At 64.9% G+C, this 55,377-nt stretch carries 58 protein-coding genes and 1 pseudogene (1 of these 59 only partly in view); 47 read left to right on the forward strand and 12 right to left on the reverse strand.

Features of this window, described 5'->3' with window-relative positions:
• The first annotated feature begins 740 nt into the window (after nucleotides 1–740).
• The 7 genes from WS62_RS06430 (at nucleotide 741) to WS62_RS06455 (ending at nucleotide 6,708) form a co-directional block, all read left to right on the forward strand.
• On the forward strand, nucleotides 741–1,157 hold the full coding sequence (locus WS62_RS06430; RefSeq protein WP_066569167.1) for a cupredoxin domain-containing protein: 417 nt from the start codon (nucleotides 741–743) through the stop codon (nucleotides 1,155–1,157).
• 119 nt (nucleotides 1,158–1,276) lie between these two features.
• Nucleotides 1,277–2,254, forward strand: coding sequence for a chromate resistance protein ChrB domain-containing protein (locus WS62_RS06435; protein WP_066569355.1), 978 nt, complete (start codon nucleotides 1,277–1,279; stop codon nucleotides 2,252–2,254).
• Nucleotides 2,251–3,426 carry a chromate transporter gene (locus WS62_RS06440; protein WP_082720752.1) on the forward strand — a complete coding sequence of 392 codons (1,176 nt, stop codon included), beginning with the start codon at nucleotides 2,251–2,253 and terminating at the stop codon, nucleotides 3,424–3,426. The genes WS62_RS06435 and WS62_RS06440 overlap by 4 nt, the downstream gene beginning before the upstream one ends.
• A 25-nt stretch (nucleotides 3,427–3,451) precedes the next feature.
• On the forward strand, nucleotides 3,452–3,610 hold the full coding sequence (locus WS62_RS36050; RefSeq protein ID WP_156440887.1) for a hypothetical protein: 159 nt from the start codon (nucleotides 3,452–3,454) through the stop codon (nucleotides 3,608–3,610).
• Between the two features lie 45 nt (nucleotides 3,611–3,655).
• Nucleotides 3,656–4,924 (forward strand): MFS transporter, encoded by a 1,269-nt coding sequence (locus WS62_RS06445; RefSeq protein WP_066569168.1) that lies wholly within the window; start codon nucleotides 3,656–3,658, stop codon nucleotides 4,922–4,924.
• 24 nt (nucleotides 4,925–4,948) lie between these two features.
• Nucleotides 4,949–5,989 (forward strand): YncE family protein, encoded by a 1,041-nt coding sequence (locus tag WS62_RS06450; RefSeq protein WP_066569169.1) that lies wholly within the window; start codon nucleotides 4,949–4,951, stop codon nucleotides 5,987–5,989.
• Nucleotides 5,990–6,207: 218 nt separating this feature from the next.
• Nucleotides 6,208–6,708 carry a hypothetical protein gene (locus tag WS62_RS06455; protein ID WP_066569357.1) on the forward strand — a complete coding sequence of 167 codons (501 nt, stop codon included), beginning with the start codon at nucleotides 6,208–6,210 and terminating at the stop codon, nucleotides 6,706–6,708.
• Nucleotides 6,709–6,932: 224 nt separating this feature from the next.
• Here the strand turns inward: WS62_RS06455 and WS62_RS32805 are convergent.
• Nucleotides 6,933–7,069 (reverse strand): annotated as a pseudogene (locus WS62_RS32805) (IS6 family transposase); the annotation flags it as partial.
• Nucleotides 7,070–7,697: 628 nt separating this feature from the next.
• Here WS62_RS32805 and WS62_RS06465 point away from each other — a divergent pair.
• A complete protein-coding gene (locus WS62_RS06465; RefSeq protein ID WP_231748215.1) occupies nucleotides 7,698–8,405 on the forward strand; it encodes a LuxR C-terminal-related transcriptional regulator in 708 nt (235 codons plus the stop codon).
• 93 nt (nucleotides 8,406–8,498) lie between these two features.
• On the opposite strand, the gene WS62_RS06470 is transcribed toward WS62_RS06465, so the two are convergent.
• On the reverse strand, nucleotides 8,499–11,027 hold the full coding sequence (locus WS62_RS06470; RefSeq protein ID WP_082720754.1) for an ATP-binding protein: 2,529 nt from the start codon (nucleotides 11,025–11,027) through the stop codon (nucleotides 8,499–8,501).
• 757 nt (nucleotides 11,028–11,784) lie between these two features.
• Between WS62_RS06470 and WS62_RS06475 the strand changes: the two genes are divergently transcribed.
• The 9 genes from WS62_RS06475 to WS62_RS06515 all read left to right on the forward strand — a co-directional run bounded on the left by WS62_RS06475 (nucleotide 11,785) and on the right by WS62_RS06515 (nucleotide 20,618).
• Nucleotides 11,785–13,260 carry a glycosyltransferase family 2 protein gene (locus WS62_RS06475; RefSeq protein WP_231748216.1) on the forward strand — a complete coding sequence of 492 codons (1,476 nt, stop codon included), beginning with the start codon at nucleotides 11,785–11,787 and terminating at the stop codon, nucleotides 13,258–13,260.
• Nucleotides 13,261–13,469: 209 nt separating this feature from the next.
• A complete protein-coding gene (locus WS62_RS06480) occupies nucleotides 13,470–14,186 on the forward strand; it encodes a tRNA-ribosyltransferase (RefSeq protein WP_231748217.1) in 717 nt (238 codons plus the stop codon).
• Nucleotides 14,187–14,199: 13 nt separating this feature from the next.
• Nucleotides 14,200–14,973 (forward strand): class I SAM-dependent methyltransferase, encoded by a 774-nt coding sequence (locus tag WS62_RS06485; RefSeq protein WP_066569186.1) that lies wholly within the window; start codon nucleotides 14,200–14,202, stop codon nucleotides 14,971–14,973.
• Nucleotides 14,970–15,578 (forward strand): HAD-IB family phosphatase, encoded by a 609-nt coding sequence (locus tag WS62_RS06490; RefSeq protein WP_066569187.1) that lies wholly within the window; start codon nucleotides 14,970–14,972, stop codon nucleotides 15,576–15,578. The genes WS62_RS06485 and WS62_RS06490 overlap by 4 nt, the downstream gene beginning before the upstream one ends.
• The gene (locus tag WS62_RS06495; protein ID WP_082720755.1) at nucleotides 15,554–16,207 is read left to right on the forward strand and encodes a phosphocholine cytidylyltransferase family protein; all 654 of its coding nucleotides are present in this window, start codon (nucleotides 15,554–15,556) and stop codon (nucleotides 16,205–16,207) included. Before WS62_RS06490 ends, WS62_RS06495 begins: the two co-directional genes overlap by 25 nt.
• The gene (locus WS62_RS06500) at nucleotides 16,204–17,337 is read left to right on the forward strand and encodes a CDP-glycerol glycerophosphotransferase family protein (RefSeq protein WP_066569188.1); all 1,134 of its coding nucleotides are present in this window, start codon (nucleotides 16,204–16,206) and stop codon (nucleotides 17,335–17,337) included. The genes WS62_RS06495 and WS62_RS06500 overlap by 4 nt, the downstream gene beginning before the upstream one ends.
• 164 nt (nucleotides 17,338–17,501) lie before the next feature.
• Entirely contained in the window at nucleotides 17,502–18,404 is a 903-nt protein-coding gene (locus tag WS62_RS06505; RefSeq protein ID WP_066569189.1) for a flagellin N-terminal helical domain-containing protein, read from the forward strand.
• A gap of 428 nt (nucleotides 18,405–18,832) precedes the next feature.
• Nucleotides 18,833–19,684, forward strand: a complete 852-nt coding sequence (gene motA / locus WS62_RS06510) for a flagellar motor stator protein MotA (protein ID WP_066569190.1) — start codon at nucleotides 18,833–18,835, stop codon at nucleotides 19,682–19,684.
• 22 nt (nucleotides 19,685–19,706) lie between these two features.
• Nucleotides 19,707–20,618 (forward strand): flagellar motor protein MotB, encoded by a 912-nt coding sequence (locus WS62_RS06515; RefSeq protein WP_066569193.1) that lies wholly within the window; start codon nucleotides 19,707–19,709, stop codon nucleotides 20,616–20,618.
• 532 nt (nucleotides 20,619–21,150) lie between these two features.
• On the opposite strand, the gene WS62_RS06520 is transcribed toward WS62_RS06515, so the two are convergent.
• From WS62_RS06520 to WS62_RS06550, 7 genes are read right to left on the reverse strand one after another with little or no spacing between them, the layout of a single operon-like run.
• Complete coding sequence (locus WS62_RS06520) at nucleotides 21,151–23,241, reverse strand: flagellar biosynthesis protein FlhA (protein WP_066569195.1); 2,091 nt, start codon at nucleotides 23,239–23,241, stop codon at nucleotides 21,151–21,153.
• A complete protein-coding gene (flhB, locus tag WS62_RS06525; protein WP_066569198.1) occupies nucleotides 23,238–24,365 on the reverse strand; it encodes a flagellar type III secretion system protein FlhB in 1,128 nt (375 codons plus the stop codon). The genes WS62_RS06520 and flhB overlap by 4 nt, the downstream gene beginning before the upstream one ends.
• A complete protein-coding gene (gene fliR / locus WS62_RS06530) occupies nucleotides 24,358–25,134 on the reverse strand; it encodes a flagellar biosynthetic protein FliR (protein WP_066569201.1) in 777 nt (258 codons plus the stop codon). The genes flhB and fliR overlap by 8 nt, the downstream gene beginning before the upstream one ends.
• A 4-nt stretch (nucleotides 25,135–25,138) precedes the next feature.
• Nucleotides 25,139–25,411, reverse strand: coding sequence for a flagellar biosynthesis protein FliQ (gene fliQ / locus WS62_RS06535; protein WP_010111031.1), 273 nt, complete (start codon nucleotides 25,409–25,411; stop codon nucleotides 25,139–25,141).
• A gap of 3 nt (nucleotides 25,412–25,414) precedes the next feature.
• A complete protein-coding gene (gene fliP / locus WS62_RS06540) occupies nucleotides 25,415–26,176 on the reverse strand; it encodes a flagellar type III secretion system pore protein FliP (protein WP_066569204.1) in 762 nt (253 codons plus the stop codon).
• The gene (gene fliN / locus WS62_RS06545; RefSeq protein WP_066486459.1) at nucleotides 26,173–26,520 is read right to left on the reverse strand and encodes a flagellar motor switch protein FliN; all 348 of its coding nucleotides are present in this window, start codon (nucleotides 26,518–26,520) and stop codon (nucleotides 26,173–26,175) included. Before fliN ends, fliP begins: the two co-directional genes overlap by 4 nt.
• A gap of 3 nt (nucleotides 26,521–26,523) precedes the next feature.
• The gene (locus WS62_RS06550) at nucleotides 26,524–27,573 is read right to left on the reverse strand and encodes a FliM/FliN family flagellar motor switch protein (protein WP_066569205.1); all 1,050 of its coding nucleotides are present in this window, start codon (nucleotides 27,571–27,573) and stop codon (nucleotides 26,524–26,526) included.
• Between the two features lie 655 nt (nucleotides 27,574–28,228).
• Here WS62_RS06550 and WS62_RS06555 point away from each other — a divergent pair.
• The 15 genes from WS62_RS06555 (at nucleotide 28,229) to WS62_RS06625 (ending at nucleotide 39,820) form a co-directional block, all read left to right on the forward strand.
• Entirely contained in the window at nucleotides 28,229–28,561 is a 333-nt protein-coding gene (locus tag WS62_RS06555; RefSeq protein ID WP_066569207.1) for a flagellar hook-basal body complex protein FliE, read from the forward strand.
• 125 nt (nucleotides 28,562–28,686) lie between these two features.
• Complete coding sequence (gene fliF, locus WS62_RS06560) at nucleotides 28,687–30,282, forward strand: flagellar basal-body MS-ring/collar protein FliF (RefSeq protein WP_231748223.1); 1,596 nt, start codon at nucleotides 28,687–28,689, stop codon at nucleotides 30,280–30,282.
• Nucleotides 30,263–31,276 (forward strand): FliG C-terminal domain-containing protein, encoded by a 1,014-nt coding sequence (locus WS62_RS06565; protein ID WP_066569210.1) that lies wholly within the window; start codon nucleotides 30,263–30,265, stop codon nucleotides 31,274–31,276. Before fliF ends, WS62_RS06565 begins: the two co-directional genes overlap by 20 nt.
• Nucleotides 31,273–32,004, forward strand: a complete 732-nt coding sequence (gene fliH / locus WS62_RS06570) for a flagellar assembly protein FliH (protein ID WP_066569216.1) — start codon at nucleotides 31,273–31,275, stop codon at nucleotides 32,002–32,004. The genes WS62_RS06565 and fliH overlap by 4 nt, the downstream gene beginning before the upstream one ends.
• On the forward strand, nucleotides 32,001–33,308 hold the full coding sequence (fliI, locus tag WS62_RS06575; RefSeq protein ID WP_066569218.1) for a flagellar protein export ATPase FliI: 1,308 nt from the start codon (nucleotides 32,001–32,003) through the stop codon (nucleotides 33,306–33,308). Before fliH ends, fliI begins: the two co-directional genes overlap by 4 nt.
• Nucleotides 33,305–33,745, forward strand: coding sequence for a hypothetical protein (locus WS62_RS06580; RefSeq protein ID WP_066486437.1), 441 nt, complete (start codon nucleotides 33,305–33,307; stop codon nucleotides 33,743–33,745). The genes fliI and WS62_RS06580 overlap by 4 nt, the downstream gene beginning before the upstream one ends.
• Nucleotides 33,746–33,827: 82 nt before the next feature.
• The gene (gene fliD / locus WS62_RS06585; protein ID WP_156440890.1) at nucleotides 33,828–35,162 is read left to right on the forward strand and encodes a flagellar filament capping protein FliD; all 1,335 of its coding nucleotides are present in this window, start codon (nucleotides 33,828–33,830) and stop codon (nucleotides 35,160–35,162) included.
• Nucleotides 35,163–35,207: 45 nt separating this feature from the next.
• Nucleotides 35,208–35,594 carry a flagellar export chaperone FliS gene (gene fliS, locus WS62_RS06590; RefSeq protein ID WP_082720766.1) on the forward strand — a complete coding sequence of 129 codons (387 nt, stop codon included), beginning with the start codon at nucleotides 35,208–35,210 and terminating at the stop codon, nucleotides 35,592–35,594.
• Entirely contained in the window at nucleotides 35,581–35,904 is a 324-nt protein-coding gene (locus WS62_RS06595) for a hypothetical protein (protein ID WP_066569221.1), read from the forward strand. Before fliS ends, WS62_RS06595 begins: the two co-directional genes overlap by 14 nt.
• Nucleotides 35,901–37,094: a flagellar hook-length control protein FliK gene (locus WS62_RS06600; RefSeq protein WP_066569224.1), complete on the forward strand. Its 1,194-nt coding sequence runs from the start codon at nucleotides 35,901–35,903 to the stop codon at nucleotides 37,092–37,094. Before WS62_RS06595 ends, WS62_RS06600 begins: the two co-directional genes overlap by 4 nt.
• Before the next feature lie 24 nt (nucleotides 37,095–37,118).
• Entirely contained in the window at nucleotides 37,119–37,589 is a 471-nt protein-coding gene (locus tag WS62_RS06605) for a flagellar basal body-associated FliL family protein (protein WP_066569227.1), read from the forward strand.
• Nucleotides 37,590–37,593: 4 nt separating this feature from the next.
• Nucleotides 37,594–38,304 carry an RNA polymerase sigma factor FliA gene (fliA, locus tag WS62_RS06610; RefSeq protein ID WP_066569229.1) on the forward strand — a complete coding sequence of 237 codons (711 nt, stop codon included), beginning with the start codon at nucleotides 37,594–37,596 and terminating at the stop codon, nucleotides 38,302–38,304.
• A 55-nt stretch (nucleotides 38,305–38,359) separates the two neighbouring features.
• Complete coding sequence (gene flgM / locus WS62_RS06615; RefSeq protein ID WP_066486416.1) at nucleotides 38,360–38,644, forward strand: flagellar biosynthesis anti-sigma factor FlgM; 285 nt, start codon at nucleotides 38,360–38,362, stop codon at nucleotides 38,642–38,644.
• Nucleotides 38,641–39,066, forward strand: a complete 426-nt coding sequence (locus WS62_RS06620) for a flagellar protein FlgN (RefSeq protein WP_066569231.1) — start codon at nucleotides 38,641–38,643, stop codon at nucleotides 39,064–39,066. The genes flgM and WS62_RS06620 overlap by 4 nt, the downstream gene beginning before the upstream one ends.
• The gene (locus WS62_RS06625) at nucleotides 39,053–39,820 is read left to right on the forward strand and encodes a glycoside hydrolase family 73 protein (protein ID WP_066569233.1); all 768 of its coding nucleotides are present in this window, start codon (nucleotides 39,053–39,055) and stop codon (nucleotides 39,818–39,820) included. The genes WS62_RS06620 and WS62_RS06625 overlap by 14 nt, the downstream gene beginning before the upstream one ends.
• Here WS62_RS06625 and flgA read toward each other — a convergent pair.
• Entirely contained in the window at nucleotides 39,762–40,664 is a 903-nt protein-coding gene (flgA, locus tag WS62_RS06630; protein WP_231748218.1) for a flagellar basal body P-ring formation chaperone FlgA, read from the reverse strand. The genes WS62_RS06625 and flgA overlap by 59 nt on opposite strands.
• A 29-nt stretch (nucleotides 40,665–40,693) precedes the next feature.
• Between flgA and flgB the strand changes: the two genes are divergently transcribed.
• The 13 genes from flgB to WS62_RS06695 all read left to right on the forward strand — a co-directional run bounded on the left by flgB (nucleotide 40,694) and on the right by WS62_RS06695 (nucleotide 51,822).
• Nucleotides 40,694–41,083, forward strand: coding sequence for a flagellar basal body rod protein FlgB (flgB, locus tag WS62_RS06635; RefSeq protein ID WP_066569239.1), 390 nt, complete (start codon nucleotides 40,694–40,696; stop codon nucleotides 41,081–41,083).
• Nucleotides 41,084–41,117: 34 nt separating this feature from the next.
• Nucleotides 41,118–41,534 carry a flagellar basal body rod protein FlgC gene (gene flgC / locus WS62_RS06640; RefSeq protein WP_066569240.1) on the forward strand — a complete coding sequence of 139 codons (417 nt, stop codon included), beginning with the start codon at nucleotides 41,118–41,120 and terminating at the stop codon, nucleotides 41,532–41,534.
• 43 nt (nucleotides 41,535–41,577) lie between these two features.
• The gene (locus tag WS62_RS06645; RefSeq protein ID WP_066569242.1) at nucleotides 41,578–42,243 is read left to right on the forward strand and encodes a FlgD immunoglobulin-like domain containing protein; all 666 of its coding nucleotides are present in this window, start codon (nucleotides 41,578–41,580) and stop codon (nucleotides 42,241–42,243) included.
• 42 nt (nucleotides 42,244–42,285) lie between these two features.
• Nucleotides 42,286–43,473 carry a flagellar hook protein FlgE gene (locus WS62_RS06650; RefSeq protein ID WP_066569245.1) on the forward strand — a complete coding sequence of 396 codons (1,188 nt, stop codon included), beginning with the start codon at nucleotides 42,286–42,288 and terminating at the stop codon, nucleotides 43,471–43,473.
• A gap of 4 nt (nucleotides 43,474–43,477) precedes the next feature.
• Nucleotides 43,478–44,206 carry a flagellar basal body rod protein FlgF gene (locus tag WS62_RS06655; protein WP_066569248.1) on the forward strand — a complete coding sequence of 243 codons (729 nt, stop codon included), beginning with the start codon at nucleotides 43,478–43,480 and terminating at the stop codon, nucleotides 44,204–44,206.
• 64 nt (nucleotides 44,207–44,270) lie between these two features.
• The gene (flgG, locus tag WS62_RS06660; RefSeq protein ID WP_197422777.1) at nucleotides 44,271–45,059 is read left to right on the forward strand and encodes a flagellar basal-body rod protein FlgG; all 789 of its coding nucleotides are present in this window, start codon (nucleotides 44,271–44,273) and stop codon (nucleotides 45,057–45,059) included.
• Complete coding sequence (gene flgH, locus WS62_RS06665; RefSeq protein WP_066569254.1) at nucleotides 45,059–45,718, forward strand: flagellar basal body L-ring protein FlgH; 660 nt, start codon at nucleotides 45,059–45,061, stop codon at nucleotides 45,716–45,718. Before flgG ends, flgH begins: the two co-directional genes overlap by 1 nt.
• 59 nt (nucleotides 45,719–45,777) lie before the next feature.
• Nucleotides 45,778–46,833, forward strand: a complete 1,056-nt coding sequence (locus WS62_RS06670; protein ID WP_442855066.1) for a flagellar basal body P-ring protein FlgI — start codon at nucleotides 45,778–45,780, stop codon at nucleotides 46,831–46,833.
• Between the two features lie 9 nt (nucleotides 46,834–46,842).
• The gene (locus WS62_RS06675) at nucleotides 46,843–47,271 is read left to right on the forward strand and encodes a peptidoglycan hydrolase (protein WP_066569256.1); all 429 of its coding nucleotides are present in this window, start codon (nucleotides 46,843–46,845) and stop codon (nucleotides 47,269–47,271) included.
• A gap of 110 nt (nucleotides 47,272–47,381) precedes the next feature.
• Entirely contained in the window at nucleotides 47,382–48,740 is a 1,359-nt protein-coding gene (flgK, locus tag WS62_RS06680; protein ID WP_066569257.1) for a flagellar hook-associated protein FlgK, read from the forward strand.
• A gap of 16 nt (nucleotides 48,741–48,756) precedes the next feature.
• Nucleotides 48,757–49,668 (forward strand): flagellin N-terminal helical domain-containing protein, encoded by a 912-nt coding sequence (locus tag WS62_RS06685; protein WP_066569260.1) that lies wholly within the window; start codon nucleotides 48,757–48,759, stop codon nucleotides 49,666–49,668.
• A gap of 27 nt (nucleotides 49,669–49,695) precedes the next feature.
• Entirely contained in the window at nucleotides 49,696–50,751 is a 1,056-nt protein-coding gene (locus WS62_RS06690) for a hypothetical protein (protein ID WP_066569262.1), read from the forward strand.
• 393 nt (nucleotides 50,752–51,144) lie between these two features.
• Nucleotides 51,145–51,822 (forward strand): winged helix-turn-helix domain-containing protein, encoded by a 678-nt coding sequence (locus WS62_RS06695; protein ID WP_231748219.1) that lies wholly within the window; start codon nucleotides 51,145–51,147, stop codon nucleotides 51,820–51,822.
• Nucleotides 51,823–52,121: 299 nt separating this feature from the next.
• On the opposite strand, the gene WS62_RS06700 is transcribed toward WS62_RS06695, so the two are convergent.
• A complete protein-coding gene (locus tag WS62_RS06700; protein WP_066569367.1) occupies nucleotides 52,122–53,819 on the reverse strand; it encodes a M4 family metallopeptidase in 1,698 nt (565 codons plus the stop codon).
• Between the two features lie 187 nt (nucleotides 53,820–54,006).
• Between WS62_RS06700 and WS62_RS36055 the strand changes: the two genes are divergently transcribed.
• A complete protein-coding gene (locus WS62_RS36055; protein WP_156440891.1) occupies nucleotides 54,007–54,309 on the forward strand; it encodes a hypothetical protein in 303 nt (100 codons plus the stop codon).
• A gap of 200 nt (nucleotides 54,310–54,509) precedes the next feature.
• On the opposite strand, the gene WS62_RS36060 is transcribed toward WS62_RS36055, so the two are convergent.
• On the reverse strand, nucleotides 54,510–54,662 hold the full coding sequence (locus WS62_RS36060; RefSeq protein WP_156440892.1) for a hypothetical protein: 153 nt from the start codon (nucleotides 54,660–54,662) through the stop codon (nucleotides 54,510–54,512).
• A 440-nt stretch (nucleotides 54,663–55,102) separates the two neighbouring features.
• Between WS62_RS36060 and trhA the strand changes: the two genes are divergently transcribed.
• A protein-coding gene (gene trhA, locus WS62_RS06705; RefSeq protein WP_066486549.1) for a PAQR family membrane homeostasis protein TrhA crosses the window boundary here: on the forward strand, nucleotides 55,103–55,377 show its beginning. 346 nt of this gene lie beyond the right edge of the window; only the first 275 of its 621 coding nucleotides appear in the window; it begins with the start codon at nucleotides 55,103–55,105; its stop codon lies off the right edge, out of view.

Below are 55,377 nucleotides of genomic sequence, written 5' to 3' on the forward strand. Positions count from 1 at the left end.
CGACGCGGGGCGCGCCTCCAGTCGCCCTACGGGCTCCTTACGTCGCGCCCCGCGTCAATATCCCGCTTCCGACAGGTTCGTCGCTCCTGCAACGTCGATTTTGAAACTTGTGTCATGCCGCCGTTACATGACGCCGCCGGAAAAGCGCGGATTTTGACCGCCATCGACACCAGGGATGCCTGAAGCGATTTGGCGTGTTGTTTGTACTCTTGATAACTGTTCATGCCTGAATTTTTTCGATCTAATACGATATTAGATTGGTGCAGTATGTCGTTGGATAACCTCGATATTGTTGAATGGTAATTTAAAGATTGCCAATTTGTAATGGGACAAGAATGGATTAAATGCGCTTTAAATCGTGATTGTCGAAATTCAATCGCCGGCCTCCATCCGTCCTCGGCTGTCGGCAACGGCGATGATGTTCGATGTGCGGCCGGCACGGGAACGCCGAGATGATTCCGGCGGGCACGCGGCCACTTGCCGAAGATGCCGGAACGAGGCGCAAGCCGTTTGAGGCGCCGCGATATCCCAGCCGTGAGACGCACCGCGATCCGCCCTTCCTGTTCTCCGAATCGATCCAGGAATAAGTTCTCCGCGCAGGCGTTTACTGCACGTACCGCTCGCTGCAGGAAGTGTTCATGCCTTTGCTCAGGCAGGCGTGTTTGCGCGCTCGATGAATCGGCGCATGGCAATCGCTCGGCTCTTGGCAACTGCGGCGTCTCGATGCAAAGGAGGCAGCCATGCGTGTCGCTTACCGAATCGTCATTTTCGTCAATGTCGCCGCGCTCGGCGCGATTTCGAATGCCGCCTGTGCTCAACACACCATCAAGGCAACGTTGCAGTCGGACTCGATCCAACTCGACACACACAACGTAAAGGCGGGACGCGTCACACTTGACGTCAAAAATTCCGCGACCAACAACATGGAGCACGAACTCGTCGTGCTGAAGACGGATCTTGCCGATGACGCGCTGCCCGTCAGCAAGGGGCAGGTGCTGGAGCGGAAGCTGAGAAAGATCGGGGAAGTCGAGGATATCGCACCGGGTCAGAGCAAGCGGATGTCATTCAAGCTCGCGCCCGGCCGCTACGCCCTGATCTGCAACAGGCCGGGACACTATGCGGCGGGCATGCACACAGCACTTGTCGTTGCGCCGTGAAGCGTTTGGCGGGTCTGGTCGAATACGGGGACACGCCGCACGCGACGATCGCGACGCCATGAGGCAGGTTCGCGATGACGAACTTGTAGATGTCGTTACGTGTGAGTAGCATTCACTACATGATCGACATCTCGACTTGGTCGCTTCTTGTTCTGACCCTGCCTACGGAGAACGCGACGGCCCGCATGCGGTTCTGGCGCGCACTCAAGGCAAAGGGCTGCGCGGTGTTGCGCGACGGCATTTACCTGCTGCCGTATACAGAAGAGCGTGAGTGCATGCTGCGCGAACTCGCGGGTGCGATCGCCGAAAGCGGCGGCACCGCCTACCTGTTGCGCGCGCCGAGCCTCGACGCGTCGCAAGAGCGGGAATTCCGAGCGCTCTTCGATCGCGATGAGGACTACGCCACCTTCGCACGAGGCCTTTCGGATGCCCGCAAAACGCTTTCAGGGCAATCGGCCGCCGAACTGGCTCGACTGCTGCGCCGCCTGCGAAAAGACTACGAGGCCATCCGGGCGATCGACTACTTCCCGGGCGATTCGGCAACCCGAGCGGAAGTCGCCTGGCAGGACTTCATCGCGCGGGTCGACACTGTGCTGTCACCGGGCGAGCCGCACGCAGCGGATCGGGCAATCCGTCTGCTTTCTATCGACGAGTATCAAGGGCGTATCTGGGCGACGCGTCAGCGCATGTGGGTCGATCGCGTCGCCAGCGCATGGCTGATTCACCGTTTCATCGACGCGCGAGCCCGCTTCGTCTGGCTCGCGTCGCCGACGGATTGCTCGCCTCACGCGCTGGGCTTCGATTTCGACGGCGCCACGTTTACCCATGTCGGCGAGCGTGTGACGTTCGAGGTACTGCTAGCGAGCTTCGGGCTCGACAAGGATCCTGCGTTGCTGCGACTCGGCGAGATTGTGCATGCGCTCGACGTCGGCGGTCCTGCGTTGCCCGAGACGGTCGGATTCGAGGCAGTCATGGCCGGCACTCGCCGACGTGTCGAGAATGACGATCAGTTGCTGGAGCAGATGGGCTCGGTGCTCGACTCGCTTTACGCGCATTTCGCCTCGAATGGAAAGAACGAGGCCTCGGAGCGCTCATGACCACCGTGACGGCGGCTGCGCCGACCTACTCATTGGGCCAACTGATCGGATACATGCTGCGTCTTGGCACGTTCGGCTTTGGCGGACCGGTTGCACTTGCAGGTTATATGCGCCGGGATCTCGTCGAACGACGCGGCTGGATTACCGAGGCGGACTACAAGGAAGGGCTCACGCTGGCCCAGCTCGCCCCCGGACCGATGGCTGCCCAGCTCGCGATCTATCTCGGTTACGTCCATTACCGTGTCATCGGTGCAACTCTCGTTGGGTTTGCGTTCGTGTTGCCGTCGTTCCTGATGGTGCTCGCGCTCGGCTTCGCATATGTGCACTTCGGGGGGCTGTCGTGGATGCAGGCGGTCTTCTACGGCGTCGGGGCCGCGGTAGTCGGCATCATCGCGACGAGCGCGTACAAGCTCACGACGAAAACCGTCGGCCATGACAAGCTGCTCTGGGCCATTTTCCTGACACTCGCCGCCGTGACCTTCATCACGGAATCGGAAATCGCGTGGCTCTTCATCGTCGCGGGGCTGATCGGCTGGCTTCGGCGCGCTCCGCCCAAATGGCTGCACAAGAGCGGGTTGCATGCGCTTGTCGGCGCGAACCTGCCCGCCGCAAGCGGCCTGCTGAGCGGTGTCGATCTTCCGCTGCTCGGACAGATCGGCGTGTTCTTCGCGAAGGCCGGCGCGTTCGTGTTTGGGTCGGGGCTCGCAATCGTGCCGTTCCTGTATGGCGGTGTCGTCACCGAGCATCACTGGCTCAACGACAAGCAATTCGTCGACGCGGTTGCGGTCGCGATGATCACGCCGGGGCCGGTCGTGATTACCGTCGGCTTCATCGGATACCTGGTGGCGGGTTTGCCCGGTGCGTGCATCGCCGCGCTCGGCACGTTCCTGCCGTGCTATCTGTTCACCGTCATCCCGGCGCCTTACGTCAAGAAGTACGGACACCGTCCCGGTGTCAAGGCGTTCGTCGACGGCATCACCGCGGCGGCCGTCGGCGCGATCTCGGGCTCGGTTCTCGTGATCGCGAAGCGTTCGATCGTCGACGTCCCGACTGCCATCCTCGCCGTTGTGACCGTCGTTCTGCTTTGGCGCTTCAAGAAACTGCAGGAGCCGGTGATCGTGATCGCAGCGGCACTCGTTGGACTGGTGGCGTACCCGTTCCTCCATCGTTGACTCGTCGCATTGCCGGGAGGCGAAAATGACACGCCAGACAAACATGTCGGCCACCGGTCCGGGTATCTTCGAAAGATTGGGCGCGGATACCGGACGGCTCAATCCCGCGCCGGTTGCAATCGGCCTGTATTCGATTTCAGTCGGGTTGTCCGGCATGCGCGTCGGCGATCACGAGCAGTCGTGACGCGACATGGCGATGCAGGACGCACTCGATATAGGGTGAAGCGCGATGCACGATCCTGGCGGCTGCGCTGCCGTCTCATTCGCGATCCGTCTTTCACGCCGCTTCGTTCCGGGCGGCGCGGAACATGCGGCGTGGATCATTCTCGCGAGCCGCGGTCTGCGCGGCTTTTGCGACGGCTTTATCGCTGTTTTGCTCCCCGCGTACCTGCTTTCGCTTGGATTCGCGCAGGTCCATGTCGGATTGATCAGCACTGCAACACTGATGGGTTCGGCCTTCGCGACCATTGCCGTCGGCATGGTGGCCAGCCGCTACCCGCACCGCCGGATGCTCACGCTCGCGGCGGTCCTGATGACCGCCACCGGTATCGGCTTCGCCAGCCTGTCGACATTGTGGCCGCTGCTTGTCGTCGCATTCATCGGCACGCTTAACCCAAGTTCCGGTGATGTCAGTCTCTTCTTGCCGCTCGAGCAGGCGCGGCTCGCCGAAGCGGCGACCGGTGGCGCGCGCACCGCGCTGTTTGCGCGCTACAGCCTGGTCGGCGCCATATCGGCCGCATTGGGCTCGCTCGCGGCGGGAATGCCGCTTTGGCTTGCCTCGCATGCCGGGATCTCGCGCCTCGCCGCCATGCGTGCGATGTTTCTCGTTTATGCGGTGATAGGAACCACGATCTGCGTGTTGTACGGCCGGTTGCCGCGCACCGGAACACGCACGGTGACGGCCACCCGTTCGCTCGGACCGTCCAGGCACATCGTTATGCGTCTTGCGCTGCTGTTCAGCGTCGACGCGTTCGCTGGCGGCCTCGTCGTCAATTCACTGTTGTCGCTATGGTTGATGCAACGCTTCAGCCTTTCGATCGGCGCGACGGGGCAATTCTTCTTCTGGGCCGGACTGCTCAACGCGGGCTCCCAACTCGTCGCCGCACCGCTGTCACGCAAGATCGGCCTGTTGAACACGATGGTATTCACGCATATCCCGTCGAGCCTCTGCCTGATCGGAGCGGCCTTTGCCCCGTCGCTGCCGATGACGTTGACGCTCCTGCTCGTACGCAGTGCGTTGTCCCAGATGGACGTGCCGACGCGAACCTCATACGTCATGGCCGTCGTCACGCCAGCGGAGCGTCCCGCCGCCGCGAGCTTCACGTCCGTGCCGCGCAGCCTCGCGGCCGCGATCGCGCCGACGCTCGCGGGCGGTCTGTTCGGCCTTGGCTGGCTCGGTGCGCCACTTGTCGCGTGCGGGACACTGAAGATCGCCTACGACCTTTCGTTGCTTGCCGCCTTTCGCCACATCAAACCCGACGAAGGGAGCGGGCCATAGCGGTGTGGCTCGGACGAATCCGTCATGGAACACTTCCAACACCGGCGCTTCGACTTTCTCCTGCTTGTTGCGTTGACTATCGTGTTTGCGGCGACGAGCATTGTTGTCCGTTGGGGTTACGCCGCAGGAGACAACCTCGCGCTCGGTAGCCTGCCGTTGAAGCACGTCGCGGACATTCCGCTACCCGGCAACCCGACGCGGCTCGACTACGCGAGCCTGGACACGAGCCGCAACCTGCTCTTCATTGCGCACCTGGGCGATGGAGAAGTGATCGTTTTCGACACGCGTGCGACACGTGTGACGGCGCGAATTGCAGGTGTGGCGTCGGTGCACGGCGTTCTTGCCGTTCCGGCGCTGTCGCGCGTATTCGCATCGGCAACCGGCACCGACGAGATCGTCGCAATCGACGCGGCGACGCTGAAAATCGTCGCGCGCATGCCGGGCGGGCATTATCCGGACGGGATGGCTTATGCGCCGGACATGGGCAAGCTTTACGTATCCGATGAATACGGGGAAACGGAAACCGTTATCGACGTTCGGACCAACCGGCGCGTCACAATGATTCCGCTTGAGGGCGAGGCCGGCAACTCGCAATACGATCCGGTCTCCCGTCATATCTTCGTGAACGTCCAGACGCGACGTCAGGTTGTCGAAATCGACCCGACGACGGATCGTGTCGTAGGCCGCTTCGATCTGCCGGGTGTCAAAGGCAATCACGGCCTGTTGATCGATCCGCGCAATCGTCTGGCCTTTATCGCGTGCGAGGGCAACGACAAGCTGATTGTCTTCGATATGCGCTCGAAGCAGGTTGGCCAATCGTTCAATACCGGGGCCGAGCCGGACGTACTGGCGCTGGACTCGACACTGGGCATACTTTATATCGGGGGTGAAACAGGTACGGTTTCGATGTTCCGCGTGAGCGGCGCCAGGGTCGAAAAAATAGGCGAAGGGCATCTCGGACCCAACGCGCATGTTGTCGCGGTCGACTCGGCAACACATCAGTCGTTCTTCCCACTGAGGAATGTTCGCGGGCGGCCGATGCTGCGCGTGATGGCCCTCCGATAACAGAGGTGGTCGGCCCGACACGGTAACGGAGCTGCGTCGCCATTTGTAGCCACACCCCTGGAATAGCCCGGCGTGCCGCGTCGTTTACTCATCAGGCGACTCTGTACCAAGCGGCAAACCGCTACCGCGGCGTTGTGAATTGGCGCAAGCAAACCAATGTGCTGAGTCTGCCAGTGACACCGTGTGTCAAGTGGTCGGGGTCAATGCAGGAGCCGATCATGCGCAACTTGCTTCGTTTCGGAATGGGACTCGTCGGTCTTGGCTTGTCCGCGTCTGCCTTTGCTCAAATGTATGACGATCTGCCGGCCTACGGCACCAATTGCCGTGCGGTCCTCGGGCAGGCGGATATCGACGGTACGGTACAGCAGGTCGTGGGGCGTGCGTGCCTGCAAAGTGACGGAACATGGCAGATCGTGCAAAGTCCCGATGGTAGCGTTCTGTGGTATCCGCTCGCGGCCTACCCGTACCCCGACCCCTGGTATTGGGGGCCGCCGCTTTTCATCGGTGCGGGCGTGAGCTTCATCTTTGTCGACCGTTTCCATCACTTCCGTCATTTCCATCGCTTTGATCACTTCAATCAGATGGATCACCGCCGCTTTGGTATGCCAATGGGAACAGGCTTTCACCGTGGTCCATTTCCTGTCGGTGGGGGGCGCGGGTTCGGCGGAGTCCATCGGTTCGGCGGAATGAGCGGGGCTGGCGGAATGCGGCGGCACTAGCCCGACGTTTCCAGTTTGCACGTGTCATTTCGGATAGCCACGGATGCAATCAGGCCGATCGCACCGCTCCACGTCGATGGCCGATTCGGCGGAAAGTCCGTCGCGGACATCGCGACGCATAAACGCCGTAGAACGTTCGGCGCTCTGTCTCCACTGCGCTGACCGCATCTTGAGTCGCGACGCCATTGCTCGGTGGCTTGGCAGGCGGAAACCGAAAGACCCGCTCGCTTTTGCACCAGCACGTCGAGTCCGGCGGCATGCTCGTCGGCTGCACGCCGCAACAGATACGGCTCGCCGCGCAGCGTCACGAACGTCTCGTCAAGATGCCGGGCGTGCCCGGCTTGCGGCGCGCGGTCCGTGCCGAGCGGCGGCCTATGCGTGAAATTGTCGCGTTTGCCCACCGGCGATTGGACGCCGCACGCCAAAAATAGAAAATAAAAAATCGATGGCGGAAGAGAAGGTCGAAATCGAAAATCGAAAGTAAAAGTCAAAAAAATATGGCAGAACATCGCGGCGCGTACGCGACGTTCGTTCGTCGAAGCGCCGCGACGCTCGCATTTCGAATCCCATGGCTGTGCGACTAACTGGACGGCTTCGCCCTCAAGGCGAATCGGCGACGAACGGCGCGATTCGATAAGCGGGCGCGCGGGGATGCGCCATCGTGCGCCACCTGCATCGGACATCGAACGATATGCGATTGCGATGCGCGGAGTAGAAGGGGCTTTCCGGAAAGCAAAGCAGCATTTTATGTGCGGCTTTATTGAGATCGAGCATTGCAATTGAAAACAATGCGTACGCGGCAAATCGCGCCCGCGCTGATCGCACGATAGCCCTGCGGGCAACGAATAGCGGATTGTTGCCAATTAAATAATTGATGAAATTATTGTGTCATAATGTGTAATAGTTGTCGCACATTACATCGAGATCGGGGTAGCGTGGTTACACGAAAGATACATGTGCCGAAATATGGGGCACAGCTCGGAATCGTCTTGCTCGACGACCATGAAGTCGTGTTGCGAGGCCTGGCTCATCATTTGAATCGGGAGAGCGACATCACGGTACTCGCGATGTTCGACAATTCGCGTGAGCTTTTAGACTATCTAGTACGCAAATCCGCAGAACTCGAGCACGTCGATTACGTCCTCCTGATCGACTACGCGCTCGGTCCAAAGGACGTCGACGGCGTCAGCCTGATCCGGCGACTGCGCATCAAGTTTCCCGCTTCCCGGCTTCTGGTGGTGTCCGCGCATCATCAGCCTTCTCTCGTCAAGCTGGCGATCATGGCCGGCGCGAACGGCTACATCGGCAAGGAGCGTCCGCTGGTCGAACTCGTATCCGCCATTCGGCGGGTCGCGGCCGGTGAGTCGTATGTTCATCCGTCGCTGTCGGATCGAGACGACATGATCGTGTCCGCGTCGAGGGAGCGAGGCAAGGACGGCGGGATGCCGACGAGCCTCGCGTCCGTGTTGACGCCGCGCGAACTGGAGGTGCTACGCCTCGTCATGGAGGGAAGCGAGGTCGGCAAAATCGCCGCGAAGCTCAATCGCAGCAACAAGACGATCAGTACTCAGAAGATGAGCGCCTACCGGAAGCTGGGCATATTGAGCGACGCGGAATTGTTCAAATTGAAACGGGATCTCGTCAGTCTCGAGCGCGCGGACGGCGCGTTGGCCGACGTCGGCCGTTGCGGCGAGTAAGCCTGCGCGCGCGCCGGCGAAGTCGCGATCGACGCGGCGACGGCCGGCGTGCATCGCGACCGACAGACGCGTGCGTCCGGGCTGGCGGCGTGCTCACGCGCGCGCGTCGGGCTGCCTGCTTGCCGGCGTCGCTGCGCCGGCCGATTCCGCCGGCCCGGTCATTCCGGCCGACAAGGATCGCGGCTGGCCGTATGTGCAGTGCATCCCGCGTGCGGGCGGCTGGGCCGAGGGCCGGCTGGCGTCGATCGCCGCGAGCTGCTGCTGCAGGCGAATCGCTTTTTCGCTCGCCGCCCGACGGTCGGTCGAATTGTTTGCGTTCGCGAGCGTGTCTTCGAGCGATTGCGCAAGCTCCGCGACCGGTCCGAATCCCAGGCTTTGCGCCGCCCCTTTGATTCGATGGACGGACGCCTTCGCCGCCGGTAAGTCGTCCCGTTCGAGCGCTTCGCGCGCCGTGCGGATATCCTCGTCGCAAGTCTGCCTGAACAGCTCGACGAGGCACCGGCCGGCCATGACGTCGTCTGCGTACGAATCGTTCGACGGCTCCGACACGAGAAGGTCGGCAGGCGCGCACCACAGATCGATCATCGCCGCGAGTTCCTTGAGTATCAACGGTTTGCGCAGGACGCCGTCCATTCCGCTCTCCATGCAACGCTTCAGATGCTCGTCGCTGGTCTGCGCCGAAATGGCGACGATCGGCAAATAGGGCAGTGACGCGCTGCGGGCCGAGCGGATCCGGCGGGCGACCGTGTAACCGTCAAGGTCGGGCAGGTTGCAGTCCAGCAGCACGATTTCGTACGCGCCGCGCTCGACTTCGTCGAGCGCGGCTTGGCCGGCGCCAACCAGCGTCGCATCGCAGTGAAGCGCGGCGAGCTGTATGCCGATCATCTGCAGATTGACCGGATGGTCCTCGACCACGAGTACGACGGGCCGCGCGTATCCTCGCGGGGCCGGTTCCGGCTCGGCGCAGCGTTTGGCGCCGGCGCACGTTTCCGTTTCGCACACCTCGACCGGGATCGTGACCGACACGGTCGTGCCAGCGCCTTTTCTGCTTTCCAGCCAGATCGAGCCACCCATCAGCGTCACGAGCTCCTTGCAGATGGTCAGGCCGAGCCCCGTTCCTCCGAAGCGGCGCGTCGTCGACGCGTCGGCCTGCTCGAAGGCCTCGAACAGACTGCGCTGCCGGTCAGCCGGAATGCCCATGCCCGTATCGCGAACGGTCAGCATCAATTGCGCGCGGTTCGACGTCGCGTCGTCGTCGACGCTCAACGCCACGTTGACCCATACTCCGCCCACCTCGGTGAATTTGATCGCATTCGAAATCAGATTGACGACGATCTGCCGAACGCGTGTTTGATCGATGTAGACGGTCAGGTGCCTCGGCGCGTCGATGTTCAGCAGGACCGGCAAGCCTTTCGGGCGGGCCTGTTCCTGCATCAGAAGCACGGCGCTTTCGGCAACCACGTGAATATCGCTCGCGACTCGCTCGAGTTGCAGCTTGCCCGCGTCGAGCTTCGCGATGTCGAGGACGTCGTCCAGGATCACGAGAAGATTCGCCGATGCGTTGATCGCGGTATCGGCCAGCTGCTTTTCCAGCGGCGGCAGGTTCGAGCGATTGAGCAGGTCGATCGCCGCGACGATGGCGTTCAGCGGCGTGCGGATCTCGTGACTCGCGACGGCGATGAAACGCAGCTTGCGCGCCTCGCTTTCCGCCTTCAGCTGGTATTGAATGCGAAAGCGGATCGCCAGCAGCCCGAGCACGCACAAGACGACGAGGCCGATCGCGATTTCGAGCGCGTAGTAGCGTGCGATGGACGCCCATGACGGCGCGCCGAAATCGGAGCTTTCGATCCATTTGTCGACCATCATGTCCATTTCGCGTGCGGTGAGCGAGTTCAGCGATTTGTCGATGATCGACGCCAGCAACGGAAGATCCTTGCGGGTGCCGATCGCGACCACGGCCGGCAGCGACGCGATCGCTCCCGCCACGTACAGCTGGCCGCGATAGCGCCGCCGGATCAGCGGCAGTATCGTGACATCGAGACCGACGGTCACCGAGGCTTGTCCGTTCGCGACGGCGTCGAGCGCTTCGGTCGTCGTCGTCGTCGCCACGAGCCGCACGTGTGGATACCGTTCGCGCAGAAAGCGCTCGTAGGCGCCGCCTCCCTTCAGTGCGATCACTTCTTCCGCGATCTTGTCGAGGTCGAAGCTCGCGGTCTTCGACTCGCGCGTGACGACGATCATCGTGCCGACGAAATACGGCGTGCTGAGTATGGTGTTTTTCTTGATCTCGTCGTTTTGCAGACCGGCGGCAATCGACGGCACCATGTCGACGTCATGCTTGACGAGCGCCTCGCTGAGGCTGCTCCATCGGGCTCTGTCGAGCATCTCGAACCTCAACCCGCTTACGCGGGAGATAGCGGCGAGATATTCGGATGTCAAACCTTTATGTACGCCGTGTTCAATGTAATCGAATGGCTTCTGATTCGGATCCGACGTTACCCTGACGACCGGATGATTTCTAATCCATTTAATTTCTTCCGGAGTGAAAAGCGGATCGTCATTAGCATGGCAAAATATCGGGAAGAAAATCAGAGAAACCAGAAAATACCTCAAATAAAGCATGATGCGATCTCCGGGATTATCTGCGAACACGGTTGACCGATCGCTTCGGCTGGCTCGATCCACAGAGTCGATTCGCCTCGCTCGTTCGAGCAGGCGTTATTCAGGGGCTGGAGCAGAGGGGGGAATCGGAGCGATGCCGGGGCTTTCTCCCGGATGGCGGCGGTCCGGCTCTCGACGTTCGCGCCGGCGCGATGCGGGCACGTTCGACGCGGCTCCGTGGACGCGAAACCATTCACGTCGCATCGACGGTGGATTTCTTGATTCTCAAAGTACTGCCCGGCCGAGGAATTTTAGCGAGGCAGTCGGACGCTCACCTCTCTTCCAATCATGATCGGGGCGGATGGAGCCGGCAGAATCCGGTTCCGTCGCGTCGGCGTTGAAGACGTCGGGGAACGCTCGACAGCGCTAAAGATCCTGTTGCACGCGGAGCGACTGGATTTCATCGCTCGCTCCCGTTTGCATCGCATCCCGAGCGCTGTCGATATCAGCATTTGATATGGATGTCAAATTACCATAGAGAAGACGGGGATTGGTAGTGGGCGAAGCCGTCTCGTGTGATCGGCGTGTGTGTTTACAAAAATCGACAAATGACATTGCGACGGTCGTGAGATTTCGGATGCGTCTGATTGCGGGGGCTCGGATGGCTCCAAGAAAATGACGGCCATTCAGGCAAAGCGCCGCCGCCGGGCGGCGATGCCGCAATCGTGTCGGCGCGACGTCGGCGCGGGGAAAAGTGTAGCTCGATCGAGGAGCCGTCGTGAGCCGCAAATTCAATGCAAAGCGGCCGGACAAATTGTCCGGCCTGGCGTCTCAATTGCTGTCGAGAACGCGTGCCGAAGCAGGCGAAGCGTCGCCGTTCGTGAGCGTCGTCTGTCCGACCTGGAATCGCCGCGCGTTCCTGCCTTATCTGCTCTACATGTACCGGTATCAGGATTATCCGGCCGATCGGCGCGAACTCGTGATCCTCGACGATTCGCCGGAAAGCAACCGCGATCTGATCGACCAGCTCGCGGCGGCGCAGTCCGATCGGGCGTCGATTCGCTACTATCACGAAGCCGAGCGCATGAGCATCGGGCAGAAGCGAAACAAGCTGAACGAGCTGGCGTGCGGCGATTACATCGTCTGCATGGACGATGACGACTTCTATCCGCCGGACAAGATCCGGCATGCGGTCGAGATGATGCGCAGCCGCGGCGCGGCCATGTCCGGCAGCGATCAGATTTACATCTGGTACAGCCACATCGACAAGATTTACCGCACCTATTCGTTCGGGCCGCGGCATGCGCTGAACGGCACCTTCGCCTATCACCGCGATTATCTGAAATCCCACCGCTACGACGATCACGCCGCGCTGGCGGAAGAGCGCAGCTTCCTGCGTGACTTCACGAGCCCGGTGCTGCAGATCGATCCGATGCGTTCGATCCTGTGCATATCGCACGACGCGAATACGTTCGACAAGGACTTCATTCTGGCGAGTTGCGAGCGTTCGCGATTGACGCTCGAAGATCTCGTCTCCGACGCGTATTTGCTGCGGCATTACCGCCGACTCAGCCGCGCGCCGCTCGAGACGCGCCCGCGCTGGGAGTGCTTCGAGCGCGTCGTCATCAATACTTCGGATGGCGAAGCGCGGCTGACCGCCTTTCGCGCATTGCTCGCCGAGCTGGGCGTGGCGTCCGAGCAGATCGTCGAATATCGCGCGACCGGCGCGCATGCGCGGGATGCAGCCGCCCATCTCGACATCGCGCGCGCGGCGCGCGAAGCCGGCTGGCGGAATTATCTGCTGCTCGACGACCGGCTGGCGTTCGTCCGCCAGGAGAAGGCGATCGCCAACGTCAATCGCCTGCTGCGCGCGATGGACGACATCCGGTGGGAGGTGGTGCTGCTCGGCGCGGACGTGCGCGACGGCGTGCCGCTCAAGACATTGCCTAGCGTGCAAAAAGTTAATTTCGCATCCGAAGCGGTCGCCTATGCGGTTAACCAATCGTATTACGACGTGCTAATCGGCTATCTGGAGCAGGCGAGCACCATTGCGGAGGGCGCTGCTCGGTTCGATCGGGCGTGGCTGCCGCTGATGTTGAGGGATCGCTGGCTGGCGTTGTATCCGAGCTTTGCCTATCTCGACGAAATCGAAGACGGACGCGATCGCGCGGCCGGCTTCTTCCGGAAGATGGGGGCACCCGCCGTTCAAGCCGACGACGCGTCGCGTCAACAACCATCCCGGATCGCACCATGACCGAAATCGGAAGCTACATCCCGCACTTCATCCTGCTCGGACGACCGCGCATCAGCCAATGCCGGTGCGTCAGCTGCCGCGAGCAACCGCCTCTCGTCACGCACGCGTGGGCGAATCACGTACGCCATAGCGCGCTCCTTCAATGCGATACGGTGTCCCGCGAGATGTTGTTCGCCCACGATGCGTTCGAGCTGCACGAAGAGGCGGCGGTGCCGGTCGACGGCGCAGTGCTGGACGTTTGGCAGAACGACGTCAACCAGGCCTGCATCGATTTGCTGATCGTCGACGGCTTGTCGATCGAGGAGCGCATGTATGCAATCGGCGTGTTGCTGAACAAGCTTTCGAAGGGAGGCGGCGACGGGTTTGAGACGATGCGGCCGTTCGCGATGGCCAACGAGCTGATGCAACTCGCGCTGGGCGGGGCTTTCCACACGCTGTTTGGCCAGATGCCGGCGATCAGCCGCTACAAGGCCTCGTATCTGAGGCGGCTCGCGAAGATTCCGTTTCGCGTCAGTTTGGACGAACACGCGTCGAAATCGCTGAACCTTAAGCTAACCGAACTGATGTTGATGTCGGACGGCTTTCTCGATGACGCGCTGCGCGAAATCGAAGGGTCGAACGAAGCGGCGATCTTTTTCGACAAGCACGACGAGACGTGGATCAACTATTTTCTCTATCGCTGTTTCCACGAAGTCTTTCCCGCCGTCGAGCGAGAGGCGTACGGTCAGATGTTTCTCGATCTGGCGCTCGATTACTTCTGCGTGCGCAGCCTGTGCGCGCTGTTGGCGAACGACGTCGAGCTGGACGAGGACGCCGTGGCCGCGCTGTTCGCCGCCTGGTATCGGAGCAAGAGGCGCCTCGGTCGCGACGACCATGTCGATCCGCTGCTGGTCGGCTTTTCCCTGATTTCGCGCGAAGCGGCCTAAGACGGCGCGCGAGATGAAGAAGCCCACCATGCAAGCGACCGGCTGCCGAATCCGGAACGATCGCGTCGCGATCGACTACCGCGATACCTATCGCTTCTTCAAGAGCCGCGCGGCGAGCGGCCGGGACAAGGTCGTCCAGGTGCTTTATCAGGACGACAACCCGGCGCTCGCGCACGCGCGCGCGCAGGCCGAGCTGGACATGCTGCTGTCGTCGATCGAGTTCGACGGGCGGGCCGTGCTCGATATCGGATGCGGCAACGGCAGGCTGGCCGACGGTGTCATCGACCGGGTCGCCTATTACTTCGGCGTCGATCTCGTCGCCGAATTCGTCGACGACGCGAAGCGGTCGCTGAAGGTGCGCGGCGTGCCGGACGATCGTTACGGATTTCGCGCCGCGCCGTGCTCCGGCCGCGTGATCGCCGAACTCGCGCGTGCGCGGCGGTTCGACGTGTTCCTGATGTCCGGCGTATCGATTTATCTGAATGACGGCGATTTCGCCGACTGTCTGACGAGCATCGCCCGCGCAATGGAGCCGGGCGGCGTGCTCTATTTGCGGGACCCGATCGAGATGTTCGATACGCGGCTGACGCTGCGCAACTTCGCATCGTCGACGCTGGCTGCGGACTACAGCGTGATATATCGCGGCGCGGTCGATTATCTGGGGATGATCGGAAGCAATTTCGACGGGACGTTCGACGTCGGTCCGTTGACGCCGATGTATCGCGACGCGGATCTGAACGGGCGGCTCAGCACGAAGCAGCACTACATCGTAATCCGGAAATCATGAACGACACGCTAATCTGCTTTGACCTGGACGGCACGTTGAGCAAACAGGAGATCCTTCCGGAGATCGCAGCAGTGGTGGGAATAACGAACGAAATCGCCGCGCTGACGCAGGCGACCATCCAAGGGGTCATTTCGTTCGACATGTCGTTCAAGCTGCGCGTCAGGCTCCTTCGGGACGTGAATCCCGCGACGATCAGCGCGCATCTCGCCGAGACGATCGAGATCAACGAGTGCATCGTGCAATACATGCGGGATCGTGACGACGCCGACTACGCGATCGTCACGGGCAATCTGGATTGCTGGATTCGGGACCTCGTCGACCCGCTCGGCGTGCCGTGCTTCAGTTCCGTGGCGGACGTCAAGGACGGTCGGCTGAACGGCGTCAAGTACCTGATGAGAAAAGACGAGCCGGTCGCCGCGCTGCGCCGCTCGTATCGCCGGATCATCGCGGTGGGGGACGGCGAAAACGACATCGCGCTGTTTCGTCACGCCGACGTAAAGATCGCGTTCGGCGGCGTGCACGAGCCGTCGCTGAATCTGATGAATCACGCGGACTACATCGTTTATTCGAGCAGGTCGCTATGCAAACTATTAAGCATGCAGTGATACCGTGCGCCGGCGTGGGCTCCCGGCTCAATCGCGGGATACCGAAGTCGCTGACCGAAATCGGTGGAACCACGCTGCTCGCGCGCACGTTGCGCGCGCTCGCCGACGTGCCGAACGTGTTCGTGATCGTCGGCTATCAGAAGGAACGCGTGATTCAAGAGGCATTGCGCCATCGCAACGACCTGGTGTTCGTTCCGAACGAATACTTCGATCGCACCAACACGCTTTACAGCGTCAAGCTCGCGAGCCGCCTGATCGACGACGATTTCCTGCTGGTAGACGGCGACGTGGTGTTCTGCCCGATATCGTTCGAACTGCTGCTGACCAGCTTGTCCCGCAGCGACGGGCCGGCTGTCGGCTACAGCCGCAGGACCACCGACGACGGGGTCCGGATGACATTGACGAGACAGCTCGACGGCGTCGCGTGCGCCGGCTTTCATCGGGGCGCGGGCGATTGCGAGTGGACCGGCATCGCGAGACTGAACAACGGCGTGCTGCGGCGCGACGCGCTGTTCGTCTACGAAACGATCGACACGACCACGCCGGTGCCGGCGTTCGAAGTCGATTCGATGGACATCGATACGCCGGCCGATCTCGCCGTCGCGCAACGACTATATGACAGGCCATGAATCCGAAGAAGAAAGTGCGGTTCCTGTTTCAGGCCGCGAGCCATTGGTACTGCTATGCGTCGGTCTACGACGCGTTCCGGCGCGATGAACGCTATGACACATCGATCGTCGCACTGCCGTACGTCAGGAACGGCAGGCAGATCGGCATGCCGTCATGGTCTTTTCTTTCTGAACAGAACGTGCCTTTCGTGCATTTCGAGAACTACGATCCGGTGCTCGACGCGCCGGACGTCGCGTTTCTGCACAATCCCTATGACGAGACCCGTTCCGACGCCTATCACGCGAAGGCGCTGCACGCGCGCGGCGTCCGGATCGCCTATATTCCATACGGGCCGGACATGGGCGGGGGCGCGGCGAACTGCCGCTTTCAGTATCGGATGGAGACGCACGCGCTCGCATGGAGAATCTTCGCGCGCTCGGAGCAGCATCGGAAACGCTTCCAGCAGTATCTTCCGGGCAGCATCCGACGCGTCGTCGCGACCGGTCATCCGAAGCTCGATCAGTCGTATCGCGCGTCGCCTGGCAATCCGCTGACCGCGCGCGTCGGCAACCGGACGGTCGTGCTGTGGAACCCGCATTTCTCGGTGGGTTTTCCCGCCGGTCTGCGCTGGTCGACGTTCGACCGCTATCTCAAGTGCTTCTGCGATTTGAGCGCGCGACGAGACGACGTCGCGATCGTCTTGCGTCCTCATCCCAATCTCTTCGATCTGCTGACGCTGACCGCCGAGGGCGCCGCGGTCACGCGCGCCGTGATGGCTTTTTCGCAAATGCGCGAAAACTTCGTGATCGATCAGTCGCCGTTATATCGACACGCGTTTGAAGCGTCGCATGCGTTGATTACGGACACGAGCTCGCTGATGTACGAGTATCTCGCCTGCGACAAGCCGATCCTTCACCTCGAATGCGAAGGAGGCGCGGGCCTCAACGCGGACGCCGAGCGCATGATGAAGAGCTTGGCGCGCGCGCGCTCGGAGCGCGAGATTCTCGATTTCGTCGACGCCGTCGCGGCGGGTCGCGACGAGAAGCGCGCGAAACGGCGGCGCATGATCGCCGACGTTCTCGGCGTACGCGACGGCGGGAACGGTCATCGCATCAAACAGGCGATCGACGAATCCGATCTATGGGCATGAAGAACGCGCGGGCTTCGTGTCGCGAGCGGCGACGCGGCATCGCGTTTTCCCGCGCGAATCGAAGGCAAGGAATTTAAGTCGGCGGGGAATTGCGACGCCTAGTTCCTGTGGGGCGACGGCAGTTGTCCCGTTTGCAAAACTTCAATCTCACACAGGAAATCGACATGCTTAGTCTGCATACCAATATCGCATCGTTGCGCATTCAAGGCGCGCTCGCGAACTCCCAGGCAAGCCTGACCACGTCGATGACCCGTCTCGGTACGGGCTATCGCATCAATTCGGCGGCCGACGACGCCGCGGGGCTGCAGATCGCGACGCGTCTGCGCGCGCAGCACAGAGGCATGGAAGTGGCGCGGGACAAGAACGCAAGCAATGCGACGTCGATGCTGCAAACGGCAGAGGGCGCGTTCGCCGAAGTGGAGAACATCGTCCAGCGCATGAAGGATCTCGCGACGCAGGCCGCGGATTCGAGCTACACGCAACCCGACCGCGACGCGATGCAGAAGGAATACGATGCGCTCGGCAACGAGCTCATCAACATCATCGGCAACACGTCGTACGGCGGCGAAAAGCTGTTCGCGCAGGCGAACGGTTCGGGCGGCGCCGGCGCCGGCAAGCTGACGAAGGAGATGAAATTCCAGATCGGCAACACGTCGGGCGAAGTGATGACGCTGGACGTGTCGAAGGCGCTGGAAGCAGTGACGAAGGCGTTCGGCGACATTTCGGCCGTGTTCAAGGCGGGTGCGTCGGGCGTGTCCGGCGGCGGCAAGGACATCGCCGCGACGCAGGACGCGAACGCGATGCTGGAGAAGCTGTCCGCCGCGCTCGACTCGGTCGGCGGCATTCGTGCGGAGATCGGCGCGGGGCAGAACCGGCTCGACCACGTGCGCGCGAACCTGGCGAACATGTCCAGCAATACGAAGGATGCCGAAGGCAGCATCCGCGACGTCGACTATGCGAGCGAAGCGGCGAACCAGGCCAAGCTGACCATCCTCCAGCAAGCCGGCGGCTCGATGCTCAAGCAAGCGAGCCAGATGAGCCAGCTCGTGCTGTCGCTGCTGCAGTAAGCGCGGGAACGCGTGGCGATCGCGCGCTGACGGCGCGATCCTGGCCGCCGACGCCGCTCCGACGAGCGAGCGCCGGCGGTTCCCGCTGCGCCGACGCGTCCGGCGCGCGCGCATCGGCCGTCATGCGCGGCTCGTCACGCAAACGGGCGGACGCGGCCTGATTTTTTCTGAAAACGCCGGAGCGTACGGACGCGCATCCGGCGTTCGGCGCTAGCATGGCCGCACGGTCGGCTGCGGCGCGGCGGCGTTCGGTCGCCGTCGCTTCCGGCTCGGTGCGTGGTCGAAGGTTTCCGGCGGCAATTCGGTTATCTAACGAAATGCGTCCGGTCTTTTGCCGCGCGCTGCCGGCGGCCGGTTTGACGCACGCGTCGTTGCGCATCCGGCAATGCGAATCCGAACGGACATGACAGAACAAGCGGTGAAATTTCATGCAATTGGCTATCGGCATATTCCTGGTACTGGGCGGCGTATTCGGCGGTTTCATCCTGCATGGCGGCGCGCTGAGCAGCATCTGGCAGCCGACCGAAATTCTCATCATTCTCGGCGCGGCGTCGGGGGCGCTCGTGATGGGCAATCCGCGCAGCGTGCTGATCGAGATGGGCGTGCAGATCAAGAAGGTCATTGCCCGCAAGGGAAACGGCACTGAGTTTCAGCGAGAGTTGCTGCTGATGCTGTACGAACTGCTCGAGATGGTGCGTGACGGCGGATTGAAGGCGCTCGATCAGCATGTGGAAGAGCCGCGCGAAAGCGAACTCTTTCAGAAATACCCGATGATCCTCGCGCAGCCGCAATTGATCGCGTTCATCGTCGACAATTTCCGGCTGATGGCGATGGGGCGCATCACGCAGCACGAGCTCGAGAGCATGCTCGATCAGGAACTCGAAGCAATCGAAGGCGAATTGATGCAGCCGTCGCGATCGTTGTCGAAGGTCGCCGAGGCGATGCCCGGATTCGGCATTCTGGCGGCCGTGCTTGGCATCGTCACAACGATGGCCAATATTGGCGGAAACGTATCCGAAATCGGCTTGCAGGTGGCGGCCGCGATGGTCGGCACGTTCATCGGCATCCTGCTTTGCTACGGCGTGCTGGAGCCGCTCGCGAGCGCGATGGTCCATCGCGTCAACAGCGAGATGTCGGCGTTCGAGTGCGTGAAGGTAGTGTTGTGCGCACAGGTGGCCGGCAAGCCGACGCTGCTTGCCGTCGACGCCGGCCGCAAGCTGATCCAACTGGACGTGAAGCCCAGCTTCTCGAAGCTGGAATCGTGGATCGGCGACATTTGACGTCGGCGCGGAGACGCATGCAATGAATCCGAATAGAGATGCCGGACACGGACCGACGATCATCAAGCGCGCGGGCAGGCATCACGAGGAAGGCGGTGGCGGCGCGTGGAAGGTGGCGTTCGCGGACTTCACGCTCGCGCTGATGGCGCTTTTCATGGTGCTGTGGGTGATGAGCATGACGCCCGAAGACGAGCGCAGGCGCGTTGGGGCGGAGATCGAGGGCAAGCCTATCTTCGAAGGGGGCGTTGGCATTTTCGAGCAACGCAGTCGCAAGCTGGTGCTCGTTCCTCACGACGAGTTGCCGCGCGGACGCGCGACCGAGCCCGCCGACGCGAAGGAGCGCGACGACACGATCGATACGTTGGAAGCGCGCCGCAAGCTGGCCGCGCGCATTCTCGCGGAGGCGAATGCGCTCGGCATGGACGGAAATGTCGACGTCGCGATCAACGACGACGGCGTGCGCGTCACGATCCACGACTCCGGCGAAAAAGGCATGTTCGCGCGCCGCAGCGACGTGCTCGACCTGCAGTTCGACGCGTTGCTAAAAGCGCTCGCGCCGGTGCTGTCGTCGGTGACCAACAAGCTCGTGATCGTCGGACATACCGATGCGACTCAATATGCCGGCGCCAGTGTGTTCAGCAACAACTGGAGCTTGTCGAGCCGCCGCGCGTTGCGCGCCCGTCAGGCGTTGATCGACGGCGGGCTCGGCGAGCCGCAACTGTTCCAGGTGTCCGGCATGGGCGACAGTATACCGGCTGTGCCGGACGATCCGAGCCACGACGTGAACCGTCGGGTCGAGCTGCTGTTGCTGACGAGCCAGGCGGCGGACACCTGGAGCCGCATGCTGCGCAGCAACGGAGTCGATGCGCGCCCGAGCGCCGACGGCTTCGGACTCGACGTCGGCCGTCCGGCGAGCGCCGCGCCGACGCATTGAAGCCTATCGCGGCGGCTGCGTCGATTCGCGGCCGGAGCTTCATCGGCGACGACGCGGACGCGGCGTTCGTTTCGGAGACCGAGACGTTCGCCGGGCCGTTATGAACGTTGCGCGAAGAACGCCCGTTTCGTTCCCCTCCAGCGTCCACGGCGCTGTTTGCCCGGATCGTCTCGATCCGGGCTTTTTTACGCGCATGTCCGCTCGAATCGGATCGTGACGGCGCCGGTCCGGCGATCGAGCGCTGCCTCGGATGGGCGGCATGTGCCGCCCGTCGACGAGGGGCGTGCGAGCGCTGTTTGCCGGAATGCGCAGAAACCGCGTCCGGCGAATGGCGCGCGGCAAACAGAGAGGGGGAGGCGGAAGCGATTTCGGTTTTCGGCATCGTCGAACGCGGCGCCTAAAGCGTCGGCCGGAGTTCGCGGTTGCACGGGCTTCGCGCAAGCCTCGGCGCCGGGTGTCCGGCCCGTCGCGGCGCGGTTTTTTTGCTCGCGCTCTATCGCTCGCCGCTTGCGTCCACGGAACGCGTCACGCGTCACGCCAGCGAACCGATCACGCTGACTTCCCGCTGTTCCGGAATCTCGTTGTAGGACAGCACCCGCAGCCCCGGCGCCAAGAGGCGTGCATAGCGGCCGAGCAGCGGCCGCAACTGTGGAGGCACGACGAGGATCGGCGCGGCGCCGAGCGATTTCATCCGTTCCCTGACGCCGGGCAGGGCGGTCTGAAGGTTCGCCAGCACGTGAGGCGCAATCGCGAAGTTGTCGAGCGCCACCTTGCCGGCCTGTTGCGCCTGGCTGAGCGTCGTCAGCAACAGACCTTCCAGTTCGCCGGCGAGGTTGAACACGGCGATTTCCGTCCGTGCGCCGACGATGTCCGTGACGATGTGCTGCCGCAGCGCGCAACGGACTTCCGCGGCGAGCAGGATCGGATCGGTGGTCGCTTCCGCGTTGTCGAGCAGCGCGGAGGCGATCGGCACGATCGGTTTCAGCGATACGTTTTCGGTCAGCAGCGCGCGCATCACTTTGCGGATCAGGTTGTACGTCATGGCCTTTTCCAACGCTTCCTGCAGACGCGGGGCCGCCTGCCCGAGGCGTTGCATCAGCGCGGCGACGTCGTCGTGCGTGAAGATTTCCCCGAGCTGGTCGCGCAGGAGCTTGTCCACGTGCGTCGCGATCACCGATGCGCCGTCGACCACCTGATAGCCCAATCCCAGCGCATGCGCTTTCGCGTCCGGCTGAATCCACGTCACCGCCATCCCGTAGGCCGGATCGCACGCCGGAATGCCGTCGAGCTCCCCGTAAACGGTCGGCGACGGAATCGCCATCAGGCGGTCCGCGTGAAGCTCGGCGCGCGCGATCTCGACGCCGTTCATCAGGATCGCATAGTACGACGGGGGCAGTCCGAGATCGTCGCGTACGGTGATGAACGGAATCAGAAAGCCCATCGCGCTGCTCAGACTGCGCCGCATGCCGTCCATCCGGCGTCGCAATGGCGAGCCTTGCGCGGGGTCGATCAAATCGACCAGCCGATAGCCGACGCGCACCGCGAGCGCGTCGACGTGGCCGATATCGTCCCAGTCGGGTTCGTTCGGCTTGGCCTCGTGCAGCGCGGTCTCGAGCGCCTGCACCTGCGCGTCGTCATCGCCTTGCGGCCGCCACTTGCCGGCTCGCCACGCGACATAGCCGAGCAGGATCGCGAAGCCGCCGAACGGCAGCCACGGCATGCCGGGAATCATCGCGAGGATCAGCAGCACGGCGGCGCCGCTGTACAGCACCTCCGGCGACGCCAGCATCTGCCGGCCGACCTGCTGCTCGAAGTTGCCCGAATCGCTGACGCGCGTCACGATGATCGCCGCGGCCGCGGCGAGCAGCAACGACGGTATCTGTGCGACGAGGCCGTCGCCGATCGTCAGCAGCCCGTAGCGCTGGAACGCTTCGGCGAAGCTCAGGCCGTGAATCAGCATGCCGATCGCGAGTCCGCCCAGCACGTTGATGAGCAGAATCAGGATGCCGGCGATCGCGTCGCCGCGCACGAACTTCGATGCGCCGTCCATCGCGCCATAGAAGTCGGCTTCCGTCGTCACCTCGCGACGCCGCGTCTGCGCCTGCTCCTGATTGATGAGCCCGGCGTTGAGATCGGCGTCGATCGCCATTTGCTTGCCCGGCAGCGCATCCAGCGTAAAGCGCGCAGACACTTCCGAAATCCGCTCGGCGCCCTTCGTCACGACGACGAAGTTGATAATCATCAGGATGACGAAAACCACGAGACCGACCACGAAACTGCCGCCGATCACCACTTTGCCGAACGCCTCGATGACGTGGCCCGCTGCGTCCGTCCCCTCGTGGCCCTTCAGCAGCACGACGCGCGTCGACGCGACGTTGAGCGTGAGCCGCATCAGCGTGGTGGCGAGAATGATGGTCGGGAATACCGAGAATTCGAGCGGCCGCCTGACCGAGACGCTTACCAGGATCACGACCACCGCGAGGACGATGTTGAACGTGAACAGCAGGTCCAGAAGCCACGGCGGAAGCGGCAGGATGATCATCGACAGCACGGCCAGCAGCAACGCCGGCGTCGCGTACTGGTACTGCCGCAGGTCGGCGGCCAGACGAGAGAGTTTGCTCATGGTGATTGCACTTTGGCGAGAGAGTCCGGAATGGGGACGGCGACGGGCCGGTCGGGGCGCAGGCCGCGGCGTCCCTCCTGGAAGGCCTTCAGTTGCAGGACATAGGTCAGCACCTGTGCGACGGCGCGGTACAGCGCAGACGGGATCTGCTGATTGACCTGGCTCGTGTAATAGATCGCCCGCGCGAGCGGCGGCAGACTCACCACTTCGACGCCGTGCGCGTCGGCGAGCCGGCGGATCACGAGCGCCATGTCGTCGACGCCCTTGGCGATGACGAACGGCGCATCGGCGCGCGCGGCGTCGTATTTGAGCGCGACGGCGTAGTGAGTCGGATTGACGATCACCACGTCGGCGCCCGGCACCGTCTTCGACAGCGCGCGCTGCGCCGCCTGCCGCTGCAACTGGCGGATGCGGCCGCGCACTTCGGGCCGGCCTTCGTTGTTCTTGTGCTCGTCCTTGACTTCCTGCTTGGTCATCCGCTGCCCGCGCATGAAGACGAAGCGCTGAAACGGCACGTCCATCGATGCGAACGCCAGAATCACGAGCGCGAGCGTCATCGCGCCGTCGACGAACAGGCGCGCGCCGTGCGCGATGGCTTCGGGCAGCGGCAACGCCTGCAGGCGCAGGAACGCGGGAAGCGTGGAGGCGCTCACGTGCCAGAGCACCGCGATGATCGCGAACGCCTTGGCGGCCGATAGCGCGAACGTGCCGTAATGGCGCGCGGACACGAGCTTGCCGAGATTCGCGCGCGGGCTCATCCGGCTCAGTTTCGGTTTGAAGTTCGCGCTCGCGAACACCCATCCGCCGGGAAACAGCGAGCCCGCGATCACCAATGCCGGAATGACGAAGAACGGCGCGAGCATCTTGACGAACAGCATGACGGGAATGGCCATCATGGCTGACGACGCGCCGTCGCGAGAGCCGTTTGCGAGAACGGCCGCAAACAGCGTGCGGAAATCGGCGAGCCAAGACGGCGACAGCGCGAGCAGCACCTTCATCGAGATCAGCACGCCGATTGCGGTCGACAGATCGCGCGAGCGCGGGATCTGCCCTTGCTTGCGCGCTTGCTTCAGCTTCTGCTGCGTCGCGCGCTCGCTTTTGTCGCCGGAATCTCGGTCAGACATGACGTGCGCTCAGGTAGCGGTCCAACAGCTCCAGTACGTGCTGGGTCAGACGGACATAATGGTCCGGCAGATGCGGCAGCATGTAACCGAGCATGAGCAGGCCGAACACCGTCGTGATCGCGAAGCCGAGCGAAAACAGGTTGATGCCGGGCGTCGCGCGGGACAGATAGCCCTTGCCGATCTGCAGGACGAGCGTGGCGAAGACGATCGGCGCCGCGAGGAGCGTCGTCGACGCGAACAGCCAACCGACCTGGTACAGCAACGGCTTGAGCGACAGCAGGTCGACCGGCGAGCCGACGGGCCAGACGCGGAAGCTCGTATAGAGGATCTGCGTCACCACCAGGTGCGCGTCGATCGAGAAGAACAGCAGCATGTAGACGACGAGCAGCACGCTCGAGATCGCATCCGACGAGGTTCCGTTGAGCGGATCGTTCATCACGGCCATCGCGAGGCCCATCTGCGACGCGATCAGATAGCCGAGCATCATGAAGATCGCGAGCGTGAAATGGAGCATCGTGCCGAACAGCAGGCCGATCAGGATCTGCTCGGCCGCGACGAGCGCGCCCCGCGCCGAGAACGCGGCGACCTCGACCGGCGCGACGGCGGGCAGCGCCACGACGGCGAGCAAGAGCGACAGCATGACGCGCGCGCGCAGCGGCACGGTGCTTTCGCCGATGATCGGCGCGGCGCTGAGCGCGGCGAGAATTCGGCAGAACGGCCACCAGATGCGGGACAGCATCTCGGGCGCGGCGGACATGAGCGCTTCCACGGCGTCAACCCGCGAGCTGCGCCGCGCGGGTGAAGATGGCGACGCAATAGTCCATCAGCGTCTGGACGAGCCAGTGGCCGGCGAACACGAGCACGCCGAGCGTCGCCAGCAGACGGGGCAGGAAGCTGAGCGTCTGCTCGTTGATCTGCGTGGCGGCCTGGAACAGCGCAACGACGAGGCCGATCACGAGGCCCGGCGCGATGATGAGCGCAACCATCACGACGATGATGCGAATGGCGTTGCCGACGAGTTCGACGGCGAGATCCGGGGTAAGCATCGATCAGTAGGCCTGGATACTGGTCGCGAGCGTATCGACGGTGAGCGTCCAGCCGTCCACCAGCACGAACAGCAGGAGCTTGAGCGGCAGCGAGATGACGAGCGGCGACAGCATCATCATCCCCATCGCCATCAACGTCGACGCGACCACGAGGTCGATGATGAGGAACGGCAGGAACAGCATCGAGCCGATTTGAAACGCCGTCTTCAGCTCGCTCAGCATGAACGCGGCGGCCTTGACGACGAACGCGTGGTCTTCCGGCCGCGCGAGGTCCTTTTCTCCGGCGAGTCGGGCGATCTGTTCGAGGCTCGCCCTGCTCGTCTGCGCCAGCATGAAGCGCGACAGCGGCTGTTGCGCGCGATCGACGGCCTCGCGGAACGTGATCTTGTCCAGATCGTACGGCTCGATCGCGTTGCGCCAGACGTCGAGGCCGACGGGGCGCATGACGAGCAGGGTCAGCAGCAGCGCCACGCCCGCGACGACGCGGGTGGGCAGGCCCTGCTGCAAGCCGAGCGCTTGCCTGAGCAAGGCGAGCACGATTACGAAACGCAGGAAGCTCGTCGTGACGATCGCGAGCATCGGGAGCAGCCCGAGCAGCGTCATGAACAGCAGGATTTGCGTCTTGACGCTGTAGTCGCGCGGCAGGCCGAGCGATTCGACGGGTAGCGCGAGCGGGTCGGCGGCCGCGGGCAGCGCGACGGCCGCCAGCACGAACGCGAGCGTGAGCGCGAGCGCGGCGCGCGGAAGCGACCGTCGCCGCGTCATGGCGCGAAGTCGCCGAGTTGCTCGAGGTCGAGCAGCTTGAGCCCGTAGTTGTCGCCCGACACCACGACCTCCGCGTGGCCTACCGCCGTTCCGTTGATCTTGATCAGCAGCGGCTCGCCCGCGAGGCGGTCGAGCTCGAGCACCGAGCCTTCCTCGATCGCCATCAGCTCGGCGAGCGTGATCGTCGCGCTGCCGACTTCGAGCGTCAGCTGCACGGGAATTTTCGCGAGCAATTGCATCGGATCGCGCCGCGGCCGTTCGATGGCGTCGGCGGGCGAGTCGGACGCTTCGGGGGCGAGATCGTCGAGCAGGACATCGAGATCGGGTTGATCGGTGGGTTCCATGCGTTACTCCGTAGGTTCAAAGGACGTGAGGCACAGCTTGCCGTTGTGTTCGACGATCGACGCCGAATAGAGCTGCGAGTCGCCGGCCAGCACACGGGCGTTCGCGTGCAGTCTCACCGGCAGCACGCTGCCCGGCTTCAGACGGAGCAGGTCGCCGAACGGTATCTGCCGCTCCATCAACTGGGCGGTGAGCCTGATGCGCAGCGCGCCGGCGAGCGGGCGCGGCCGTTTGCGCGCGGGCGCGCCGCGCCGCTGGCCGGCCGTCAGGCCTGCGAACAGACGCTGCTGCCAGCCTTCGTCGAGCGCGAACTGGATTTCGCCGACCGTGCGCCGCAACGCATCTTCCACGCCGCACGCCACGAACAGGGCGGGATGGCGCGAATGCTCGGCCGCACGCGGAATGGGCGCGTCATCGGCGCGCGTCGCGGCGGGGTCGATGCAATGCGCGGCGACGCGAACGAGATCCGTCGCGACCTTGCGTGCGAATCGGCGTTCGGTGGCGGTCTCGGCGGCTTCGGCGGCTTCGGCGATCGACGCGGCTTCTGCATTTCCGGCGGCGGCTTCGGCGGTTCCGGAATGCGATGCGGTTTCGGCGTCCGCTGCGTTCGCGGCGTCAGGACGCGAAAGCGCGTCGTCGGCGTCCGGCGCATCGGCGTCCCGTTCGTTCGCCGCCGCGTCGCCGCCGTCGGCCGACGGCGGGGCGGCGGGCGCTTGCGCCCGGTTCGCGCCGCGCGTTGCCGGCGTCACGCAGCGGCCATACCGCAAGTCGAGCAGCGTCAACAGCAACCCGCGCTCGAGATGCACGCCGATCACGGCGCCGCCCATTGACTGCCGCTGCCACGCCCATGACTCGACGGCCGGCGCATGCGTCGTGAACGCCACGCGGCCGATCTTCAGGGACGAGCCGTTGCATCGGCTCACGCACGTTTCGAGAAAGTGCGCGAGCCGATGCCCGAGCTCGACGCCGAACGCGTCGAGCAGATGCGTGGGGCGGCCCAGCATGCGCGGATCGATCGTCTTGCAGCGCGCGGACTTGCTTGAATGAATAGCCATCGGTTTCGGTTCCCGCTTGGGTCCTTTTTTAAAACGGCAGTTTTTCGGCGCTTTCCCGGAAAGCGCCGAAAAACGACGGCTGCCGTCCGATTCGGAGGGCGTGGAAATTAAAAGAAGAGATTGCTTAAAAATAACCGGGCGCACCGCTTGAAGGTCGGCATCTGAAGAAATGACGAATCAATGCGATCGGCCGGCTATTTATTGATTAACCGATGCGAAGGATGAATCTAAATCGAATCGAAAAATCACGTGCGGTATTTTTATTCGATTGCCGGAACGGTGCGAGTGAATTGTTCGCAATGCGGCGCAGCCGCCATGAAAAGTCGCGAATTCACGTGAACGCGTTGTTTTGCGCCGCGACGCATCCCTTGCGGGACGGGCCTCACGCGCGAATCCCGCCGGCGGCGGCGCGCCGTCTCCGCTCGCCGCGCGCCTGCCGTCAAAAACACCGTAGCGGATTTTTCACGCGATATGAGCGTTGTTCAGCGTTATTCGGTAGTGTCCGATATGGGCGTGCGCCAGAATCATTCCGGTATCGAGGCGACGTATTCCGTTTCACGTAACGGATGCATCGGCGAATGAATTGCAAGTGTTTCATTGGTGTCAGGTCGTTGTCGACGGCGTCGCCGAATTCAATCCCAATATAGAGCCAATCATGGAACCGATCGAACAGGTGACTGCGGAATTGCGCAGTCAAATGGCGGAACTCGGGCGTCAGGCGAGCGCCGCGGTCTTGCCGGCCGCCGAGCGCGGGCGCGTCGCCGATGACGTGAATTTCGCGAGCGTGTTCTCTCGCGCCGTCGGCGACGTCGACAGCAAGCAGACGTTCGCCGCCGAAAAAATGTCCGACGTCGACAGCGGCAGAAGCGACGACCTGATCGGCGCGATGCTGGCGAGCCAGGAGGCGAGTCTGTCGTTCTCGATGCTGACCCAGGTGCGCAACAAGCTGACTGCCGCGATGGACGATCTGCTGAAGATGCAGATCTGAATACGCCTATTCCGTACTTCTAGAAAGGTCAATCAGTGCTCGCAAGACTCAAAGCGGCGGTCGCGAGCCGGCTGCCCGCGTCTCTTTCAGTCGCGCTGCCGTCTCCGGCCACGCTGTCCAAGCTGATGCCGGTCGCCGTGCTGGCGATCGCGCTCACCGCGCTGGCGACGGCTTATCTGCGTTACGACGAGGCCAACTACAAGCCCGTGTTCGGCGCGCGCGAGCCCGTGCAGCTCGGCCAGCTCGCGTCCGTGCTGGACGGCGAGCGCATCCCGTATCGCATTCACCCGGATACCGGGCAAGTGCTCGTGTCGCGCGCCGATCTGGCCCGGGCGCGGATGATTCTGGCCGCGAAGGGCGTCACGGGCCAGCCGGCGCCGGGACTCGAACAGATCGATCGCGACGATCCGCTCGGCACGAGCCAGTTCGTGCAGGACGTGCGCTTTCGGCGCGGGCTGGAAAGCGAGCTGGCGCAGAGCATCATGACGATGGAGGCCGTCGAGAAGGCGCGCGTGCATTTGTCGATCGCGAAATCGTCGTCGTTCGTGATGATGGACGGCGAGAAAAGTTCGGCGTCGGTCATGCTGACGCTCAAGCCCGGACGGCGGCTCGGCAAGGAGCAGATCGCGGCGATCCTCAACCTGGTCGCGGGCAGCGTGCCGAACCTCGCGCCGTCGCGGGTCTCGGTGGTCGATCAGACGGGCGCGTTCCTGTCCGCCCGGGTCGATCTCGACGACGACTTCGGCGACAGCAACGACGCCGCGGCGCGATTCCGCGACGAAACGATCCGCAGCGTCCAGGACCTGCTCGCGCCGACGCTGGGGATCGACAACTTCCGCGTCAGCGTGACCGCGGCGGTCAACAACGATCGGGTCGAAGAGATGCGCGAGCAGTTCGGCGAGGCGCCGAAGGTGACCAACGAGGCGACGCGCGACGAGCAGAACCGCGACCGGATCGCGCTCGGCGTGCCGGGTTCGCTGAGCAATCGCCCCGTCGATGCGCCTGCCTCGGCGCCGCAGGCGGACGGCGGCGTCCAGCGTCACGCGACGACGCGCCAGTACGCGTACGACCGCAACGTGACGCAGATCAAGCACAGTCGCGGACGCCTCGAAAAGCTGAGCGTCGCCGTCGTGCTGAACAACGCGGTGTCGCCCGCCAAGGGCAAGCCGTGGTCCGCGGAGCAACTCGCGCATATCGAGCAGATCTTGCGAAACGGGCTCGGCGTCGACGCGCAGCGCGGCGATCAGCTCGTCGTGTCGTCGCTCGACTTCCCCGCGCCGAACGCGCCCGAACCGTGGTGGCGCGAACGCGAAACCCTCGAGCAAGGCGGCTGGTACGTCGCGTATGCGATCGGTGCGTTGCTGCTGTACCTGCTGGTCGCGCGGCCGCTGCTGCGGACGCTGCAGCAGTGGGCCGGACACCGGTACGGGCGCGGCGCCGCGTCGCCGGCCGTCGGGGCCGCCGCGGCGCCGGCGCTCGCGGGCGGCTCGGCGTCCGCCGGCAGGGCGGGCGAGCCGGGCGCGTCCGATGCGGCGTTGCCGGATGGCCGGCCGCGTCTCGCGAGCGTGATGCCTTTTCTCGACGACGTTGAACTGCCGCCTGCCGACTCCGGCGTCGAAGTGTTGACCGATCATCTGCGCACGCTATCGCAGAAGGCGCCGGAGCGCGTCGCGGAAGTCGTTAAACAATGGATACGAAGCAATGGAAACGCCAGTAGCTGAGATCAACGCGCCCGGCTCGATCGAGCAGGCCGCCATCGTCTTGCTGAGCATCGGCGAAGAGCGCGCGGCCGACGTGCTGCGCTGCCTGTCGCGACCCGAATTGCTGAAGATCACGCAGGTGATGTCCGGCATGGGCGGTGTCAAGGTCGACGCAGTCAGGACGGCGCTGCAGCGCTTCTTCGATCAGTATCGCGAACAGAGCGGGATTCACGGCGCGTCGCGCATGTACCTGCAGCGCGCGCTGGATCTCGCGCTCGGCCACGACATCGCGAACACGGTGCTCAACAGTCTCTACGGCGGCAGCATCCGCTCGAAGATGGCGCGGCTGCAATGGGTGTCCGCGCGCTGGCTCGCGGACCATATCGTGAACGAGCACGTACGGGTGCAGGCGCTGTTCGTCGTGTTCCTGCCGCCTGCGCAGGCATGCGAAGTGATCGAAGCGCTGCCCGCGGAGACGCGCGACGTGATCCTCTTCAACGTCGCGCAGCTCGATGAAGTCGAGCACGCGCTGCTCGTCGAGCTCGAGGAACTGATCGAGCTCTGCCTGCAGAACTTGGAGCGACAGGGCGCGAGCGTCGAAGGCGTCCGGCAGGCCGCCGAAATCGTCAACCGGCTGCCGGGCGACCGGATGCGGATGCTCGAACTGCTGCGCGCGCACGATCCCCGCGTGGCGGCCGCAATCGAGACGAGCATGTACCGCTTCGCCATCCTATCGCGTCAGAGCGATATCGCAATCGCCCGGATCATCGACGTGGCGCCGCTCGAGCAATGGGCGATCGCGCTCAAGGGCGCCGATCCGGACGTGCTCGCGGCGTTGCAGCGCGCGATGCCGCGTCGCCAGATCCAGGCGTTCGACGACGTGATCCGCCGCGCCGGACCGGTGCCGGCGGCGCGCGTCGAGCAAGTGCGCGCGGGCATCATGGCGCAGGTCAAGGGGCTCGCTGACGCCGGCGAGATCGAATTGCGGCTCGTCGAGGAGGATGTGGTCGCGTGAGGACATATCTGCCGTACCGGTTTCCGCCGCTGACGGTTGCGTTGCGACGCGCGGCGTCGCCGCCGCCTGCGTCCGGCGACGCCGACGCGCCGCTGCGCACCGGCTTCGACGATGGCTTCCGTCAGGGCATGGAGCGCGGTTATCACGCCGGGTTCGAGCGCGGCGAAGCCGATGGGCGCGCGCAAGGCCGCGATGCCGGTCGCGATGCGGGAACGCAGGAAGCGCGCGCGGCGGCCGAAGTCCGGTTCGCCGGGCTCGCGCAGACGATCGACACGATGCTCGAAGGGCTGCGTCGCATGCAGGACGATTATCAGACCGCGCGCCGCACCGAACTGGTGGATCTCGTCGCGAAGGTCGCGAAGCGGGTGGTCCGGTGCGAGCTGGCGCTGCAGCCCGCTCAACTGCTGTCGCTGATCGACGAAACGCTCGGTGCGATGCCGGCCGCCGTTGACGCACCGCAGATCTATCTGAATCCCGACGAGCACGCGCGTCTCGTCGAATTGCTGCCCGAGCACGCGCAGCGCTGGACGCTTCTCGCCGATGCGCGGCTGGAGCCGGGCGAATGCCGGGTGCGGCTCGGCGACCACGAGGCCGACGCCGGCTGCCGGCATCGGCTCGACGCGTGCGTCGAGCAAGTCCGCGCGCAACTGCTCGGCGCGCCCGACGGCGGCGATGCGGCCGGCGCCGCGCCCGCGAGCGAGCCGGACGCGCCTGGGAGCGTCGCATGATCGCGTCCGCCCTGCGCAACCTCGAACTCGGCGCCGTTCCGGTCGCGCGTCTGACGGGACGCCTGACGGGCGTATCCGGTCTGCTGCTGAAGGCGTCCGGCTGCCTGCTGGAGACGGGCCGGCGCTGCGTGATCGAATCGTCCGGCGGCGACTGGATCGATGCGCAGGTGGTTGGATTCAACCGTGAGGAATCCTACCTCATGCCGTTCAAGAAACCGGTCGGGCTCGTTGCCGGCGCGCAGGTGCTCGCGTGCGATCGGAAAGGCGCGCTGCGCATCGGCCGCACGTGGCTCGGACGCGTGATCAACGGGCTCGGCGAGCCGATCGACGGCCACGGACCGCTCGGCGGCGACCAGGTGCTGAGCGAGAAGCCGGCGGCCGTCAATCCGTTGCGCAAGCACGCGGTACGCGATGTCCTCGACGTCGGGGTTCGGGCGATCAATGGCGCGCTGACGCTCGGCAAGGGGCAGCGGGTCGGCCTGATGGCGGGCAGCGGCGTCGGCAAGAGCGTGCTGCTCGGGATGATGACGCGCGCGACGGCGGCCGATGTGGTGGTGGTCGGCCTCATCGGCGAACGGGGCCGCGAGGTGCGCGAGTTCGTCGAGCATGCGCTAGGCGACGAAGGGCTGGCGAAGGCCGTGCTCGTGGTGGCGCCGGCGGACGAATCGCCATTGATGCGTCTGCGGGCGGCGGAGCTGTGCCACGCGGTCGCCGCGCATTACCGGGACGCGGGCAGCGACGTGCTGCTGCTCGTCGATTCGCTGACGCGCTATGCGATGGCGCAGCGGGAAATCGCGCTCTCGCTCGGCGAACCGCCCGCGACGCGCGGTTATCCGCCTTCGGTGTTCGGCATGTTGCCGCAGCTCGTCGAGACGGCCGGCAATGGCGAGGGGAGCGGCAGCATGAGCGCGATCTATACGGTGCTGGCGGAAGGCGACGACCAGAACGATCCGGTCGTCGATACCGCGCGGGCCATTCTCGACGGTCATATCGTGCTGTCGCGCGAGCTCGCCGAGCGCGGCCATTACCCGGCGATCGACGTGACGCGGTCAGTCAGTCGCTGCATGGCGCAGATCGCCGATGCGCGTCACGTCGTGCGCGCAGGACAACTGAAGGAAATGATCGGACGCCACGAACAGGTGCGCGACCTGATTCCGCTCGGCGGCTACGTACAGGGTGCGGACGCCGCGACCGACCGGGCCGTCGCGATGGCCGAGCGCATTGACGCGTTCCTGCGCCAGCCGATGCACGAGGCGGCGTCGTTCGATGCGACTTACGCGGCGCTGGAGGCGTTGATCGGATGAACGCGCCCCGCATGGTCAAGTGCATCGCCGGACTCGTGAGCATTCGCGAGGCGGAGGTCGAGAAGCTGACGGCGAGTCTCGCGCGCCAGGAGTCCGTGCGCGCCCGCTTTCACCGGAATCTGCATGCGATGCAGGCGCTGTTCGACGCGGCGGGCGGCGCGCCGGCCCGGGCCGTGCCGCCGACGCTGCTGCACAACCAGGCCGGTTACCGGCTCGCGATGCTCGACATGATGCAAGCGCACCGGACGGCGTTGCGCGCGCACGAGGAGCACATGCAAGTCGAGCGCCAGCTGCTGGCCGCGACGGCCGCGCGATGCGAGATGTGGCGGCGCGAGCTGCGCAAGCGCGAGCGCCGGCTGGACGCGGCGCGTGAGCGCGGCGAGCAGCGCTCGCAGGATGAACTGGCCGCGCAAGCATGGATCAGGTCGCGCGCGTGAAGGGACGAAAATCCGGCGCACAGGCGCCGGCCGGGGGCGCGTCGAAGGCGCGCCGATTTTTGGTCGAGAAGGCGAGTGAATCATGATTGACGTAATAAAAGATCCGCAGACATACGCGAAGACTTACGCAGACAGTTACATCGCTAGAGCGAACGCTTTGCTGAAAAAGCAAATCGATCGAAACAGCGTCTATAGCAGCGGCCTGAAGGCATTGGACGACGCGTTGAAGGCGTTCCGCAAAGCGAACGAGGAGCTCGTCAAGGGCGACAGCGTGACGCGAAATTCGGTCTGGCTGTCGAACGATGCGATCGCGAAAGCCACAGCGGCGCCGAACGCAAAGCCGGGCGCTTACGACTTCTATGTCAAGCAACTGGCAACGGCGAATCAGCGCGTGGTGAACCTGCCCGCTTCGATCAAGACGGAGGGCGCGGGCTCGTTCGAGATCACGCTGAATGACGGCACGAAATGCCGCGTGGACATCGAAGCGCTGGGCAAGGACGGCAAGGAGACCCTGACACCCGAGGAGCTTGCGCGCGCGATCAACGGAAATCGCGAGCTGGACGGCAAGGTCCGGGCCGAGGTGGTCAGCGGCAAGCTCGTGCTGACGTCCGCCGAGACCGGCGAGCAAAACGGCTTCACGATCGACGCGTCGGGGCTCAACGATCCCGGTCTGAAGCAGGCATTCGAAAGCGCGAAGGAAACGAGCCAGGCGCAGGACGCGATCATCCTGCTCGGCGGGGAGAACGGCGTCGAGATCAAGCAGCCGTCGAACGTACTGAATTCGATCGAAGGACTAACGATCACGTTCAACAAGACCGGCGCGGTCACGGTGAAGGTCTCCGCCGACAAGGAAGAGACCGTGAAGGGCGTGCGCGCGTTCGTCGACGCTTACAACGCGCTGATGGACGAGTTCGAGAAGCTCACGCGCGCGGGCAATGAGAAAAACAATGAGGCCGGCGGTCCGCTGGAGGCCGACGCTGGTGTCCGCGCGCTCGTCAGCCAGATCAAGAACACGCTGCGCAAGAGCGTGGACGGCGTCCGTCTGCATGAGCTCGGCATCGAAACGGATCGCAAGGGGCGGCTGAGCATCAACGAAAGCGCGCTCGACAAGGCGATGAAGGATAGCCCCGAAAAGCTCGACAAGTTGTTCGGCAACACGTCGACGGGACTCGTCGGCAATTTCGACGCGTTGCTCGATACGTGGCTGGACGCGTCGAAGGGGCAGATGAAGAAGCGCATGGAGTCGGTCGAGCATAACGAGAAGAAGCTCGATGCGCAATCCGACGATTTGAAGCGTCGCTACGATCGGGTCTATGAGCAGTATGTCAAGCAGTTCACCGCGCTGCAGGCGTTGCAGGCGAATCTGGAGTCGACGCTGACGCGACTCAACGATTTGTTCTCGACGAAGAACAACTAACCGCGCTTCGTGCCGCACGGGCGCTTCGTAAAGGACCGATTGAACGTGGAACACGTTGGATACCGCAGCTATCACGCTGCAAACCTCGAAACGCAGATCGCCAGCGCCTCTCCGGTGCAATTGGTCCTCGTGCTGACCGACGGCCTGCTCGACGAAATGGCGCGTGCGCGCGCCCACATCGAGGGCCGCCGGTATGAGGCGAAGGCCGCGAGCATCGACAAGTGCATCGACTTGCTCAACGGCCTGTCGAGTTCGCTGGACATGGAAGCGGGCGGCGAGGTGGTGAGCAAGCTCGCGGCGCTGTACGACTACTGCGCGCGCTGCCTGAGCCAGGCGAGCGTGGACCTCGACGTCGAGCCGCTCGACGAGGCGGCGCGCTTGATCGGCGTACTGCGCGAAGGATGGCAAGGGGCGCGCGATGGCGGCCGGTAGCGCGCGCCGCGTGGCGCTGATTGCGCAGGCCCGCGAGTTGACCCGAATGGTCTCGGTTCGCGATTGGGGGCGTGTCGCTCAGGTGCAAGCGCGCCTGCAGCCGCTGCTGGATGCGTGCCGGCAAGACGGCGGCCCCGATCGCGGCGAGCGGCAAGTGCTGGCGCATGTCAGACGGGCTTGCGAAGGCGCGATGACGGCGGCCGCCGGCGAGCGCGACGCGCTGGCGCGGCGGCTCGAAGCGATGCGCGCGCGAAAGGACGGATGGATCGCCTACTCGGTGATCAATGGGCTTGAGGACAACGAAACATGAACGCAACGAGTATTCCGTTCGCGGGCCGGGCGGACGCGGGTTCGGGCGAACGCGCCGGCGTGCGCCTGTCACGAACGGAAGGGCCGACGCCGACGCCGACGCCCGCGGCCGACGGCACGAGCGCGGGACAGACCGACACGAAGCCCGCGCGGGACGAATCGAAAGAGCCGGCGCGGCCCGATGCATTCGAGCAACTGATGCAGGCGCTGCACGTCTCGGCGGAGGCGCCCGCGAGCGTCGCGCTGCCTGCCGCGGCGGCGGCGCCCACGGGCGAGACGGGCGAGACGGGCGGGCCTTCCGTAGCGCGGGTAGCGCGGCCGGCTGAGGCGCGCACTGTACCGGCCGAGCCGGGCGTCACGCCGGCCGGGCTGGCGCTGTCCGCGCGCATCGACGGGCCGTCGTTCGGCGTTCATCCGATGCTCGATCGAACCGCCGTGTCGTTGGCCGAGCGCCGCCCCGCACAGGCGGCCTCTGGCGGCGCGACGGCCGTGCCGCGCGCGACGGACGGCGGCGATCGCGCGGCCGACTCGCGTGCGCCTGCCATGCCGGTTTCGCCGGCTGCGCGCGGCTCGGCCGACGAACCGCAACGCGTGCGCGGCGAGCCGCCGTCCGCGCCTCGCGCGGACGCGCGGGCCGGTCAGGACAAGTCTTCGGCGCTCGGCCAGGAGAAGCCCGCCGCCGGCCTCGCGCAGCCGTCCGGCTTTCCGGCGACGAGCGACTTTGCCGGCGCGTCGGGCGCGTCGGGCGCGGTGCGGCAAGCGGCGACGCAAAGCGCCGCTGCGCAGTGGGGGACGCAATTGCTGAACGCGCTGGGCGAGCGCGTCAGCGTGCAGGTGCGCGACGGCGTCGGTCAGGCCGTGATTCATCTGGAGCCGCAGTCGTTCGGGACCTTGCGAATCGCGATTCGGCACGAGGCGGGTGCGGTGCGGATTCAACTCGTCGCGTCCAACGAAGAGGTCGCGCGCCAGTTGCAGACCGTAAGCGAAGCGTTGCGCCAGGATCTCGCCGGACGCCACAACGGCGACGTGTCGGTGGTGGTCAGGCACGGGCAGGGATTCGGTCACGGTGAACGCGAGCCGCAGCGCGAAACGGCGGATGACCGCGACGCACGCCCCGGCATGGCGCTGGCCGAAGCGGACACGGCGGACGACGACGCCCGATTCCGGCTGGACGGTCCGGGCGTCGTCTAACAACAGATGAAGTCGAGTAGATCAATGAGCAAGAAGGCACGGATTATGACGATGGTGGGCGTGGCGCTGCTCGTCGCCGTCGCGATAGGCGGCAGCCTGTGGGCGTACTTCTCGTACGAACCGAAAGCGGCGACGGCAGACGCATCGCCGCCGCCGGACCCATACAAATATGTCGGCACGGAGCGCATTGTCGTGATGCTGAAGCAGCCGGACGTACCGGCTTCCCTTGCACGTGGCGCCGGCGTGCATTACGCGGTGCTGGATATCGTGTTGAAGACACGGCCCGAGAAAGAAGCGGCCACGCGCGCGCATTTGCTGCTGCTGCGCAGCCTCGTCGTGGAGGCGTTGTCGGGCTATACGTTCGACGCGCTGCGGCGCGTGAACATCGACCAATTGTCCGGGGTGCTGAACAAGAAGTTCGCTGAGTCTTATCGCAGCCGTCGCGCCGAGATGCCTTTCGAGACGGTGATGATCAGCAAGCTGCTGGCCGAGTGATGCCATGTCGACGCACATGGAGCACGCGACGCCGCCCGCCGCCTATGTCGGGGCGAACGCAACCGTCGAGCAGCGCTGGCTGATCGAATACGCACCGCTCGTGAAGCGCGTGGCGCGCCAGCTCGGCTCGCAGGCGAACGGGGCGATCGCGCTGGAGGACATGGAGCAGATCGGTCTCATGGGCCTGCTTGAGGCGTTGCGCCGCTATGGCTCGCCCGACGAGGCGTTCGCGGGATATGCGGCGTTGCGCGTTCGCGGCGCGATTCTCGACGAATTGCGACGGCACGACTGGCGGCCGCGCGCGGTGCGCAACGCCGCGCATCGCGCGCGCGATTGCGAGCGGGCGCTGCGTCGCACGCTCGGGCGCGTACCGACGGCGGGCGAAGTGAGCGCGTCGCTCGGCGTCGGCATCGATGAGTATCGCGAAAACGTCATGGCGAACCGGGCGGAAGCGATGGCCAGCTTCGACGAAATGCTCGACGCCGACTGGCTCTCGCACGACGACAACCCGGAGCGCCAGGTGGTGCTGTGCCGCTGTCTCGAACAGGCGTTGACGCGCCTCGACGAACGCGAGCAGCGCGTCATTCAGCTGTACTACGAGTTCGATCTGAGCCTGCGCGAAATCGCCGCCGTGCTCGAGCTCACCGAAGCGCGCGTCTGTCAGATCAACAAGGCGGCGCTCAGGAAAATGCGCGCCGCGTTGAGCGACGGCTAGGCGCGCGCCGGCGTCGCACGATTCGATTCGGCATGGTTTTTTTAGAGAAGCAGACATGAGACTGTCAGGTACGAAAAGCCGCACGCAGGTCCAGCGAGTCGGCGGCGCGGCCGCATCCGGCGCGCCGAAGGCCGTGGCGCCCGCACCGCCCGTCGAGCGCCGGGACGAGCCGGGCGAGGCCGCGGCGCTCGTCGCGGCGCGAACCGCGCTGCGCGCGATGCCCGATTTCGACGACGCACGCGTCGCGGAATTGCGCGCGGCGCTGCACGCGGGGCGCATTCCGTTCGACGCCGCGAAACTCGCTGGCCTGATCGAGCAATTTCACGGAGCGAAGCGATGAAACGGAAGGAAGCGTTCGCGCAGCTGTTCAGCGGCATCGAGCGGGACCTCGGTCGCTACCGGCAACTGCACGGCCTGCTGAATCAGCAGTTCGCCGCGGCGCTGCGGCGCGACAGTTCAGCGCTCGCGGCGACCGGTTACGCGATCGTCGCACTGACCGACGCGCTGATGGACAACCACAGGGCGCGCGGCCGCTGCGCGCGCGTGCTGACGAAACCGGCGGAGCCGAAATCGATGGCGGACGTCTGCGCCGTATTGCCGGCCGCGCCGCGCGACGCGCTGGCGCGTGAGTGGACGAAGCTGGAAACGCTCGTGACCGAATGCAAGCGGCTCAACCAGCGCAACGCGAGCTTGCTGATGTCGCAATTCGAGATCGTGCAGCGTGTGCTGTACGGCGAGGTCGATACCTATGTTCAAACTTGATTTCCCTGCTTTCGCGTCGAACCCGGCCGATGTGCGCATGCGCGCGCCGCTGCGCGGCGAAGGTGCGGAGCTTCACGACTTCCGGGCCGAATTGACGCGGTTGCAGCGCGATATCGCGCGGTCGATCGCTGAAGGATTCGACGCAGACGGCTTCGACGTGGTGGTGTCGGGCACGGTGTCCGTGCCGGCGGGCTTCGGCGTGTTTGCGCCCGGTCCGGGCAGCTCCGCCGCGCCGGACAAGCAGGCGTTTCTGGATGCGGTGTGGCCGTTCGCGCGAACGGCCGGCGCCGCGCTCGGCGTGTCAGGGGATCTCGTCGCCGCGCATGCGGCGCTCGAATCCGGCTGGGGCCAGCGGCCGTTGACGGCGGCGTCCGGCGCGGACAGCTACAACCTGTTCGGCATCAAGGCGGGCTCGGACTGGCAGGGGCGCGTGACCGACGTGCTGACGACCGAGTATGCGGCCGGGCAACCGATGAAGACGGTCGAACGCTTTCGCGCATATTCGGATTATCGGCATGCGTTCGACGACTACGTGACGCTGCTGAGCGGCAACGCGCGCTACCGCGGCGCGATGGGCGCGGGCGGCGACGCCGCGGCGTTCGCCGCCGGACTGGCGCGGGGCGGCTATGCGACCGATCCGGCCTATGCGGCGAAGCTGAGCCGCGTGGCCGCCGACGTCGCGGCCGCGCGCGGCGTCAACGCGCCGAGGGCGGCGTGGGGAGACCCACCGGCTCGGCCGTTCCCGCCGCGGTGATCCGCACATCGACGGTCTTGCGGTTCGAGCGGCCGCCGACGCGTATCGGAATGACGTCGTCCTTGCCGCCGCTTTGCATCGCGACGCCGGTGTTGACGATTTCTGCCTGGCCGACCCGCGCGACGACGCGCACGGTCTGGCCGCGCCGGATCAGTTCGGGCGTCTGCAGATGGCGGCGGCGCAGGATCTGCCCGGCGTGCACCGCGCGGCGGCTGGATCGGCCGATCGCATCCTCGGCGCGCGTGACCGTGTCGGTGAGCGACGCGATGTCGCGTGGCTCGTCGGCGAGGTCGTCCGCGACGATCGGCTGGCGCGCTTCGATGTCGCGCGCGGCGACCGGAACCGTCGCTTTGACGGTGGCGCGGGCGATCAGCCTGAACGGCGCACCCGTCTCGGGACAGCGCGCGGTGACGGTCATCCGGCCGAGTTGCCGGGCGTCGCCGATGGAGAAGGTGAACGGACGCGGGCAGGCAGGCAGCGGTGGTTTGGGCGGCAGGACAGCGAGCGTGATCTGCGCATCCGTCAGGCCGTCTTTGGCGGCCAGCGTCTTCAGTTGTTCGAGCGCGGCCGCGTGCGCCTGCGACTGAATGACGGAAGCGGCGGCCGCACTCGATGCGGGAACGGGCGACGCGTTCGCCTGGCTTGCCGGGATGCCGACGGCGAGGCCGGAAACGACGATGCGGAGCAGACGGATGAGACGGATGAGACGGACGAGACGGACGAGACGGACGAGACGGGTGTCGGACATGACGGGAGAACGTAGCGCTCGTTCGACCGAAGCGGCCGCAGGAACGGGCGGGTGAGCGGGTGGGAATGGGAAGCATGCAGGCCGGTCGGCGTGCATCGATTGAAGTGTATAGCAAGGAGGACTAAATGGCATTTGATTTGACCGGCGGATTGGATCTGCATCCCGCCGCGCTGAAGTTGCGGGCCGAGCGCACGAAGATGCTGGCGTCGAATCTCGCGAATCTCGACACGCCGGGCTATCAGGCGCGGGATCTGGATTTCAAGACCAGCATGGCGGCCGCCGCCGGCTCCGGACCGCGAGGCGACGCGTTCGGCGCGGCGTTCGGCGCGGCGCTCGACGGCGAAGCGACGCTCGGCTACCGCGTGCCGTACCAGCCCGCGCAAGACGGCAACACGGTGGAGCTGGGCGTCGAGCAGGCGGCGTTCGCGCAGAACGCCGCGGATTTCCAGACGAGCCTGACTTTTCTCAACCTCAAGCTCAAGGGCCTGCAGGCGGCCATCACGGGCAACGGTTGATCCGACGACCTTTCGACTAAACAGCGAGTTCACCATGAGTTTCAAAGACATCGCCCAGATCGCCGGCTCCGCGATGGCCGCGCAAACGGTTCGGCTCAACACGATCGCGAGCAATCTCGCCAACGCGGACGCCGCGTCGAGCACCGAGGCGTCGACGTACCGCGCCCGCAAGCCGGTGTTCGCGTCGATCTTCAAGGTCGGCGCGGACGGCGAGGTGAACGGCGCGGCCGTGCAGGTGCTCGACGTCGTGCAGAGCACGGCGCCGCTGCGCAAGGTGCATCAGCCCGGCAATCCGCTGGCCGACGCCGACGGCAACGTGCTGTATCCGAACGTCGATCCGGTCGAGGAAATGACCGACATGCTGTCGTCGACGCGCGCGTACTCGACCAATGTCGAAGTGCTCGGGCGCGTGAACGGCATGCAGATGGAATTGCTGAAGCTGGGGCAGTAAGCGCGGGTTCTTCCCGTTTCAACGACGTGAAAGGAGGTCAGGTATGTCGAATTCGATTCAATCGCCGTATTCCGGCAACGACGCGGCGGGCGCGCGCGGCAGCGAAACGCCCGCGCCGAACGTCAACCCCGAAGGTTCGCCGGCGGACTTGTTCGCGAAACTGCTCGACGCGCAGATCCGGAATCAGAACCCGCTCGAACCGATGGATTCGTCGCAGTTCGTCACGCAACTGATGATGATGCAGCAGACCCAGGCGATGAATGACGTCGCCGTGCTGACTAACCAGAACCTCGCGACGACGTCGAGCATGCTGGTCGTCGCGCTCGGCTCGCAGGTGGGCGCGGCCGTGATGGCGAAGGCCGATTCGATCGAGATCGGCGACGAGAAGGTGAAAGGCCGGCTGGCGCTCGAGAACGGCGCATCCAAGGTCACGGTCGTGTTGACGGGCCCGGACGGCGAGCAGCATCGCATCGACCTGGGCGAGCAGCCGAAAGGCGACGTGAATTTCGAAATCGATCCGCAAAAGCACGGTTTGCCGCCCGGCAAGTACAAGGTGAAGGTCGAGACGGGCGCGAAGACGGAGCCGGCGGTCGAGTTCAGGGGAACCCTCGAAGGGGTGCGCGTCGCCGCGGACGGCAAGGTCCGGGTGCGCGTCGCCGGGATCGGCGAGATCGACGTCGCGTCGATCACCAGTTTCATGGGGCGCTGAGTCTAGCCCTCGTTTCACACTCCACGTTCCGAAGGAGATTCCATGAGCTTCAACATCGCATTGTCCGGCATCAACGCCGTCAACAACCAGCTGAACACGATCAGCCACAACATCGCGAACACGGGCACCTACGGCTTCAAGTCGGGACGCGCCAATTTCGCGACGATGGTCGCGGGCGCGCAGCCGAACGGCACGTACATCGGCTCCATCACGCAGAACGTCGGCATCGGCGGCAGCATCCTGAAGACGGGGCGCGGCCTTGACGCGGCGATCCAGCAGGACGGCTTTTTCGTGACCAAGGATGCCGACGGCTCGTTGCTGTATACCCGCGTCGGCATATTTCAGCGCGCCGCCGACGGCTACATGGTGGACAACTTCGGGCGCCGCGTGCAGGGCTATGCGGCGAACGGGGCGCTCGGCGATCTTCAGGTGCCGAACACGGTCGAGCCGGCGAAGGCGAGCGACAGCATCGAATATGCGGGGAACCTGTCGGCCGACTGGAAAGTGCCGGAGAACCCGAACTTCAATAAGGATGACGATACTTCGTTCAACCATTCGATTTCGACGACCGTCTACGATTCGCTGGGCCGCAAGCATGTCGTCACGCAGTATTTCGTGAAGCAGCCCGCGCCGTCGACCGACATCGACACGTATTACGCGATGGACAACGAGCTGGTCGGCGGCGCGGCGCCGGTCAAGCAGACCCTGAAGTTCGACGAAAACGGCAAGCTCACGGAGCCGAGCGCGCCGGTCGCGCTCGATCTGGGCACGCCCGCCGGCGCGGGACCGCTCGTCGTCAATGTCAACTACACCGGCGTCATGCAGGTCGGCGGCGATTCCTCGACGACCACGAACAACCAGAACGGCTATGCGGCGGGCACGCCGGGCGAGCCGTCGATCGACGAGAAAGGCAACGTCGTCGTTCAGTACAGCAACGGCCAGAAGCGCACGGTGGGCACGGTCGCGCTCGCGGCGTTCGCGAGCGCCGACGGGCTGACCGCGGTAGGCGACACCGCGTGGAAGGCGTCGACCGCGTCCGGCAATCCGCTTTACGGGACGCCCGGCTCGGGGATGTTCAGCAAGCTTGCGACGGCGTCACTCGAGATGTCGAACGCGGACGTGACGCGGGAGCTGGTGGACATGATGTCCGCGCAGCGCAACTACCAGGCGAATTCGAAGGTGATCGCGACGGAGAACCAGATGATGCAGTCGTTGATGCAGGCGCTGTAACGCGATGGATGCGCTGATCTATACCGTCATGAGCGGCGCCGGCCGGGCGCTGCGCGCGCTCGAGGTGCATGCGAACAACATCGCGAACGCGCAGACCGACGGCTTTCGCGCCGAGCTCGAATCCGCTCGGACGCGATCGGTCGCGGGCTACGGCTATGACAGCCGTCACTTGATCGAGTTGCAGGCGAACGTGCTGAGCGCGGACGGGGGCGTCGTCGAGGAAACCGACCGCGAGCTGGACGCGGCCATCCAGGGCCGCGGCTATTTCACCGTGCAAGGGCCGAACGGCGGCAACGCGTATACGCGCGCGGGGAATTTCCAGGTCGATTCGGACGGCGCGCTGACCGTCAACGGCCGGCCGGTGATCGGCGAAGGCGGCCCGGTCGTGCTGCCGGAATTCACGAGCGTGCGCATCGGCGAGGACGGCACGTTGTCGATTACCGTCGCGGGCGATACCGAAGTCCAGGCGGTCGACCGGCTTGAACTCGTCGACGCAGACGCGTCCGAGCTGGTGAAGAACGAGATCGGCTTGCTGGTCCCGCGCAACGGCGCGCCGCTGCCGGCGAGCGACGACGTCAGGGTGCTGGGCGGCCATCTCGAGCGCAGCAACGTGTCGCCCGTCGACGAGATGACCTCGACGATGGCCCTCAACCGCGCATTCGAGGTGCAGATGCGTTTGTACAACGCGGCGGGCGACATGGCCGACGCGGGCAACAGGCTGATCCGCGGCTGATCGCGCGGATCGTGGCGGAGCGGTTCGCCGCTCCGCCCGTCATCCAGTTGAAGTGAGGAAAACGATGAATCAGGCAATGTGGATTAGCAAGACCGGCCTTCAGGCGCAGGATGCGAGGCTTCAGGCGATCGCGAACAACCTCGCGAACGCGAACACCGTCGGCTTCAAGCGCGACCGGATGGTGTTCGAGGATCTGTTTTACCGGATCGAGCGCCAGCCCGGCGCGCAGCTCGATCAGAACAACGCGACGCCGCTCGGCGTCCAGCTCGGCACCGGCACGCGCCTCGTCGGCACGCAGAAGGTGTTTGCGGACGGCAGCGTGCAGACCACCGGACAAGCGCTCGACGTCGCGATCGTCGGCAAGGGTTTCCTGCAGGTGCAGCTGGCGAACGGCGAAACCGGCTACACCCGCGCCGGCCAGCTGACCAAGAACGCGGAAGGCCTGCTCACGAACGCGCAAGGCCTGCCGTTGCAGCCCGAGATCGCGATTCCGGAGAACGCGACCGAGATCGTCATCGGCGAGAGCGGCGTCGTCGCGGTGAAGACGCCGGGGGGCAGCGAACTGACCGAGGTCGGGCAGGTTCAGCTCGCGGACTTCGTCAACCCGGCCGGGCTGCTGTCGATCGGCGACAACCTTTACATGGAGACCGTCGCGAGCGGTCCGCCGAACGAGGGGGACCCGGGCACCGACGCGTTCGGCAAGATCAAGCAGGGTTCGCTCGAGGCATCGAACGTGAAGGTCGTCGACGAAATGGTCGAGATGATCGCCGCGCAGCGAACCTACGAGATGAACACGAAGGTGCTGAGCGCGGCCGACAGCATGCTGCAGTACCTCGCACAGGCGGCGCGGTGATGCGGGTCCTCCTGATTGCGCTGCTGCTCGGAGGCCTTGCGCTCGCCGGCTGCACGGTGCTCGAGCAGCCGCGGCCCGACTTCTCCGACGACGATCTGCCGCCCCTTGCGACCGTGCCGGCGGCCGGCCGCTCGGGCGGCGTGTTCAATCCGGTGTCCGCCTGGTCGCTTGCGTCGGACGGCCGCGCTTACCGCCCGGGCGACACCTTGACCGTGGTCCTCGAGGAAACGACGCAGGCGAGCAAGCGCGCGGACACGCGCTTCGGCAAGAAAGGAGATTTCGAATTCAAGCCGGGCATGCTGTTCGGCAATCCGCTGACGTTCGATTCGTCGGTCGGCGTGAAGCGCGATTTCAACGGCAGCGGCACGAGCTCGCAGCAGAACACGCTGCGCGGCGAGATCACCGTCGTCGTCCATCAGGTCATGGCGGGCGGCCTGCTGCAGGTGAAGGGCGAGAAAGTGCTGGCATTGAATCAGGGCGAGGAGATCATGAGACTGACGGGCTACGTCCGCCCGGCCGACATCGACACGAACAACCGCGTGTCGTCGCGCCGCATCGCGAACGCCCGCATCAAGTACGTGGGCAAGGGCGCGCTGTCCGACTCGAACGCCGCCGGCTGGCTCACGCGCTTCTTCAATAGTCCGTGGATGCCATTCTGATGATGAAATCACTGCAACTAACGTGGCGGGCCGCGGGCGCCGTCGTGCTGTTGGCCGCCATGTGCGGCGCCCGCGCGGCGGCGTTGGGCACGCTGGTCGACATCGAAGGGGTGCGGCAGAACCAGTTGATCGGCTACGGCCTCGTCGTCGGCCTCAACGGGACCGGGGATGGCCAGCAGATCCGCTATACCGGGCAATCCGTCGCCAACATGCTCAAGCAGTTCGGCATCGCGCTGCCGGAAGGGATACGTCTGCGCTCCCGCAACGTCGCGGCCGTGATGGTCAGCGCGAATTTTCCGCCCGGCTACGTGGCCGGCCAGCGCATCGACGTGACGGTGTCGTCGCTCGGCGACGCGAAAAGCCTGCGCGGCGGCACGCTGATGCTGACGCCGTTGCGCGCGGCGGACGGCGTCGTCTACGCGCTCGCGCAGGGCAACCTGGTCGTGCCGGGCGTCAGCGCGCAAGGGCGAAGCGGCTCGAGCGTGACCGTCAACGCGACCGCGGCCGGCCGCATTCCGCAGGGCGCGACGATCGAACAGGAAATCGCCACCGATTTCGACGCGAAGCCGTACGTGCGGCTGAGCCTGAAGCGCCCCAATTTCCAGACGGCGACGAACATCGTCAACGCGGTGAACCGCGTGATCGGCGCGGGCTTTGCCGTCGCGCGCGACGGCACGAGCGTCGAAGTGAAGGCGCCTGGCGATCCGACCGCGCGGGTGGCGTTCGTCGCGAGGCTCAACGCGATCAACGTGGTGAGCGGCAAGGAGGCGCCCCGGGTGGTGTTCAATTCGCGCACGGGCACCGTCGTGATCAGCGAAGGGATGACGGTCGCGCCGGCGGCGGTGTCCCACGGCGCGCTGCGGGTCACGATCTCGGAAGGCGCGCTCGTCAGCCAGCCGAATGCGTTCGCCGGCGGGCAAACCGCCGTGGCGCCGCTGTCGAAGGTCGAAGTCGAGCCGAGCGGCAACCGGATGTTCAGATGGCCCGCGGGCGTCAGCCTTCAGACGATCGTCGACACGATCAACGCGACGGGCGCCGGCCCCGACGACGTGATGGCGATCCTGCAGGCGTTGGACGAGGCCGGCGCGCTCAATGGCGAACTAGTCGTTATCTAGGGAGTTTTCATGTCGTTTGCAAGTATCGATGTCGCGCCCGTCGCGCCCGTCGCGTTCGACGCACCCGTCGCGTTCGACGCGGCCGAGGCCGGGCGCGTCGCGCCGGCCGAGCCGGCGAGCGCCGGTGGGCGCCGGCCCGCCGACGCGGCCGAGCGACGCAAGGCCGTCGGCGCGGCCGAGCAGTTCGAGGCGCTGTTCATCGCGCAACTGATCCGGGAAATGCGCAAGTCGATCCGCGAAATCAGCCCGGAAGGCAGCCTGCTGCGCGATCCCGTCAACGGCGGTCTGACGGATTTCGTGGACGCGGCCGTCACGCAGTCGCTCGCGTCCCGGCGCGCATTCGGCATCGCCGATTTCATCCTGAGGCAGATCGCTCCCGATGCGCCGCCGGACCGAGCCGCGGCGCGCGCCGGCGCAAGCACGCGCGCGCCGATTTAAGGCGTCGCGCGTTCCGGTCGCCGAATGGCATTGTCTTTCGCACCTTCGTTCACCTGTTGGCCCGGCCGCGGCGATGTCCGCGTCCGGGCATTCAAAAGGCGTTTATCACGATGAACCTGATCTATATCGGCATGTCCGGCTTGCGCGCGGCGAACGGGTCGCTGCGCGCGACCGCGGACAACACCTCCAACCTCGCGACCAGCGGCTATTCGCGTCGAGGCGTGCTGCTGTCGAGCGGAGCGAACGGCGGTGTCGACACGTCGGCGACGCTGCGCTTCAACGAGAGCTACAAGACCCAGCAGCTCTGGACGACGAACGGCAAGCTCGGCCGCCATAATGCGAGCCAGTCCTATCTCGATCAGCTCGAGCGCCTGACGAGCATCAGCCTGCCGGACGGAAAGAGCAAGACGAACGATCTGGGGATGGGCGCTTTCTTCGCGTCGCTCAACGCCGCAAGCACGGACCCGGGGTCGTCCGTGCTGCGCCAGGCGGTGCTGGACGCCACCGGTTCGATGACGAAGCAGTTCAACAACATGCGCTCGACGCTGAACGAACAGTTGCGCAGCGTCGAGCAGGCGCGCGCCGCGACGGTCGAGGAGATCAACGGCCGCGCTGCGGCAATCGCGGAGCTGAACGCGAAGATCATGTCGGGGCAGGCGGCGGGCGCCGACGTGTCCGGCTTGCTGGATCAACGCGACGTCGCGGTCGACCAATTGTCGGGCCTGGCCGGCGTGCGGGTCGTGCAGCAGCCGAACGGCACGGTCGACGTGTCGCTCGGCACGGGCCAGCCGCTCGTGCTCGGCAATCAGGCGGCGACGATGGCGGTCGAGCACGACGCGTCGGGCCGCCAGACCCTGTCGCTCACGTTCGGCGATCAGACGATGCCGGTCAGAACGGCGAGCGTCGGCGGCGCGCTGCGCGGGCTGTCCGACGTCGAGGACGACGTGCTGCGTCCGCAAATGGAAGCGCTGCGCTCGCTGGGGGCGCAATTGGCCGATCTCGTCAACACGCAGCTCGGCAAGGGCTACGACATGAACGGCCAGCCCGGCAAGCCGCTGATCACGTATGACCCGTCGACCGGCATGCTCGGCATCGACAAGACGCTCAAGCCGGACGATCTCGCGTTCTCCGGCGACCCGGACAATCCGGGCGACAACGCGAATCTGCTCGCGCTGATCGAGCTGAGCCATAGCAAGATCGACGTGCCGGGCCTGGGCACGGTGTCGCTCGAGAACGCGACCGCGGTGATGATGGCGAAGATCGGCTCGGCCAGCCGGGAGAACAAGCAACTGCTGGAAACCGCGGACGCGACGCGCTTGCAGGCCGAGCGCGATTGGCAGTCGGTGAGCGGCGTCGACAAGGACGAAGAGGCGATGAACATCCTGCGCTTCAAGGAAATGTACAGCGCGAACATGAAAGTGATCTCCGTGGCGAACGAGCTGTTCGAGACCACGCTGAAATCGATCTGACGGAAGGAGGAACGCCATGCGGGTGACGAGCAACCAATATCATTCGATCATGATCGGCGTGTCGCAGCGCGCGCAGTCGCAGATCGCCGACGCGATGGTCCGCATGGCGACTCGCCAGCGGATTCTCCGCACGTCCGACGACGTGATCGGTTCGGTCCGCCTCGCGTTGCTGATCCAGCAGGACGGCGCGCGCGAGCAATATCGCGACAACATCGGCAAGCTGACGAGCCGGCTCCAGCTCGCGGAGAGCAGGATGACGGGGCTCGGCACGGGGCTCGGCGACGTGCACGATTTGCTGCTCTGGGCGTCGGACGGCAGCAAGCCGCCGCAGGATCTGCCCGCGATTGCGCAGACGCTCGAAACGCTGCGGCGCAGTCTCGTCTCGACGGCGAACGCGAAGGACGGCGAAGGAAATTACCTGTTCTCGGGCACGGCGATCAAGACGCAGCCGATTCAATACGATGAGACCAAGCCGGTCGGGTCGCGATACACGTATGCGGGCAACGACAGGCAGCAGGAAGTGATCGTCGGCGACGGCATGACCGAAGTCGCCAACGACAACATGAAGGAAATGGCGGACCTGCTCAACAAGCTCGAACATGCGATCGAGACGATGAACACGCCGGGCGCCGATCCGAACGACGACGCCGTGCGCGCGGTGCTCGTCGCGGCGCTGGACGCGAGCGACGCGACGAGGAACGCCGTCGATGCGAAGATCGCCCGGTCCGGCAATGCGCGCAGCACGCTCAAGCTGTTCGACGACATGCACCAGGAAGCGCAGGTGGCGGGCGCGGAGGCGGTGCTCGACGTCGGGCAGGCCGACATCGCGCAGGTCTACGAGGAATACATGAATTACCGCGTCGCGCTCGAGGCGACGCAGAAGATCTATGCGCAGGTGATCCAGATGTCGCTCTTCAATGTGCTGTGACGCGGGTGACGATCGATGGACGTTCGAATGATTGCCCCGCCCGCCGGCCAACGCCCGGGCGGCGGCGCCAACCGGCGGACCGAGACCGCGCCGGCCGATGCCCGCTTCACGCGTATGCGCCCGATTGCCGATACTGAACGAGATGCGTCGCGAAGCGGGCATGCCGACGCGGCCGTCGGCGCGTCGAAGGCGCGGCGCGACGCGTTTGCCGTTCGGCAGCGGCTGAACGCGCAAGCGTCCGGCTCGCAGCAGGTGCTCGATTATCTGGGCCGCTTCGCCGCGCGCCTGAAAGACCTGAAGGATGCGCTCGGCACCCGGCTCGCCGGCGGCGCAGATCACGACGTCCGCGCGAAGCTCGACGCCGTGTCGGCGGAGTGGGCGCGCCGGCATCGAGCGACGGGCGGACGCCTGAACAACCTGCTCGAAGCGGGCGATGCAGGCGCCGCGCAACGCAGCTTCGTGGTGCGCGGTCTCAACGGACGCGATGGACGGCGCGCGGAAGGCGAGACGCTCACGTTCTACCCGAGCGCCGCGGGCGCCCGGTCGGCGACGGTCTACGTCGACGCGAATCTCGCCGCGCGCGATCTGGCGGCTCGGCTGAAGCAAGGCCTGGCCGCGCTCGGCCTCGACGTCAGGCTGGATGCGCACGAGCGGATTCGCTTTTCCGTCTCCGAATCGAAATGGTCGTCGCTCGAAGAGGGGCTGCGCATCCGGGGCGGCGGCGTGCGCTTTCCGGCTGGGCAGCCGCAGCGGCCGGCGCTCGGCGCGTTACCGGGCGTCATCGAGCCGTCGCAGTGGAGCGTCGACGATCAGGATGCGCTGCACGCGTCGCTGCGCCGGGCCATGCATGCGATCAGGCACGTCGAAAGCGCGTGTGAAACCGCACAGCGCACGTTGAGAGACGCGCGACGCGCGGCCAGCGCCGCGCCGGCCGGTCACGACGCGGAGTGGGCGCGCGCGACGAGCGCCGGTGTGGCGGAATCGCTGGCGTCCGGTCGGCATTTTCGCGATGTCGCAGCATTGAACGTCGCGGCCTCGGGCGTCCGCGCGGCGCGCGTGCGCGAGCTGCTGGCGCTGCGTTGACGTGCGCGGCGTCCGCGGCGCGATGTTCGATACGCGCGAACCGGACGCGGCGCGCGCCGGGCGAGCACGCGCCGTGCGGCGATGCGCTTCGCCGCCGCACACGGGGGTGCCGTCGGACACGGCGGCATCCCGTCGCATTCACTGCCTTCTGCTTTTTTCGCTTCGTTTTCCCGTCCGGCCGATGTCGATATCGACACCGCCGCATCATGCGCGAAAACCCCGCTTCGCCGCGCCCGAACGGGCGCGCGGCGTGACGGCCGCTCGCCGGGGGCGCGCCGTTTGCGCGTTTCGGTGACCGAATCGGACGCGCTTGCGCAAAGGGACGCACGGTTCACGTTTCGGCATATTTAAGACGCATCCGATTTATGCGGACCGTCGACAGTCCCAGAATGCATGCATCGATTATTCGGACACGAATTTGTTCTGCGCTTCGGGCCGAGCGCGTTCCGATTCCGCACGCCGGCTTTCCGCTGCCGGCCCTCCCGCAAAGCCATTCGCATGTATGCAACGGTACGGTATGCCGTGTACGAGATGATGACGAGATATCTGATAGAAGATCGCGTGATATTCGATAGCTACCACATGAGCTTGTCGCACGCCGGCCGGGAAACCGAACTGACCGCCAACGAGTCGGAGCTTCTGGAAATGGTGCTCTCCGGCATGATCGCGAAAGCGGAAGTCATCAAGCACGTTTGGGGCGACAAGGGCGTCATCGTGACCGACAGCAGCTACCATCAGCTCGTGCGGTCGCTCAGGAGCCGCCTGGAGGAGCATCAGCTCAGCGGCGCGCTCATCAAGACGCTGCCGCGCCAGGGCCTGAAGTTCATGGGGTTCGCGGTCCGGCTGGACGACGAACGGCAGTCGGCCGACGCCGGTGCCGACGCGCATGCGCCCGCCGATCGTTCCGCGCTCGACGCGGGCGTGCCGTTTCAGCTCGAGCCGGAGCCGCCGCTGCACGCGAAGGATCGCTCGCCCACTGGTTTGCAGCGTCTGCTGCGGCATGGCGAGCGGATATTGCTCGTCGTCATCACGCTGTGGGCCGCCATGCTGACGTGGTATCTGGTGCTTTAGGCATGAGTCGTCGGAAAGGGTTGGCCCATACGGCAGCCGCCGGCGTCAATAGGGGTGAAGGGGAACTCAGCCGGCTTCATGAACGAGCGTACCTCCACGACTGTCGCGAGCACGCAGTCCCACCGCACTGATGAAATGCCCTTCGATCAGCCGCTTGCAATCACAAGCGGCTGATCGACGATTACCCTTCCCAGGCCCAGCCGGCGCTCGATCTCGATCGGCTTGGTGTCGTCCGGATCGAAGTACGGCCGCGTGATCATCGCGATCGGCAGGGCCCTCGACGCGCGAGCGCAGCGCCGTCAGTTCACTCCAGCGGCGCTCCACGCGCGCGCGACCGTTGTGCTCTCAACCGAATTCGCGCCGTACAGGTCATTCGCCGCCTGGATCGACGCGCGCCTTGCATTCGGGTAGCTGGAGTTGGTGGTCAGGTACACGGTCAGTGTCCGGTACCAGATCTTGCCGGCTTTGTCGCGGCCGAGGCCGCTGAAGCTGGTGTCGCCGTTGCAGACGAGCTGGCTCTTCGACAGTCCGGTGTCGGTCGCCGGTGCGACCGGACCTTCCGACAGCAGGTAGAAGAAGCGGTTGCCGACGCCCGACGAGTAGTGCGGATCGTGGCGCGGATTGAACCACGAGAAGCCGCCGGACGGATAGCAACTGTATGACCGGCCGTCGAGATCCTGCTTGTACATCTTGCGCAGGCCGCCGCTCGTCACGCGCGCGCCGATCACGTAGTTGCCCGGATCGTTCGGGTTGTCCGCGTAGAACTTGACGAGCGTGCCGAAAATGTCGGACGTCGACTCGTTAAGACCGCCCGCGTCGCCCGAATAGTTCAGGTTCGCGGTGGCTTCGGTTACGCCGTGGCTCATCTCGTGCCCGGCCACGTCGATCGACACGACGGGCTTCGGCAGGCGGCTGCCCGGCTCGCCGTCGCCGTACACCATCACGCGCGACGACAGCCATGCCGCGTTCGCGCCGGTCGTGCCGCTGCCGGTGTTGAATACCACGTGGGCGTAGCTCTTCACGCCGCGGCCGTCGTTGAAGATGCCGTTGCGGTTGTGCGTGGTCTTGTAGTAGTCCCAGGTCAGCGCGAGGCCGTAGTCGATGTCGGCGGCGACGGTCTGCCGGTCGCTGGTCGTGTTGTTGCCCCACACGTTCGTGCTGCTCGTGAAGATCGGCAGATCCGGGGCCCGCTCGATGTCGTCCGAGGTCAGGCCGCGGCCGTCGTACACCGAGCCGCTGCCGCGGGTCGGATCGAGCATCCGGTACGCGTTCGTGCCGGTCTGGTCGGTCGTCAGCGACAGGTTGCCGTAGTACAGCGAACGGCCGGTGCCGGTCGCGGAGGCGGTCTTGATCAGGTCCTGCGCATCGAGCACGTTGCCCGTGCGCGCGTCGACGTAGTAGAGCACGGCTTCGCCGTGCGCGTCGGTCGCCTTGCCGTATACGCGCACCGCGTAGGCGAGCGTCGGCGCGACGTCGCGCGCGAACACGACGAGATCCGCGTCCTCGACGCGGCGCACGTCCGTGCCGAAGCGCGCGGACGCGACGCGCCGGGCCGCGTCCACGCCCACGTCGGGCGCGTTGCGCACCACGAAGCGGTCGCCGACCTTGCCGATCTTGCCGGCGAGATTGATCGGCGTGGGCTGGGTCAGGTTCGCCTGTTTCAGTTGCCCCTGACTCGAGTGAACGACGACGTCGCCGCCGATCACGGGCAAACCCGCGTAGAAGCGGTCGAAGCGCACGTGCTCGGTGCCGTCGGGGTCGACGATCACGTCGCGCACCTGGAACTGGTCGCCCTCCACCGGCGCGCTCGTCGGCGCGGCCGCGAACTTCAGCGTGCGCGCGGCGCTGCCGGCGGCCAGATTGAAAGCGACCGGGTTTTGCTGGATCAGTTGCAGCGCCCGATCGACTGCGTCCTGTTGGTCGCCGGCGTGCGCAAACGCGCTGAGACTGGCCAGGGAAATCGCCGTGACGGACAGCAGGCAAGATAGTTTCTTCATGTAGTCCTCCAGATAATGAATGCGCAATTATTGAAAACGTATTAAGAGCAAGCACTAAACATGAGAGGTTCTGCGAACTGCAAGGGCATGCTAGGAGGTTAAATTAATATTTACAAGATAATTACCAATAAATTGATTTTTCATTGTGTCGACTTGAATCGAGTCAGGTGTTGGTGAGGAACTTGAAATGATCTTGTGCGGTGCGTTGGGCGCGTCGGTGACATTGAGCCGGCGGCATGCGCCGGGTGAGCGTCTGGCGATTCGATCGCGGAGTGGCGCTGCGTGCGATGCGGTTCGAGCGGAACTTCCGGTGCGTTTGCAGACAAATAACGGCGGCCGTGTTTTATATCATTGGATATTCATTTCAATTGTTAATGGTATCTTTATGAACATTCAATTGATCCATGAAGGCGTGTTTGTCAATTCAGGTGATCTGGATTTTCGAATGAGCGGAGGATGTCTGGCGAACTGGCCGGCGAACGAATGGTGAAATTGATTTGAAGCGCGAAACGGCGCGGTGTCCGATGACGCGCAAAAAATGCGGCTCATCGCTTGACGCGATGGCCGCCAACGGCGAACACCGAGGGCATAACCGTAGACACGCACGAGATCCCGCGCCGGACGTGTCCGGCGCGGGGAAGCTCGGTTGCTGTCGACGATGCTGAGCGCACCGTAGGGGTTCGGCTTGAGTCACACCTTGCTGGCGGCCGGCTTCGTCGCGTCGAATTCGGCTGTATTGCCGCCGCGCTCGCCGAGCTTCACGCCGCCGCCGTCGCGGGACAACTGGTCGCCGAGCTGCTTGCTACAGCCCGCGGGATAGGCGGTCTCCGTGGTGATCGGCACGGGTGAATCCAGGTATGACGGCGATACCCATGGCGCGTCTGCATCGTGAATGTAACGATGAGTGAAGCGGGATACCGCGGTCCGGCAAGCGAGATGCGTCACATGAGGCGTCTCGCGATGATGAACGGAGTGCTGGTCCGCAGATGCGGCATGTAAAACAGGCGATTGCGCGACAACCTGTCGCTCCTCGCGGGAAATCGAGCGAAAACGGTTCGACTGGGCGTCGTTGCAACGAATGCCGAATCCATGCGGGAGTGCGGCGGGAGACTTGCCGGGGCAATCGCGGCGGCGGGTTCCGAATCGCCGCCGATCCCCCTGGCCACTGGCGAGCGAGGCGAAATACTGCCGCGCGTTGTCTACGGGAGAAAACTCATTGTCGGTTCCGGCCCGGTATCATGTCGATGGCATACCTTGTTGAATCCGTGCGGGAGGATAGCGTCGTGCATGTCGGTGAGCGTTTCAACAGCATTACCCATCTCATTGGTGCCGTGCTGTCCGTGGTGGGGCTGGTGACGCTCGTGACGATGGGCGCGCTCGACGGCGACGCATACAAGGTCGTGAGCTTCAGCGTGTACGGTGCGATGCTGTGCGTGCTCTATGCGATCTCGACGCTTTACCACAGCGTGCGCAGCCCGCGCCTGAAAGCCATTCTGCAGAAATGCGATCATTCGGCGATCTACCTGCTGATCGCCGGCAGCTATACCCCGTTTACGCT

Source organism: Burkholderia sp. ABCPW 14 (assembly GCF_001523835.1).
GTDB lineage: Bacteria > Pseudomonadota > Gammaproteobacteria > Burkholderiales > Burkholderiaceae > Burkholderia > Burkholderia mayonis.

Excerpts from the sequence above, each read along its gene's own strand:
- WS62_RS06430 (WP_066569167.1), top strand. The coding sequence starts at position 741 with ATGCGTGTCGCTTACCGAATCGTCATTTTCGTCAATGTCGCCGCGCTC.
- WS62_RS06435 (WP_066569355.1), top strand. The coding sequence starts at position 1,277 with ATGATCGACATCTCGACTTGGTCGCTTCTTGTTCTGACCCTGCCTACG.
- WS62_RS06440 (WP_082720752.1), top strand. The coding sequence starts at position 2,251 with ATGACCACCGTGACGGCGGCTGCGCCGACCTACTCATTGGGCCAACTG.
- WS62_RS36050 (WP_156440887.1), top strand. The coding sequence starts at position 3,452 with ATGACACGCCAGACAAACATGTCGGCCACCGGTCCGGGTATCTTCGAA.
- WS62_RS06445 (WP_066569168.1), top strand. The coding sequence starts at position 3,656 with ATGCACGATCCTGGCGGCTGCGCTGCCGTCTCATTCGCGATCCGTCTT.
- WS62_RS06450 (WP_066569169.1), top strand. The coding sequence starts at position 4,949 with ATGGAACACTTCCAACACCGGCGCTTCGACTTTCTCCTGCTTGTTGCG.
- WS62_RS06455 (WP_066569357.1), top strand. The coding sequence starts at position 6,208 with ATGCGCAACTTGCTTCGTTTCGGAATGGGACTCGTCGGTCTTGGCTTG.
- WS62_RS06470 (WP_082720754.1), bottom strand. The coding sequence starts at position 11,027 with ATGCTTTATTTGAGGTATTTTCTGGTTTCTCTGATTTTCTTCCCGATA.
- WS62_RS06485 (WP_066569186.1), top strand. The coding sequence starts at position 14,200 with ATGAAGAAGCCCACCATGCAAGCGACCGGCTGCCGAATCCGGAACGAT.
- WS62_RS06490 (WP_066569187.1), top strand. The coding sequence starts at position 14,970 with ATGAACGACACGCTAATCTGCTTTGACCTGGACGGCACGTTGAGCAAA.
- WS62_RS06495 (WP_082720755.1), top strand. The coding sequence starts at position 15,554 with ATGCAAACTATTAAGCATGCAGTGATACCGTGCGCCGGCGTGGGCTCC.
- WS62_RS06500 (WP_066569188.1), top strand. The coding sequence starts at position 16,204 with ATGAATCCGAAGAAGAAAGTGCGGTTCCTGTTTCAGGCCGCGAGCCAT.
- WS62_RS06505 (WP_066569189.1), top strand. The coding sequence starts at position 17,502 with ATGCTTAGTCTGCATACCAATATCGCATCGTTGCGCATTCAAGGCGCG.
- motA (WP_066569190.1), top strand. The coding sequence starts at position 18,833 with ATGCAATTGGCTATCGGCATATTCCTGGTACTGGGCGGCGTATTCGGC.
- WS62_RS06515 (WP_066569193.1), top strand. The coding sequence starts at position 19,707 with ATGAATCCGAATAGAGATGCCGGACACGGACCGACGATCATCAAGCGC.
- WS62_RS06520 (WP_066569195.1), bottom strand. The coding sequence starts at position 23,241 with ATGAGCAAACTCTCTCGTCTGGCCGCCGACCTGCGGCAGTACCAGTAC.
- flhB (WP_066569198.1), bottom strand. The coding sequence starts at position 24,365 with ATGTCTGACCGAGATTCCGGCGACAAAAGCGAGCGCGCGACGCAGCAG.
- fliQ (WP_010111031.1), bottom strand. The coding sequence starts at position 25,411 with ATGCTTACCCCGGATCTCGCCGTCGAACTCGTCGGCAACGCCATTCGC.
- fliP (WP_066569204.1), bottom strand. The coding sequence starts at position 26,176 with ATGACGCGGCGACGGTCGCTTCCGCGCGCCGCGCTCGCGCTCACGCTC.
- fliN (WP_066486459.1), bottom strand. The coding sequence starts at position 26,520 with ATGGAACCCACCGATCAACCCGATCTCGATGTCCTGCTCGACGATCTC.
- WS62_RS06550 (WP_066569205.1), bottom strand. The coding sequence starts at position 27,573 with ATGGCTATTCATTCAAGCAAGTCCGCGCGCTGCAAGACGATCGATCCG.
- WS62_RS06555 (WP_066569207.1), top strand. The coding sequence starts at position 28,229 with ATGGAACCGATCGAACAGGTGACTGCGGAATTGCGCAGTCAAATGGCG.
- fliF (WP_231748223.1), top strand. The coding sequence starts at position 28,687 with ATGCCGGTCGCCGTGCTGGCGATCGCGCTCACCGCGCTGGCGACGGCT.
- WS62_RS06565 (WP_066569210.1), top strand. The coding sequence starts at position 30,263 with ATGGAAACGCCAGTAGCTGAGATCAACGCGCCCGGCTCGATCGAGCAG.
- fliI (WP_066569218.1), top strand. The coding sequence starts at position 32,001 with ATGATCGCGTCCGCCCTGCGCAACCTCGAACTCGGCGCCGTTCCGGTC.
- WS62_RS06580 (WP_066486437.1), top strand. The coding sequence starts at position 33,305 with ATGAACGCGCCCCGCATGGTCAAGTGCATCGCCGGACTCGTGAGCATT.
- fliD (WP_156440890.1), top strand. The coding sequence starts at position 33,828 with ATGATTGACGTAATAAAAGATCCGCAGACATACGCGAAGACTTACGCA.
- WS62_RS06595 (WP_066569221.1), top strand. The coding sequence starts at position 35,581 with ATGGCGGCCGGTAGCGCGCGCCGCGTGGCGCTGATTGCGCAGGCCCGC.
- WS62_RS06600 (WP_066569224.1), top strand. The coding sequence starts at position 35,901 with ATGAACGCAACGAGTATTCCGTTCGCGGGCCGGGCGGACGCGGGTTCG.
- WS62_RS06605 (WP_066569227.1), top strand. The coding sequence starts at position 37,119 with ATGAGCAAGAAGGCACGGATTATGACGATGGTGGGCGTGGCGCTGCTC.
- fliA (WP_066569229.1), top strand. The coding sequence starts at position 37,594 with ATGTCGACGCACATGGAGCACGCGACGCCGCCCGCCGCCTATGTCGGG.
- flgM (WP_066486416.1), top strand. The coding sequence starts at position 38,360 with ATGAGACTGTCAGGTACGAAAAGCCGCACGCAGGTCCAGCGAGTCGGC.
- WS62_RS06620 (WP_066569231.1), top strand. The coding sequence starts at position 38,641 with ATGAAACGGAAGGAAGCGTTCGCGCAGCTGTTCAGCGGCATCGAGCGG.
- WS62_RS06625 (WP_066569233.1), top strand. The coding sequence starts at position 39,053 with ATGTTCAAACTTGATTTCCCTGCTTTCGCGTCGAACCCGGCCGATGTG.
- flgA (WP_231748218.1), bottom strand. The coding sequence starts at position 40,664 with ATGCACGCCGACCGGCCTGCATGCTTCCCATTCCCACCCGCTCACCCG.
- flgB (WP_066569239.1), top strand. The coding sequence starts at position 40,694 with ATGGCATTTGATTTGACCGGCGGATTGGATCTGCATCCCGCCGCGCTG.
- flgC (WP_066569240.1), top strand. The coding sequence starts at position 41,118 with ATGAGTTTCAAAGACATCGCCCAGATCGCCGGCTCCGCGATGGCCGCG.
- WS62_RS06645 (WP_066569242.1), top strand. The coding sequence starts at position 41,578 with ATGTCGAATTCGATTCAATCGCCGTATTCCGGCAACGACGCGGCGGGC.
- WS62_RS06650 (WP_066569245.1), top strand. The coding sequence starts at position 42,286 with ATGAGCTTCAACATCGCATTGTCCGGCATCAACGCCGTCAACAACCAG.
- WS62_RS06655 (WP_066569248.1), top strand. The coding sequence starts at position 43,478 with ATGGATGCGCTGATCTATACCGTCATGAGCGGCGCCGGCCGGGCGCTG.
- flgG (WP_197422777.1), top strand. The coding sequence starts at position 44,271 with ATGAATCAGGCAATGTGGATTAGCAAGACCGGCCTTCAGGCGCAGGAT.
- flgH (WP_066569254.1), top strand. The coding sequence starts at position 45,059 with ATGCGGGTCCTCCTGATTGCGCTGCTGCTCGGAGGCCTTGCGCTCGCC.
- WS62_RS06670 (WP_442855066.1), top strand. The coding sequence starts at position 45,778 with ATGTGCGGCGCCCGCGCGGCGGCGTTGGGCACGCTGGTCGACATCGAA.
- WS62_RS06675 (WP_066569256.1), top strand. The coding sequence starts at position 46,843 with ATGTCGTTTGCAAGTATCGATGTCGCGCCCGTCGCGCCCGTCGCGTTC.
- flgK (WP_066569257.1), top strand. The coding sequence starts at position 47,382 with ATGAACCTGATCTATATCGGCATGTCCGGCTTGCGCGCGGCGAACGGG.
- WS62_RS06685 (WP_066569260.1), top strand. The coding sequence starts at position 48,757 with ATGCGGGTGACGAGCAACCAATATCATTCGATCATGATCGGCGTGTCG.
- WS62_RS06690 (WP_066569262.1), top strand. The coding sequence starts at position 49,696 with ATGATTGCCCCGCCCGCCGGCCAACGCCCGGGCGGCGGCGCCAACCGG.
- WS62_RS06695 (WP_231748219.1), top strand. The coding sequence starts at position 51,145 with ATGCATCGATTATTCGGACACGAATTTGTTCTGCGCTTCGGGCCGAGC.
- WS62_RS06700 (WP_066569367.1), bottom strand. The coding sequence starts at position 53,819 with ATGAAGAAACTATCTTGCCTGCTGTCCGTCACGGCGATTTCCCTGGCC.
- WS62_RS36055 (WP_156440891.1), top strand. The coding sequence starts at position 54,007 with ATGATCTTGTGCGGTGCGTTGGGCGCGTCGGTGACATTGAGCCGGCGG.